This is a genomic window from Acidovorax sp. GW101-11A03, assembly GCF_059424825.1.
In genome coordinates, this window is the sequence record NZ_JBWKZU010000025.1 from 1 (window position 1) to 56,157 (window position 56,157).

The 56,157-nt window shown below is 63.1% G+C and carries 52 protein-coding genes (1 of these 52 only partly in view); 12 read left to right on the plus strand and 40 right to left on the minus strand.

Annotated elements, in window-relative coordinates; translation table 11 throughout:
• From AC07Z7_RS12245 to AC07Z7_RS12260, 4 genes are all read right to left on the minus strand, one after another.
• The coding region (locus tag AC07Z7_RS12245; RefSeq protein ID WP_494766397.1) for an aminotransferase class I/II-fold pyridoxal phosphate-dependent enzyme at nt 1-554 on the minus strand (554 nt) is incomplete at its 3' end.
• Nucleotides 551-1,003, minus strand: coding sequence for a PIN domain-containing protein (locus AC07Z7_RS12250; RefSeq protein ID WP_252659298.1), 453 nt, complete (start codon nt 1,001-1,003; stop codon nt 551-553). The genes AC07Z7_RS12245 and AC07Z7_RS12250, both read right to left, overlap by 4 nt.
• A gap of 14 nt (nt 1,004-1,017) precedes the next feature.
• Nucleotides 1,018-1,242 carry a CopG family transcriptional regulator gene (locus AC07Z7_RS12255; RefSeq protein WP_252659297.1) on the minus strand — a complete coding sequence of 75 codons (225 nt, stop codon included), beginning with the start codon at nt 1,240-1,242 and terminating at the stop codon, nt 1,018-1,020.
• Nucleotides 1,243-1,302: 60 nt separating this feature from the next.
• Nucleotides 1,303-2,751 carry an aminotransferase-like domain-containing protein gene (locus AC07Z7_RS12260; RefSeq protein ID WP_252659296.1) on the minus strand — a complete coding sequence of 483 codons (1,449 nt, stop codon included), beginning with the start codon at nt 2,749-2,751 and terminating at the stop codon, nt 1,303-1,305.
• Nucleotides 2,752-2,903: 152 nt separating this feature from the next.
• Between AC07Z7_RS12260 and AC07Z7_RS12265 the strand changes: the two genes are divergently transcribed.
• Nucleotides 2,904-3,326, plus strand: a complete 423-nt coding sequence (locus AC07Z7_RS12265) for a DUF2917 domain-containing protein (protein WP_494766398.1) — start codon at nt 2,904-2,906, stop codon at nt 3,324-3,326.
• Here AC07Z7_RS12265 and hisD read toward each other — a convergent pair.
• The 25 genes from hisD to AC07Z7_RS12390 form a co-directional block, all read right to left on the minus strand.
• The gene (gene hisD / locus AC07Z7_RS12270; protein ID WP_494766399.1) at nt 3,313-4,695 is read right to left on the minus strand and encodes a histidinol dehydrogenase; all 1,383 of its coding nucleotides are present in this window, start codon (nt 4,693-4,695) and stop codon (nt 3,313-3,315) included. The genes AC07Z7_RS12265 and hisD overlap by 14 nt on opposite strands.
• A gap of 19 nt (nt 4,696-4,714) precedes the next feature.
• The gene (hisG, locus tag AC07Z7_RS12275; RefSeq protein WP_094287964.1) at nt 4,715-5,362 is read right to left on the minus strand and encodes an ATP phosphoribosyltransferase; all 648 of its coding nucleotides are present in this window, start codon (nt 5,360-5,362) and stop codon (nt 4,715-4,717) included.
• 11 nt (nt 5,363-5,373) lie between these two features.
• Nucleotides 5,374-6,648 (minus strand): UDP-N-acetylglucosamine 1-carboxyvinyltransferase, encoded by a 1,275-nt coding sequence (murA, locus tag AC07Z7_RS12280; RefSeq protein WP_494766400.1) that lies wholly within the window; start codon nt 6,646-6,648, stop codon nt 5,374-5,376.
• Between the two features lie 98 nt (nt 6,649-6,746).
• Nucleotides 6,747-6,989 (minus strand): BolA family protein, encoded by a 243-nt coding sequence (locus tag AC07Z7_RS12285; RefSeq protein ID WP_252659292.1) that lies wholly within the window; start codon nt 6,987-6,989, stop codon nt 6,747-6,749.
• Nucleotides 6,990-7,093: 104 nt separating this feature from the next.
• Entirely contained in the window at nt 7,094-7,849 is a 756-nt protein-coding gene (locus tag AC07Z7_RS12290) for an ABC transporter permease (RefSeq protein WP_252659291.1), read from the minus strand.
• Nucleotides 7,846-8,871 carry an ABC transporter ATP-binding protein gene (locus tag AC07Z7_RS12295; RefSeq protein ID WP_494766401.1) on the minus strand — a complete coding sequence of 342 codons (1,026 nt, stop codon included), beginning with the start codon at nt 8,869-8,871 and terminating at the stop codon, nt 7,846-7,848. Before AC07Z7_RS12295 ends, AC07Z7_RS12290 begins: the two co-directional genes overlap by 4 nt.
• Nucleotides 8,872-8,965: 94 nt before the next feature.
• Nucleotides 8,966-9,238 (minus strand): STAS domain-containing protein, encoded by a 273-nt coding sequence (locus AC07Z7_RS12300; RefSeq protein WP_252659399.1) that lies wholly within the window; start codon nt 9,236-9,238, stop codon nt 8,966-8,968.
• A 21-nt stretch (nt 9,239-9,259) separates the two neighbouring features.
• Nucleotides 9,260-9,910 carry an MlaC/ttg2D family ABC transporter substrate-binding protein gene (locus tag AC07Z7_RS12305; protein WP_494766402.1) on the minus strand — a complete coding sequence of 217 codons (651 nt, stop codon included), beginning with the start codon at nt 9,908-9,910 and terminating at the stop codon, nt 9,260-9,262.
• A 142-nt stretch (nt 9,911-10,052) separates the two neighbouring features.
• Nucleotides 10,053-10,853 (minus strand): MlaA family lipoprotein, encoded by an 801-nt coding sequence (locus AC07Z7_RS12310; protein ID WP_494766403.1) that lies wholly within the window; start codon nt 10,851-10,853, stop codon nt 10,053-10,055.
• Nucleotides 10,850-11,338 carry an outer membrane lipid asymmetry maintenance protein MlaD gene (gene mlaD / locus AC07Z7_RS12315; protein ID WP_094286494.1) on the minus strand — a complete coding sequence of 163 codons (489 nt, stop codon included), beginning with the start codon at nt 11,336-11,338 and terminating at the stop codon, nt 10,850-10,852. The genes AC07Z7_RS12310 and mlaD overlap by 4 nt, the downstream gene beginning before the upstream one ends.
• Before the next feature lie 36 nt (nt 11,339-11,374).
• Nucleotides 11,375-12,157: a lipid asymmetry maintenance ABC transporter permease subunit MlaE gene (gene mlaE, locus AC07Z7_RS12320; protein WP_094286492.1), complete on the minus strand. Its 783-nt coding sequence runs from the start codon at nt 12,155-12,157 to the stop codon at nt 11,375-11,377.
• Nucleotides 12,154-12,972 carry an ABC transporter ATP-binding protein gene (locus AC07Z7_RS12325; RefSeq protein WP_094286490.1) on the minus strand — a complete coding sequence of 273 codons (819 nt, stop codon included), beginning with the start codon at nt 12,970-12,972 and terminating at the stop codon, nt 12,154-12,156. The genes mlaE and AC07Z7_RS12325 overlap by 4 nt, the downstream gene beginning before the upstream one ends.
• A gap of 323 nt (nt 12,973-13,295) precedes the next feature.
• Nucleotides 13,296-14,774 (minus strand): glutamate synthase subunit beta, encoded by a 1,479-nt coding sequence (locus AC07Z7_RS12330; RefSeq protein WP_094286488.1) that lies wholly within the window; start codon nt 14,772-14,774, stop codon nt 13,296-13,298.
• 48 nt (nt 14,775-14,822) lie between these two features.
• Entirely contained in the window at nt 14,823-19,556 is a 4,734-nt protein-coding gene (locus AC07Z7_RS12335; protein ID WP_494766404.1) for a glutamate synthase-related protein, read from the minus strand.
• A gap of 176 nt (nt 19,557-19,732) precedes the next feature.
• Entirely contained in the window at nt 19,733-20,437 is a 705-nt protein-coding gene (locus AC07Z7_RS12340; RefSeq protein WP_494766405.1) for an REP-associated tyrosine transposase, read from the minus strand.
• A 99-nt stretch (nt 20,438-20,536) separates the two neighbouring features.
• Entirely contained in the window at nt 20,537-21,481 is a 945-nt protein-coding gene (locus tag AC07Z7_RS12345; protein WP_494766406.1) for a class I SAM-dependent methyltransferase, read from the minus strand.
• Nucleotides 21,478-22,107 (minus strand): DUF1415 domain-containing protein, encoded by a 630-nt coding sequence (locus tag AC07Z7_RS12350; RefSeq protein ID WP_494766407.1) that lies wholly within the window; start codon nt 22,105-22,107, stop codon nt 21,478-21,480. The genes AC07Z7_RS12345 and AC07Z7_RS12350 overlap by 4 nt, the downstream gene beginning before the upstream one ends.
• Nucleotides 22,108-22,309: 202 nt before the next feature.
• Nucleotides 22,310-23,482: a deoxyguanosinetriphosphate triphosphohydrolase gene (locus AC07Z7_RS12355; RefSeq protein WP_494766408.1), complete on the minus strand. Its 1,173-nt coding sequence runs from the start codon at nt 23,480-23,482 to the stop codon at nt 22,310-22,312.
• A gap of 73 nt (nt 23,483-23,555) precedes the next feature.
• Complete coding sequence (aroB, locus tag AC07Z7_RS12360) at nt 23,556-24,647, minus strand: 3-dehydroquinate synthase (RefSeq protein ID WP_494766409.1); 1,092 nt, start codon at nt 24,645-24,647, stop codon at nt 23,556-23,558.
• Between the two features lie 79 nt (nt 24,648-24,726).
• Nucleotides 24,727-25,860: a hypothetical protein gene (locus tag AC07Z7_RS12365; RefSeq protein ID WP_494766410.1), complete on the minus strand. Its 1,134-nt coding sequence runs from the start codon at nt 25,858-25,860 to the stop codon at nt 24,727-24,729.
• 23 nt (nt 25,861-25,883) lie between these two features.
• The gene (locus AC07Z7_RS12370) at nt 25,884-28,019 is read right to left on the minus strand and encodes a type IV pilus secretin PilQ (RefSeq protein WP_494766411.1); all 2,136 of its coding nucleotides are present in this window, start codon (nt 28,017-28,019) and stop codon (nt 25,884-25,886) included.
• A complete protein-coding gene (locus tag AC07Z7_RS12375; protein ID WP_494766412.1) occupies nt 28,016-28,561 on the minus strand; it encodes a pilus assembly protein PilP in 546 nt (181 codons plus the stop codon). Before AC07Z7_RS12375 ends, AC07Z7_RS12370 begins: the two co-directional genes overlap by 4 nt.
• Nucleotides 28,558-29,220, minus strand: a complete 663-nt coding sequence (locus tag AC07Z7_RS12380) for a type IV pilus inner membrane component PilO (RefSeq protein WP_494766413.1) — start codon at nt 29,218-29,220, stop codon at nt 28,558-28,560. Before AC07Z7_RS12380 ends, AC07Z7_RS12375 begins: the two co-directional genes overlap by 4 nt.
• A 1-nt stretch (nt 29,221) precedes the next feature.
• The gene (locus tag AC07Z7_RS12385) at nt 29,222-29,839 is read right to left on the minus strand and encodes a PilN domain-containing protein (RefSeq protein WP_494766414.1); all 618 of its coding nucleotides are present in this window, start codon (nt 29,837-29,839) and stop codon (nt 29,222-29,224) included.
• On the minus strand, nt 29,836-30,915 hold the full coding sequence (locus AC07Z7_RS12390) for a pilus assembly protein PilM (protein WP_094286470.1): 1,080 nt from the start codon (nt 30,913-30,915) through the stop codon (nt 29,836-29,838). The genes AC07Z7_RS12385 and AC07Z7_RS12390 overlap by 4 nt, the downstream gene beginning before the upstream one ends.
• A gap of 268 nt (nt 30,916-31,183) precedes the next feature.
• Here AC07Z7_RS12390 and AC07Z7_RS12395 point away from each other — a divergent pair, with 268 nt between their 5' ends.
• Nucleotides 31,184-33,580, plus strand: a complete 2,397-nt coding sequence (locus tag AC07Z7_RS12395; protein WP_494766415.1) for a penicillin-binding protein 1A — start codon at nt 31,184-31,186, stop codon at nt 33,578-33,580.
• A 145-nt stretch (nt 33,581-33,725) separates the two neighbouring features.
• On the opposite strand, the gene cyaY is transcribed toward AC07Z7_RS12395, so the two are convergent.
• Nucleotides 33,726-34,058 (minus strand): iron donor protein CyaY, encoded by a 333-nt coding sequence (gene cyaY / locus AC07Z7_RS12400; protein WP_494766416.1) that lies wholly within the window; start codon nt 34,056-34,058, stop codon nt 33,726-33,728.
• Nucleotides 34,059-34,070: 12 nt separating this feature from the next.
• On the opposite strand from cyaY, the gene lptM reads away from it, so the two are divergent.
• Together lptM and AC07Z7_RS12410 are read left to right on the plus strand one after the other, a co-directional pair.
• Nucleotides 34,071-34,277, plus strand: a complete 207-nt coding sequence (lptM, locus tag AC07Z7_RS12405; protein WP_494766417.1) for an LPS translocon maturation chaperone LptM — start codon at nt 34,071-34,073, stop codon at nt 34,275-34,277.
• Nucleotides 34,278-34,393: 116 nt separating this feature from the next.
• A complete protein-coding gene (locus AC07Z7_RS12410; RefSeq protein ID WP_094287955.1) occupies nt 34,394-35,221 on the plus strand; it encodes an oxygen-binding di-iron domain-containing protein in 828 nt (275 codons plus the stop codon).
• An 88-nt stretch (nt 35,222-35,309) separates the two neighbouring features.
• On the opposite strand, the gene msrQ is transcribed toward AC07Z7_RS12410, so the two are convergent.
• From msrQ to AC07Z7_RS12435, 5 genes are all read right to left on the minus strand, one after another.
• Entirely contained in the window at nt 35,310-35,963 is a 654-nt protein-coding gene (gene msrQ, locus AC07Z7_RS12415; RefSeq protein WP_494766418.1) for a protein-methionine-sulfoxide reductase heme-binding subunit MsrQ, read from the minus strand.
• 92 nt (nt 35,964-36,055) lie between these two features.
• Nucleotides 36,056-37,060, minus strand: coding sequence for a protein-methionine-sulfoxide reductase catalytic subunit MsrP (gene msrP / locus AC07Z7_RS12420; protein ID WP_494766419.1), 1,005 nt, complete (start codon nt 37,058-37,060; stop codon nt 36,056-36,058).
• A 146-nt stretch (nt 37,061-37,206) separates the two neighbouring features.
• Nucleotides 37,207-38,556 (minus strand): c-type cytochrome biogenesis protein CcsB, encoded by a 1,350-nt coding sequence (ccsB, locus tag AC07Z7_RS12425; protein WP_494766420.1) that lies wholly within the window; start codon nt 38,554-38,556, stop codon nt 37,207-37,209.
• Nucleotides 38,553-40,706 (minus strand): cytochrome c biogenesis protein ResB, encoded by a 2,154-nt coding sequence (locus AC07Z7_RS12430; protein ID WP_494766421.1) that lies wholly within the window; start codon nt 40,704-40,706, stop codon nt 38,553-38,555. The genes ccsB and AC07Z7_RS12430 overlap by 4 nt, the downstream gene beginning before the upstream one ends.
• 148 nt (nt 40,707-40,854) lie before the next feature.
• Nucleotides 40,855-41,484, minus strand: a complete 630-nt coding sequence (locus AC07Z7_RS12435; RefSeq protein ID WP_494766422.1) for a c-type cytochrome — start codon at nt 41,482-41,484, stop codon at nt 40,855-40,857.
• Between the two features lie 72 nt (nt 41,485-41,556).
• Between AC07Z7_RS12435 and yihA the strand changes: the two genes are divergently transcribed.
• Nucleotides 41,557-42,318 carry a ribosome biogenesis GTP-binding protein YihA/YsxC gene (gene yihA / locus AC07Z7_RS12440; protein WP_494766423.1) on the plus strand — a complete coding sequence of 254 codons (762 nt, stop codon included), beginning with the start codon at nt 41,557-41,559 and terminating at the stop codon, nt 42,316-42,318.
• A gap of 48 nt (nt 42,319-42,366) precedes the next feature.
• Nucleotides 42,367-43,275, plus strand: a complete 909-nt coding sequence (locus tag AC07Z7_RS12445) for an alpha/beta fold hydrolase (RefSeq protein ID WP_494766424.1) — start codon at nt 42,367-42,369, stop codon at nt 43,273-43,275.
• Between the two features lie 113 nt (nt 43,276-43,388).
• Here AC07Z7_RS12445 and AC07Z7_RS12450 read toward each other — a convergent pair whose 3' ends face one another.
• Both AC07Z7_RS12450 and AC07Z7_RS12455 read right to left on the minus strand, forming a co-directional pair.
• A complete protein-coding gene (locus AC07Z7_RS12450; protein WP_494766425.1) occupies nt 43,389-44,255 on the minus strand; it encodes a lysophospholipid acyltransferase family protein in 867 nt (288 codons plus the stop codon).
• Nucleotides 44,252-45,115, minus strand: coding sequence for a lysophospholipid acyltransferase family protein (locus AC07Z7_RS12455; RefSeq protein WP_252659266.1), 864 nt, complete (start codon nt 45,113-45,115; stop codon nt 44,252-44,254). Before AC07Z7_RS12455 ends, AC07Z7_RS12450 begins: the two co-directional genes overlap by 4 nt.
• A gap of 132 nt (nt 45,116-45,247) precedes the next feature.
• Here AC07Z7_RS12455 and metK point away from each other — a divergent pair, with 132 nt between their 5' ends.
• Entirely contained in the window at nt 45,248-46,429 is a 1,182-nt protein-coding gene (metK, locus tag AC07Z7_RS12460) for a methionine adenosyltransferase (RefSeq protein WP_094286446.1), read from the plus strand.
• Between the two features lie 394 nt (nt 46,430-46,823).
• Nucleotides 46,824-47,282, plus strand: a complete 459-nt coding sequence (locus AC07Z7_RS12465) for a hemerythrin domain-containing protein (RefSeq protein WP_494766426.1) — start codon at nt 46,824-46,826, stop codon at nt 47,280-47,282.
• Nucleotides 47,283-47,301: 19 nt separating this feature from the next.
• Here AC07Z7_RS12465 and AC07Z7_RS12470 read toward each other — a convergent pair whose 3' ends face one another.
• Together AC07Z7_RS12470 and AC07Z7_RS12475 are read right to left on the minus strand one after the other, a co-directional pair.
• Nucleotides 47,302-48,543, minus strand: a complete 1,242-nt coding sequence (locus AC07Z7_RS12470; RefSeq protein WP_094286441.1) for a diguanylate cyclase — start codon at nt 48,541-48,543, stop codon at nt 47,302-47,304.
• A 161-nt stretch (nt 48,544-48,704) separates the two neighbouring features.
• Nucleotides 48,705-49,382, minus strand: a complete 678-nt coding sequence (locus tag AC07Z7_RS12475) for an NUDIX hydrolase (RefSeq protein WP_494766427.1) — start codon at nt 49,380-49,382, stop codon at nt 48,705-48,707.
• 176 nt (nt 49,383-49,558) lie between these two features.
• Here AC07Z7_RS12475 and AC07Z7_RS12480 point away from each other — a divergent pair, with 176 nt between their 5' ends.
• The 4 genes from AC07Z7_RS12480 to AC07Z7_RS12495 all read left to right on the plus strand — a co-directional run bounded on the left by AC07Z7_RS12480 (nt 49,559) and on the right by AC07Z7_RS12495 (nt 54,768).
• Nucleotides 49,559-50,401, plus strand: a complete 843-nt coding sequence (locus AC07Z7_RS12480) for a cysteine hydrolase family protein (RefSeq protein WP_494766428.1) — start codon at nt 49,559-49,561, stop codon at nt 50,399-50,401.
• 45 nt (nt 50,402-50,446) lie between these two features.
• Nucleotides 50,447-51,646, plus strand: coding sequence for a nicotinate phosphoribosyltransferase (gene pncB, locus AC07Z7_RS12485; RefSeq protein ID WP_494766429.1), 1,200 nt, complete (start codon nt 50,447-50,449; stop codon nt 51,644-51,646).
• A gap of 143 nt (nt 51,647-51,789) precedes the next feature.
• Nucleotides 51,790-53,490 (plus strand): NAD+ synthase, encoded by a 1,701-nt coding sequence (locus AC07Z7_RS12490; RefSeq protein ID WP_494766430.1) that lies wholly within the window; start codon nt 51,790-51,792, stop codon nt 53,488-53,490.
• 228 nt (nt 53,491-53,718) lie between these two features.
• Nucleotides 53,719-54,768, plus strand: a complete 1,050-nt coding sequence (locus tag AC07Z7_RS12495) for a bifunctional nicotinamide-nucleotide adenylyltransferase/Nudix hydroxylase (RefSeq protein WP_494766431.1) — start codon at nt 53,719-53,721, stop codon at nt 54,766-54,768.
• A gap of 53 nt (nt 54,769-54,821) precedes the next feature.
• Here the strand turns inward: AC07Z7_RS12495 and AC07Z7_RS12500 are convergent, their stop codons facing one another.
• Nucleotides 54,822-56,157, minus strand: partial view of a methyl-accepting chemotaxis protein gene (locus tag AC07Z7_RS12500; protein WP_494766432.1) — the 3' portion only. 188 nt of this gene lie beyond the right edge of the window; 1,336 of the gene's 1,524 nt are visible here — the last part of the coding sequence; its start codon lies off the right edge, out of view; its stop codon occupies nt 54,822-54,824.

The following is a 56,157-nucleotide window of genomic DNA, read 5'->3' on the forward strand; positions in this document are numbered from 1 at the left end:
ACCGTACCCTCGTCCCACAGCGTGGCCGTGGGGTTGTTGGGGTAGGCGATGTAGGTGATGGCAGGTTTGTGCTGGGCGATGGCAGCGAGCATGGCGGGCTCGTCCAGCTCGAAGTCGGGCGTGAGCGGCACGCCGACAAAGTCCAAGCCCTGCAGCTGCGCAGACAGCGGGTACATCACGAAGCCGGGCATGGGCGCGAGCATGGTGGCGCGTTGGCCGGTGCCAGGCTGGGCACAAGCCAGGGCCAGCAGGGTGATGAGTTCATCGGAGCCATTGCCCAGCACGATGCCATAGCCCTCTGGCATGCCAGCGTACTTTGCGAGCGCCGCCTTCAGGTCCAGCAGGCGGTCGCCAGGGTAGCGGTTGAGTGCCACCCCACCCAGACGCTGGCCCAGCGCAGCCTGCAGGTGTGCAGGCAGGCGAAACGGGTTCTCCATCGCGTCCATCTTGAGCATGCCGGTGGAGGGCTGCACGGCGTAGGCGTGCATGGCGCGCACGTCGGGGCGGATGCGGGCCAGGGCTTGAAGCGGGGAAGATGGAGCGGCGTTGGTCATTCGGCGGTGTCCAGTTCGTTGGGGGTGACAAGGAAAGGGTTGATCGGCCGCACGGCGTCCAGCGGCTGGTCGTGTGGCAGCGCCTCGGTCAGCAGGTAGCGGCAGCCCTGCTGGTGGGCAGACGAGAGGATTAGCGCATCCCAGTAACTCAGGCGGTAGCGGTCCTGCAGGTCCCAGGCGCCGTCCACGGTGTAGGAGTCGAGGTGGGGCGGCAGCCACACGCGCAGGCGACGCACCTGGGCGCGCACCTGCTGCAGCACCTGCGGGCCGTCAAAACGCTGGATGGCCTGGTTGTACAACTCGTTGAGCACCTGCGAGCTGATGCGGCCGCTGCGCGTCTGCCAGCAAAAGCTGATCCACTCACGCGCCCGCGCCTGGCGCTCGGCATCGCGGTCGTCCACGCTGGCGAGCAGGATTTCGGTATCGACAAAGATGGGAACGGTGGCCATGTGCGCTCCGCTGCTCAGCGCAGAAACAGGGTCTCGCGCGGAACATAAGGCCCGCTGGAAGCGCCCCAGCTCTCAAACCCCAGCGCCTCGCGCATGGCCTGGGCGTAGGCGTCTTCCTGGCGCATCTTTTCGGCCAGCCATTCACCGAGCAGGCGGGACACGCTGCTGCCGCGCCTGGCGGCTTCCACGCGTACCCATTCGGCTACGGCGTCGTCCATGGTCACGGTGACGTTTTTCATGGGAGTCATATTACACGAAGTTCGTGAATCACGAACTTCGTGTTTATTTTTCAAGAAAGGTCAGGCAGCCTGCCGCTGCCCCTGCAGCATGCGCGTGGCCATGTCGCCCACGGTGCGCAGCGCCTCCAGGTGCGCGGGCGACCAATCGCCGCCCACTCCAATGCGCAGGCAGTTGCGAAAGCGCCCGCTGGTGCTGAACACCGTGCCGGGTGCGATCAGGATCTGCCGGGCCAGGCAGGCCTCGTGCAGTTGCACCGAATCGAGCGCGCGGGGTAGCTCCAGCCACAGCAGCAGGCCGCCGGGCGGGTCGCTCACGCGCGTGCCCTGCGGGAAATGCGCCGCAATCACCCGGCGCGCCTCGTCCATGCGGGCCGCCACACCCGCATGCAGCTGGCGCATGGCGGCGGCATGGCCTGCCTGGGTGATGAGGTCAGCCAGGGCTAGTTCCAGCACGGCCGACTGCCCGCCCGCCTGCAGGTCCTTGATGGCGCGCACCTTGTCGGTCCAGCGGCCCGCCTCCAGCCAGCCCAGGCGCAGGCCCGGCGCCAGCGTCTTGGAGAACGAATCACACAGCATCACATGGCCCGTGGTGTCGTAGGACTTGACGGTACGCCGCATCTCGTCCACCTCCGCCAGGTCGTTGTAGATCGCGTCCTCGATCACCGCCATGCCGTGCCGCGCCGCCATCTGCGCCAGGCGCTTGCGCTCGGCCTGGGGCATGCAGCTGCCCAGCGGGTTGCTGAGCGTGGGCACCACCATCACGGCCTTGACCGGCTGGGTGTCCAGCGCGAGCTGCAACGCATCCAGCGACAGGCCATTGCGTGGGTGGGTGGGAATCTCCAGCGCCTTGAGGTGCAGGCCCTGCAGCACCTCCAGAAACGAAAAATGCGTGGGCGACTCCAGCGCCACCACATCGCCCGGCTGCGTGACGGCGCGCAGGCACAGTGCAATGCTGTCCATGCAGCCCCCGGTGATCACGATGTTCTCGGGGTCCAGGCTGCAGCCCAGGCTGACGGCGTAGCGCGCCAAGGCGCGGCGCGCATCCACATGGCCCGCGGAGCTGGGGTAGGTGCACAGCAGGTTGCGGTGGCGCTGGGCCGCACGCACCACGGCGCGGCGCACGCGGTCGGGGTTGAACAGCTCGGGGCCCGGTGTGCCGCTGCTGAACGAAAGCATGTCCTCCGGCTGGTTGCGGCCCAGGATGCGCTGGCCCAGCCAGTCCACCGACACCTCGCGCGGGCGGCGCATGGGTCGCGGCGTGCTGGGCTCGGGCAGGCTCACCGGCCGCGCTGCCACAAAAAAGCCGGAGCGCGGGCGGGCCGTGATCAGACGGGCATCTTCGAGCCAGTGGTAGGCCTGCACCACCGTGGTCTGCGCCACGCCGTGCTGGCGCGCCAGCTCGCGCACCGACGGCAGCTTCTCGCCGCGCGCCAACGTGCCGTTGCGGATCAGCTGCGCCAGCTGCTCGGCGATTTGAAGATAAAGCGGAAGAGCGTCATCGGTGGCCATGGCTGCATTCTGTACTGGCAGCCAGACGGATAGCCAGTACAGAGCAGATGCAGCCCATACAGTACAGATAGGCAGTACAGCCGGTCTGTACTGGACCAGGTCCTACATGCCTGTCCGTAGCGCCGCGCGCGCCCTGGCCGCACAGTGAAGGCATGAACACGCTGCACATCCCCACCCCACCGTCGCCCACGCTGCCCGCCCAGCCTGCGGTGCCCCTCACCCTGCAATGGAAGCGCCAGCCCCTGCCGCCGCTGCAGGCCGTCCAGGTGCTGGACTTCCGCACAGGCGAGATCGCCCTGCTCGAAGTCGAACAAGGCCGCGTCTGGGTGACCTGTGATGGTCTGCTGGAAGACTATTTTCTGGAGGCGGGCCAGCGCCTGTCGTTCACCGGCCCGGTGCGGCTGCGCGTCAGCGCCGATGGACACCGGCCTGCGCGGCTGAGCTGGGCGAAACACCGGGCAGTGGCAGGTGCTGCTTATCCGCCAGCACCCTCTGCACCCGTCGCAGCCCCTCAGCCCAAGGCAACGGCACCCGCACAGGGCGCCCTGCACCGGGGCGCGATCAGCGCGGCTTGACGGGCGGAGTCAGCCGCATCTCTGCCGCCTGCGCGTGGGCCTGCAGGCCCTCGCCATAGGCCAGCTCGGCCGCAATCGTTCCCAGCACCTGGGCACCGGCTTTGCTCACTTCGATGATGCTGCTGCGCTTCTGGAAGTCGTACACGCCGAGTGGCGACGAGAAACGTGCGGTGCCGCTGGTGGGCAGCACGTGGTTGGGACCGGCGCAGTAGTCGCCCAGGCTTTCGGAGGTATAGGCCCCCAGGAAGATCGCCCCTGCGTGGCGCAGCAGCGGCTCCCAGCGGTGCGGGTCGGTGCTGCTGACTTCCAGGTGTTCGGGTGCGATGCGGTTGCTGATCGCACAGGCTTCTTCCATGTCTTTCGTCAGGATCAGCGCGCCGCGCCCAGTGAGGCTCTTGGCGATGATCTCGGCGCGCGGCATGGTGGGCAACAGGCGGTCAATCTCGCGCTGCACGGCGTCGAGGTAGGCGGCGTCAGGGCACAGCAGGATGCTCTGCGCCAGCTCGTCATGTTCGGCCTGGCTGAAGAGATCCATGGCCACCCAGTCGGGCGGCGTGGTGCCGTCGGCCAGCACCAGGATTTCGCTCGGGCCTGCAATCATGTCGATGCCCACAGTGCCGAACACACGCTTCTTGGCGCTGGCCACATAGGCGTTGCCGGGGCCGGTGATCTTGTCCACCTTGGGCACGGTGGCCGTGCCGTAGGCCAGCGCGGCCACGGCCTGCGCGCCGCCGATGGTGAAGGCGCGGGTGACGCCGGCCACGTAGGCGGCGGCCAGCACCAGCTCGTTGCGCTCGCCCTTGGTCGAGGTGCCCTCGCCCGTTCCGCCCGTGGCCACGCTGCCGCGCACCGGCGTGGGCACGACCATGATGATTTCCTGCACGCCCGCCACGTGGGCCGGGATGGCGTTCATCAGCAGGCTGGACGGGTAGGCGGCCTTGCCGCCGGGCACGTAGATGCCCACGCGGTCCAGCGGCGTGACCTTCTGGCCCAGCAGGGTGCCGTCTTCGTCGCGGTAGCTCCAGCTCTCGCCCGAAGCCTTCTTCTGCGCCTCGTGGTAGCTGCGCACGCGCTTGGCAGCGGCTTGCAGCGCGTCGCGCTGGGCCTCTGGGATGGCGTCAAACGCGGCCTTGAAGTCGGCTTGGGTCAGCTCCAGCGCCGCCATGTTAGGGGCGCTGAGGCCGTCGAAGCGGGCGGTGTACTCCAGCACGGCCGCGTCGCCACGCTTTTGCACGTCGGCCAGGATGTCGGCCACGCGCTGCTCGATGGCCGCGTCGGTGTCGGCAGACCAGTGCAGGCGGGCTGCAAAATCAGCCTCAAAAGTGGCCGCAGCGGTGGACAGACGGGCGGGAGCAGCTACCAAAGTCATAGTGCGTTCTACGGTGGGTTCAGTTCTTGGGGGCAGGGATGGCCGAAGCAAACGCATCGATGATGCGGCGCAGCGGCGCCTGCTTGAGCTTGAGCGCGGCCTGGTTCACAACGAGATAGGAGCTGATGTCCATGATGCGCTCGACCTCCACCAGATGGTTGGCCTTGAGCGTGTTGCCGGTGGAGACCAGGTCCACGATGGCATCGGCCAGGCCGGTCAGCGGCGCCAGCTCCATGCTGCCGTAGAGCTTGACCATGTCCACGTGCACGCCCTTGGTCGCGAAGAAGTCGCGGGCGATGCTGGTGTATTTGGTGGCGACCTTCAGGCGTGCGCCCTGCTTGACGGCGCGCTCGTAATCGAAGTCATTGCGCACGGCCACGCTCACGCGGCACTTGGCGATCTGCAGGTCCAGCGGCTGGTACAGGCCTTGGCCACCGTGTTCGATGAGGGTGTCCTTGCCCGTCACGCCGATGTCGGCGCCGCCGTATTCCACATAGGTGGGCACGTCGGTGGCGCGCACCAGCACCACACGCACATTGGGCTGGTTGGTGGGCAGGATGAGCTTGCGCGACTTTTCGGGGTCTTCGAGCACCTCGATGCCTGCAGCGGCCAGCAGCGGCAGGGTTTCGTCAAAGATGCGGCCCTTGGAAAGCGCCAGGGTGATCATGTTGCTGCTGCTCATGCTTTTACTCGTTCGATGTCGGCGCCGATGCCGCGCAGTTTGGCTTCCATGCAGTCGTAACCACGGTCCAGGTGATAGATGCGGTCCAGCACGGTCTCGCCGTCGGCCACCAGGCCAGCGATGACCAGGCTGGCCGAGGCGCGCAGGTCGGTGGCCATCACGGTGGCGCCGGACAGGCGTGGCACGCCTTCGATCACAGCCACCTTGCCATCCACCTGAATTTTGGCGCCCAGGCGCACCAGCTCGTTGACGTGCATGAAACGGTTTTCAAAAATCGTCTCGGTCACCGTGGCCGCCCCCTGGGCGATGCAGTTGAGCGCCATGAACTGGGCCTGCATGTCGGTGGGGAAACCTGGGTACTCGGTGGTGCGAAACCCCTGGGCCTTGAGCGTGGCGCCGCCAGGGCTCTTCACGTGGATGCCACCCTCCACCGCCTGCACGTCGGCACCGGCTTCACGCAGCTTCTCGATGACGGCGTCCAGGTGATCGGCGCGGCCATGGCGCAGCACCACATCACCGCCCGTGGCGGCCACGGCGCACAGGAAGGTGCCTGCCTCGATGCGGTCGGCCACCACGCGGTGGGTGCAGCCGTGCAGTTGGTCCACGCCCTGGATGCGGATGCGGCTGGTGCCGTGGCCTTCGATCTTTGCGCCCATGGCGATCAGCATCTCTGCCAGGTCCGAAATTTCAGGCTCCTGGGCAGCGTTTTCGAGCACCGTCTCGCCCTCGGCCAGCGCGGCGGCCATCAGAAAGTTCTCGGTGCCCGTCACCGTGACCATGTCGGTGGTGATGCGCGCGCCCTTCAGGCGCTTCCAGCCTGCGGGCAGCTTGGCAATGATGTAGCCGTGCTCCACCACGATTTCGGCGCCCATGGCGGCCAAGCCCTTGATGTGCTGGTCCACCGGGCGCGAACCGATGGCGCAGCCGCCGGGCAGCGACACCGTGGCCTCGCCAAAGCGCGCCAGCAGCGGGCCCAGCGCCAGCACCGAAGCGCGCATGGTCTTGACCAGCTCATAAGGAGCTTCGGGGGTATTCAGGCCGCTGGCATCAATGCGCACCGTGCCGTCGTCGGCACGCTCGGCCGCCACGCCCATGTTGCGGATGAGCTTGAGCATGGTGCTCACATCCTGCAGCCGGGGCACGTTGAGCAGGGTCACGGGTTCGGCCGTGAGCAGGGCGGCGCACAACTCCGGCAAGGCGGCGTTCTTGGCGCCGGAGACCAGCACCTCGCCCTGCAAGCTGCGTCCGCCGCGAATCAGGAGTTTGTCCATGTCAAATAACCAGAATATGAATAAAAATGGGCTCTACCGCGCGTCTATCATGCGCTGATAGCTATCAATAAATGAGTAAGAGTCCTGGCGCTTTGTGCTTACTGCGCCTGCGCCGCCCACTCGGCGGGGGTCAAGGTTTTCATCGACAGCGCATGCACCTCGTCGGTGTGCATTTTCGCGCCCAGCGTGGCGTACACGCGCTGGTGGCGCTGGATGGCACGCTTGCCCTCGAACTCGGGCGAGACGATGGTGGCATACCAGTGGCGGCCATCGCCTTCGAGCGTGATGTGTTCGCAGGCCAGGCCTGCGGTGATGATGTCTTTGAGTTGGTCAGCGGTCATGGTGGGGCGCTCGGAATCAATGAGGACTGACGCAAATCGGGATACAACAACCGCCTCGCCCTGGAGGGGAGCGCTTGCCTGAACCTTGTTTTGCGTAAGTCATGTCAGTTACGGATCTTGTAGCCCGTGCGCAGCAGGTGCACGGCCAGCGCGCTCACGGCCAGCCAGGCGATGCCCACGATGCCCAGGCTGAGCCAGGGCGAGGTGTCGCTCTGGCCAAAGAAGCCGTAGCGGAAGCCGTCGATCATGTAGAAGAACGGGTTGAGGTGGCTCACGGCCTGCCAGAACGGCGGCAGCGACTGGATCGAATAGAACACGCCCGACAGAAAGGTCATGGGCACGATGATGAAGTTCTGGAACGCGGCCATCTGGTCGAACTTGTCGGCCCAGAGCCCCGCAATCAGCCCCAGCGTGGCCAGCAGCGCCGCGCCCAGCAGGGCAAAGGCCAAAATCCACACCGGCGCCGCAAACTCGGGCCGGGCAAACGCCAGCGTGACGATGAACACGCCCAGGCCCACCACCAGCCCGCGCACCACGGACGAACCCACATAGGCCACAAACCAGGCCCAGTGCGACAGTGGCGTGAGCAGCACGAACACCAGGCTGCCCATGATCTTGCTCTGGATCAGGCTTGACGAGCTGTTGGCAAACGCGTTCTGCAGCACGCTCATCATCACCAGGCCGGGCACCAGGAAGGCGGTGTAGCTGATGCGGTCGTAAACCTTGACATGGTCTTCGAGCACATGGCCGAAGATGAGCAGGTACAGCACGGCGGTGAGCACGGGGGCCGCGACGGTCTGGAAGCTAACCTTCCAGAAGCGCAGCACTTCTTTATAAAAAAGCGTTTGCCACCCGGTCATCGTTGTGCCCCCACGCTCGGCACTGCCGTGTCCTCGCTGCCCCCCAAGGGGGCCGCGCCTTGCTTGGGGCGGCCCGGCGCGGCGGCGGACGCCCCCCCTTCCAGCGGGATGTTGGACGCCGATGTGCCCGACATGACCTGCAGGAACACGTCTTCCAGGTCAGGCCTGCGAATCTCCATGTCCTGCACCTCGACCCCGGCCACGCGCAACGCGGCCAGGTGGTTTTCGATCTCGGCCGCGTCGTGCGCAGGCAACTGGACGATGCGGCCGGTGACACGCGCCACAGCGGACAGCGCAGGCGGCAGCACCGTGTCGGTCTTGAACTGCAGCACGCTGCCCGAGGCCGCCTTGAGCAGGTCGGACGTGCTGTTGAGCGCCACCACCTGCCCGGCCTTGAGCATCGCAATGCGGCCACACAGGGCTTCGGCTTCTTCGAGGTAGTGGGTGGTGAGCAGCACGGTGTGCCCTTCCTTATTCAGGCGGGCGATGAAGTGCCACAGGGTCTGGCGCAGTTCCACGTCCACGCCTGCCGTGGGCTCGTCGAGCACGATGATGGGCGGCTTGTGCACCAGCGCCTGCGCCACCAGCACACGGCGCTTCATGCCGCCCGACAGCTGGCGCATGTTGGCATTGGCCTTGTCGGCCAGGCCCAGGTTTTCGAGCAGCTCGTCGATCCAGGCGTCGTTGTTCTTCACGCCGAAGTAGCCCGACTGGATGCGCAACGTCTCGCGCACGTTGAAGAAGGGGTCGAACACCAGCTCTTGCGGCACGATGCCCAGCTTGCGGCGGGCCTCGCCATACTGTGCCTGCACGTCGCTGCCCTGCACCAGCACGCGGCCGCTGCTGGCACGCGCCAGGCCGGCCAGGATGCTGATCAGGGTGGTTTTACCCGCACCGTTGGGGCCGAGGAGTCCGAAGAACTCGCCCTCCTCAATGTCCAGGTTGACCTGGTTCAGTGCCTGAAAAGGGCCTTTGGGCGTGGCAAAGGTCTTGGAGATGGCTTGGAAGGAGACTGCGGGCATGAAGCCGTCGATTTTACGGCCTTGCCTTGAACCGCGTTGGTGAGGGGGCGGGCAGCAGCCTGTGCGCCCTCGGTGCCGAGACTCTGAACCCGCTTCAGGACACCGGCGTGAGCAAGGTGCCCACACCATACAGACCCGCCATGCCGCGCAGCGCCGGGGGCAGGCCCTGCACGGCAAAGGTCTTGCCCACCGAGAGCGCCTCGCGCCGGCATTCCAGCAGCACCGCCAGCGCCGAGCTGTCGAACACCGCCATGGCGCTCGCGTCCACCACCACGCCGTTTTCGCGGTGCACCCGCAGCCCTTGCAGCAGCATCTGCAGGCAGGCCGTGGCCTGGCGGTGGGTGAGTTCGTGGGGCAGTACCAGCATGGCGGATTCGGTCACACCGTTTCAACCCTTGGCGGTGGTGTTGGTCTTGTTGCGCGCCACCAGGGTCTCGATCAGGCCATCAATACCCTTGGCGTTGATCTCCTGCGCGAACTGGCCCCGGTAGGTTTCCACCAGCCACACGCCCAGCACGTTCAGGTTGTAGATCTTCCAGCCTGCGCCGTCGCCGGGGGTCTTTTCGAGCCGGTAGTCGAGCTGGATGGGATCGCCCCGGCCCACGATTTCAGTGCGCACCAGCACGTCCTTGTCTTCGGGCGCGGCACGCAAAGGCTTGACCTGGATGGTCTGGTCGTTGACCTGGGCCAGCGCACCGGCATAGGTGCGCACGAGCAAGATCTTGAACTCTTCCTGCAGGCGCTTTTGCTGCTCGGGCGTGGCCTGGCGCCAGCCCGGACCCACGGCCGCTGCCGTCATGCGACGGAAGTTGACGTTGGGCATGACCGTCTTGTCCACCAGCGCGATCACCTTGGACAGATCGCCAGCCTGGATGGCTTTGTCAGCTTTGACGGTGGAAAGTACATCGGCAGACAGGCGCTTGATCAGCGCATCGGGGGCTTCATCGGCCGCCAGGGCGGGTGCGGACAGGCCCAGAGACAGTGCCATTGCGGCAGCCAGGCTCAGGGCACTGCGGCCCAGGGTACGTCGGTTCATCATGTTCTTGGCTTTCATCAGCGCGGGCTGATGCCCGTCAAATCATTGTGGTGGCCTGGGTGCGCCCGCATGCTTCGCTGAGGTTGCGGATTGCAAGCAAGTGCAACAGGCACCGACTGTCTGTTGGAGCACCCGGCGGGGTTGTTCAGCGCGGAGGCTCTTCGGGCAGTACGCCGTCGTTGCCATTGGCCTCGCTCTTGTCGTCGCCATTGAACGGCGTGCCGGCCTGCTGGCTGCGCACCTGCAGGAACACGTCGCGCGTGAAGCTGTACTTGTCCAGCGCCGCGCTGTCGAGCACCGAGCTGGCACGCAGCAGGTTGGCCCGCGTGTCCACAATGCGCAGCGCATAGAGCGAATTGCGTGCCGAGACCGGGTCCACGTAGCTCACCACATTGCCCTTCATGTCCACCGGCAGGGCCAGGGTGTCACGCACCGTGGAGGGCCCCAGGATCGGCAGCACGAGATACGGACCGGTGCCCATGCCCCAGTAGCCCAGCGTCAGGCCGAAATCCTGCTTGTAGCGGTCGATGCCCAGCTCGCTGGCAATGTCCAGCACACCGCCAATGCCCATGAAGGTGTTCACATTCACCCGCATGAAGGTAGAGGCGGCGGCTTCGCCACGCAGCTGCAGCACGTTGTTCACGAACGACCACACATCACCCAGGTTCGCAAAGAAGTTGCTCACCCCGGTGCGCACGGGCGCGGGCGTGACCTCCTTATAGGCAATCGCCACCGGCTTGAGCACCATCGCATCCACATGCTCATTGAAGTTGGTCATGCTGCGGTTGTAGGACTCCAGCGGGTCACGCGGGTCGGGGTTGGCCACCGTGGCGCAGCCCGTCAGCAGCGCAGCGCCCAGCAAAAGCCCCAGGCAGGTCACCAGGCGCGCCGCCAAAGCCCCGCGTGTTGCGTGGGTGGCCGGGGTTGTGTCGTGAGAGTTCGTCATTTTTTGCCACCTGTCCCGGCAGGTTTGCTGCCGTCTTCGGCCTTGCTGTAAAGAAATTGTCCAATGAGGTTTTCCAGCACCACGGCCGACTGGGTCGCCGTGACCATGTCGCCCGCCACCAGGTTTTTCTCGTCCGCACCGGCCTCGATACCGATGTACTGCTCACCCAGCAGGCCGCTGGTGAGGATCTTGAGCGAGCTATCCCTGGGGAAAGCGTAGCGGTTTTCCATCGCCAGCGTCACCCGCGCTTGGTAGGTCTTGTCATCAAAGGTAATTGCCTGTACCCGCCCCACCACCACACCGGCGCTGCGCACCGCCGCCTGGGGCTTGAGGCCGCCAATGTTGTCGAAACGCGCCGTGATCTGGTAGCCCGGCTGGAAGTTCAGGCTCAGCAGGTTGGCCGACTGCAGCGCCAGAAACACCAGCGCCACCGTGCCGAGCATCACAAAGAGCCCCACCCAGAGATCATTTTTGGAACGTTGCATTGTCTTGGATTCCTTTGCGCGCCAGCTTAGCCAGCGTCAGATACTGAACATCAGGGCCGTGAGCACGAAGTCCAGCGCCAGCACCGCCAGGGACGCCATGACCACCGTGCGCGTGGTGGCGCGCGAAACGCCCTCAGGCGTGGGCTTGGCCACGTAGCCCTGCAAAAGTGCCACAAAGGTCACGGTGAAACCGAAGACCACACTTTTGAGCACGCCGTTGCCCAGGTCTTTCCAGACATCCACCCCGCCCTGCATCTGGCTCCAGAAGGCCCCGGGGTCGATGCCGATCATGAGCACGCCCACCACCCAGCCGCCAATGATGCCCACTGCGCTGAACACCGCCGCCAGCAGGGGCATCGTGATCACCCCGGCCCAGAAACGCGGCGCCAGGATGCGCTGCACCGGGTCCACGGCCATCATCTCCATGGCGCTGAGCTGCTCGCCCGCGCGCATCAGCCCGATCTCGGCCGTGAGCGACGTACCAGCCCGCCCCGCAAACAGCAGCGCCGTGACCACGGGCCCCAGCTCGCGCACCAGGCTCAACGCCACCAGCAGGCCCAGGGCCTCGGAGGACCCATAGCGCTGCAGCGTGTAGTAGCCCTGCAGCCCCAGCACAAAACCCACAAACAGGCCCGAGACCGCAATGATGGCCAGTGAGTAGTTGCCAAGAAAGTGGATCTGGTCGCGCACCAGCCCGGGCCGCACAAAGGTCGCCCCCGCCAGCCGCAGCAGCCGGAAGAACAGGCGCGCACCCAGGCCGATGTCCGCCAGTTGCTGGCGCACGGCAAAGCCGACATCCGAAGGCCTGTACCAGCTCATGACCGGCGCCCCCCTTCCGGGCCGAAGTCCTGGGCCGGATCGGGCGACGGGTAGTGGAACGGCACGGGCCCCGCAGGCAGGGCATTTACAAACTGGTGCACCAGCGGGTCGCGGCTGGCGCGCACCTCGTCGGGTGTGCCCTGGGCGGCGACCACGCCCTCGCCGAGGATGATCACGTGGTCCGCGAGCCGGAAGGTTTCTTCCAGATCGTGCGAGACGATGATGCTGGTCAGGCCCATGGCGTCATTGAGCTGGCGGATCAATTGGGCCGCCGTGCCCAGCGAAATCGGGTCCAGGCCCGCAAAGGGCTCGTCATACATGACCAGCTCCGGGTCCAGCACGATCGCGCGGGCCAGAGCCACGCGGCGGGCCATGCCGCCCGAGATCTGGCTGGGCGCCAGGTCGCGCGCGCCACGCAGGCCCACGGCGTGCAGCTTCATGAGCACCACGTCACGGATCAGGGCTTCGGACAGGTCGGTGTGCTCGCGCAGCGGGAAGGCGACGTTCTCGAACACGCTGAGGTCGGTGAACAGCGCTCCGAACTGGAAAAGCATGCCCATGCGCCGACGCGCCGCATACAAGGCCGCGACGTCCATGCGCCCCACGTCCTGGCCATCAAACAGCACCTGGCCACTCTGGGCCTTCTGCTGGCCCCCAATCAGGCGCAGCACCGTGGTCTTGCCACCGCCCGACGCCCCCATGAGCGCCGTGACCTTGCCCCGTGGCACCGAGAGCGAAACGTCGCGCAGGATGGCGCGGTCACCGTAGGAAAAGGTGACATTGCGCAGTTCGGCGAGAAAGGACGGCTCGGGCATGCGAGAAAAGGGATGGTGGAAATCCGGGACCTGCCCACTCAGCATCCGGCAAGCCCCCTTGGGAAGCGAGCCGCGATGGTAGCCGAAGACACAAACATACATTCACGCATGTTTGTAAAAATTGGCACGGGGCGCGAGGGGCTGCGGCGCCCCCAGGCAGAGGCAACCCCGGATTGACAGGACACCCGATTGTGCCAACAAAGCGCAAGAGTGGCGGATCCCACGGTTTAACCCTGGACAGCGCAGGTCGGCTTCGCGCCCCAAGACTCCACAAAAAAGCGGCGCCCGCAGGCGCCGCTGTTGCTCGAACCCCGTGCGGGCGATCAGCGGGGCAGGTCCGAGTAGCCCATGAGGAACTCGTCCACCGCGCGCGCCGCTTGGCGGCCTTCGCGGATGGCCCAGACCACCAGCGACTGGCCCCGGCGGATGTCACCGGCCGCAAACACCTTGGGCACGTTGGTGGCATAGCCGCCATCGAAATCGGTGGTTGCGCGGGCGTTGCCACGGGCGTCCTTGTCCACGCCAAAGGCGTCGAGCACCGCAGCCACGGGGCTCACAAAGCCCATGGCCAGCAGCACCAGGTCGGCTTGGTAGTGCTTTTCGGTGCCAGGAATTTCCACCAGCTTGCCGTCCTTGAACTCGACCTGCACGGTCGTCAGGCTCTTGACCTTGCCCTTTTCGCCCGTGAACTCCTTGGTAGAGATGGCGAACTCGCGCACGCAGCCTTCTTCATGACTGGAGCTGGTGCGCAGCTTCAGCGGCCAGTAGGGCCACGTCAGGGGACGGTTTTCCACCTCGGGGGGCTGGGGCATCACCTCGAACTGGGTGACGCTGGCCGCACCGTGGCGGTTGCTGGTACCTACGCAGTCGCTGCCAGTGTCGCCGCCACCGATCACGATGACATGCTTGCCATCGGCGCGGATCTGGCCCTTGAGCTTATCGCCCGCGTTGACCTTGTTCTGCTGGGGCAGGAACTCCATGGCGAAGTGGATGCCATCGAGGTCGCGGCCGGGCACAGGCAGGTCGCGCGATTGCTCGGCGCCACCGGTCAGCAGCACGGCGTCGAACTCCTTGTTCAGCTGCTCTGGCGTGACGGTCTCCTTGGCCCAGTTGGTGACCTTGGAGTCCTTGCCCAGGCCGTCCTTGGCGGCGCCCACAAACACGCTGGTGCGGATGACTACGCCTTCGGCTTCAAGCTGCTTGACGCGGCGGTCGATGTGCGACTTCTCCATCTTGAAGTCAGGGATGCCGTAGCGCAGCAGGCCGCCCACGCGGTCGTTCTTCTCAAACAGCGTGACGCTGTGGCCCGCGCGCGCCAGTTGCTGGGCAGCGGCCAGGCCTGCGGGGCCGGAGCCCACCACGGCCACTTTCTTGCCCGTCTGGTGCTTGGCGGGGCGGGGCTTGACCCAGCCCTCTTCCCAGGCGCGGTCAATGATCGCGTGCTCGATGGACTTGATGCCCACGGCGTCGTCGTTCACGTTGAGCACGCAGGCTGCCTCGCAGGGCGCGGGGCAAATGCGGCCGGTGAACTCGGGGAAGTTGTTGGTGCTGTGCAGCACCTCGATCGCACTCTTCCAGTCCTGGTGGTACACGAGGTCGTTGAAGTCCGGAATGATGTTGTTCACCGGGCAGCCGTTGTTGCAGAACGGCGTGCCGCAGTCCATGCAGCGCGCGCCTTGCACCTTGGCCTGGCTTTCGTCGAGGCCGATGACAAATTCCTTGTAGTGCTTCAGGCGCTCGGGCACGGGCTTGTAGCCCTCTTCGATGCGCTCGTACTCCATGAATCCAGTAGTTTTTCCCATGACGATGTCCTTGTCTATGAATGCTGTGCGAAGGGAGATGGCGTCGCCTTACTTGGCGGGGGCCACTTCCTTTTTAGTAGCAGCTACCGCTGGTGTAGCGGACTCCTCCAGCACTTTTCGTTCATATATTTCAGCCAGCGCACGCTTGTACTCGGTCGGGAAGACCTTGACGAACTTGCTGCGCGATGCAGCCCAGTTGTCCAGCAGTTCACGCGCGCGCTTGCTGCCCGTCCAGCGGTTGTGGTCTTCCAGCAGCTTCTTGAGCTGGGCCTCGTCCGTCTGGCCGTTGTGCCAGATCGAGCGTGGCACCGTGGCTTCCTGCTCGGTAGCGGGCAGGATGCGCTCCAGCGTGACCATGGACATGTTGCAGCGGGTGTCGAACTGGCCATCCTCGTCGTAGACATATGCGACACCGCCGCTCATGCCCGCTGCGAAGTTGCGGCCGGTCTTGCCCAGAACCAGCACGGTGCCGCCGGTCATGTATTCGCAGCCGTGGTCGCCCGTGCCTTCCACCACCGCAGTGGCACCCGAAAGGCGCACGGCAAAGCGCTCACCCGCCACGCCACTGAAGAAGGCCTCTCCCGTGGTGGCACCGTACATCACCGTGTTGCCCACGATGGTATTGCGCACCGCGTCGCCCCGGAAGTCAATGCTGGGGCGCACCACCACACGGCCGCCCGACAGGCCCTTGCCCGTGTAGTCGTTCGCGTCACCGATCAGGTACAGCGTGATGCCGCGCGTGAGGAATGCACCGAACGACTGGCCGCCCGTGCCTTCCAGCTGGATGCGGATGGTGTCGTCTGGCAGGCCTTCGGGATGGGCGCGCGTCACGGCCCCGGAGAGCATGGCGCCCACGGAACGGTTCACGTTGCGCGCCACTTCGATGAATTGCACACGCTCGCCCTTGTCGATGGCGGGCTGGCTGCGCTCGATGAGTTTGCGGTCCAGAGTGTGCTCGATGTTGTGGTCCTGCACATCCACGTGGAAGCGCGGCACATCGGCAGGCACATTGGGCTGGGCGAACAGGCGGCTGAAGTCCAGGCCACGTGCCTTCCAGTGCTCCAGACCCTGGCGCATGTCGAGCAGGTCAGTGCGGCCGATCAGGTCGTCGAACTTCTTGATGCCCAGCTGGGCCATGATCTGGCGCACTTCTTCGGCAATGAAGAAGAAGTAGTTCACCACATGCTCGGGCTTGCCCGAGAACTTCTTGCGCAGCTCGGGGTCCTGCGTGGCCACGCCCACGGGGCAGGTGTTGAGGTGGCACTTGCGCATCATGATGCAGCCCTCGACCACCAACGGAGCGGTGGCGAAGCCGAATTCGTCCGCGCCCAGCAGCGCGCCGATGGCCACGTCGCGGCCGGTCTTCATCTGGCCGTCGGCCTGCACGCGAATGCGGCCGCGCAGGCGGTTCAGCACCAGGGTCTGCTGGGTTTCGGCCAGGCCGATTTCCCAGGGGCCGCCCGCGTGCTTGATGGACGACCAGGGCGAAGCGCCCGTGCCGCCATCATGGCCGGCGATCACCACGTGGTCGCTCTTGCACTTGGCGACGCCTGCAGCGATGGTGCCCACGCCCACTTCGGACACCAGCTTGACGCTGATGCCTGCGTGCGGTGCGACGTTCTTCAGGTCGTGGATCAGCTGGGCCAAGTCCTCGATGGAGTAGATGTCGTGGTGCGGCGGGGGCGAGATCAGGCCCACACCGGGCACGCTGTGGCGCAGCTTGCCGATGTAGTTGGAGACCTTGCCGCCAGGCAGCTGACCACCTTCGCCGGGCTTGGCACCCTGGGCCATCTTGATCTGGATCTGATCGGCCGACGAGAGGTATTCCGCCGTCACCCCAAAGCGGCCCGAAGCCACCTGCTTGATGCGGCTGCGCAGCGAGTCCCCGTCTTGCAAAGGCAGATCGACCTCCACGTTCTCGGCACCAATCACGCTCTTGAGGCTGTCGCCCTTCTTGATCGGGATGCCCTTGAGTTCGTTGCGGTAACGCGCGGCGTCCTCGCCACCTTCACCGGTGTTGCTCTTGCCGCCGATGCGGTTCATGGCCACAGCCAGTGTGGCGTGCGCCTCGGTGGAGATGGAGCCGAGGGACATGGCGCCGGTGGCAAAACGCTTGACGATTTCCTTGGCGGGCTCGACTTCGTCGATCGAGATCGCCTTGGACGGGTCGATCTTGAACTCGAACAGGCCGCGCAGCGTCATGTGGCGCTTGCTCTGGTCGTTGATGATCTGGGCGTACTCCTTGTACGTGTTCCAGTTGTTGGCGCGCGTGCTGTGCTGCAGCTTGGCAATCGCATCGGGCGTCCACATGTGGTCTTCGCCACGGGCGCGCCAGGCGTATTCGCCACCGGCGTCCAGCATGGTTTCGAGCACAGGATCATCACCAAACGCGGCCTTGTGCATGCGGATGGCTTCTTCGGCGATTTCGAACACGCCGATGCCTTCCACGCGGCTGGCGGTGCCAGTGAAATACTTGCCCACGGTCTCGGTGTTCAGGCCGATGGCCTCGAACAGCTGGGCGCCGCAATAGGACATGTAGGTGCTCACGCCCATCTTGGACATGATCTTGGACAGGCCCTTGCCAATCGCCTTGACGTAGTTGTAGATGGCCTTGTCGGCCGACAGGTCGCCGCCCAGGTCCTTGTGCATCTCGGCCAGGGTTTCCATTGCCAGGTAGGGGTGCACGGCCTCGGCGCCATAGCCTGCCAGCACGGCAAAGTGGTGCACCTCGCGGGCAGTACCCGTTTCGACCACCAGGCCGGCCGTGGTGCGCAGGCCCGTGCCCACCAGGTGCTGGTGGATGGCCGACAGCGCCAGCAGCGCGGGGATGGCCACCTGCGTCGCGCTCACGGCACGGTCGCTGATGATCAGGATGTTGGCACCGCCCTTGATGGCGTCCACGGCCTGTGCGCACAGCGAGGCGAGCTTGGCTTCCACGCCCTCACGGCCCCAACTCAGCGGGTAGGTGATGTCGATGGTCGCGCTCTTGAACTTGCCTTGCGTGTACTGCGCGATGTCGCGCAGCTTGGCCATGTCGGCAAAGTCGAGCACGGGCTGGCTCACTTCGAGCCGCATCGGTGGGTTGACCTGGTTGATGTCCAGCAGGTTGGGCTTGGGGCCGATGAAGCTGTTGAGCGACATCACGATGGCTTCGCGGATCGGGTCGATCGGCGGGTTCGTCACCTGGGCGAACAGCTGCTTGAAGTAGTTGTACAACGGCTTGTTCTTGCCCGACAGCACGGCCAGCGGGCTGTCGTTGCCCATGGAGCCGATGCCCTCTTCGCCGTTCTTGGCCATGGGCGCCATCAGGAACTTGATGTCTTCCTGCGTGTAACCAAAGGCCTGCTGGCGGTCCAGCAGGGGCAGATCTGCGGCCTGGGGCGCAGCCGCCTGAGCACCGGCTTCGATGCTGTCGAGCTTGATGCGCAGGTTCTCGATCCACTGCTTATAGGGCTTGGTGTTGACGACGTTGGCTTTCAGCTCGTCGTCGTCGATCATGCGGCCTTGTTCCAGGTCGATCAGGAACATCTTGCCGGGCTGCAGGCGCCACTTGCGCACGATCTTGTTCTCGGGCACGGGCAGCACGCCCGATTCGGAACCCATGATGACCAGATCGTCGTCGGTGATGCAGTAGCGCGAGGGGCGCAGGCCGTTGCGGTCCAGCGTGGCGCCGATCTGGCGGCCATCGGTGAACACGATGGAGGCGGGACCGTCCCAAGGCTCCAGCATGGCAGCGTGGTATTCATAGAAGGCGCGGCGGCGCTCGTCCATGGTGGTGTGCTGCTCCCAAGGCTCGGGGATCATCATCATCACAGCCTGGCTGATGGGGTAGCCAGCCATGGTCAGCAGTTCCAGGCAGTTGTCGAACGTGGCGGTGTCGGACTGGTCGGCAAAGCTGATGGGGTAGAGCTTTTGCAGGTCAGCAGCCAGCACGGGCGAAGCCATCACGCCTTCGCGCGCCTTCATCCAGTTGTAGTTGCCCTTGACGGTGTTGATTTCACCGTTGTGCGCCACATAGCGGTAGGGGTGGGCCAATGGCCATTCGGGGAAGGTGTTGGTGGAGAAGCGCTGGTGCACCAGGCCGATGGCCGAGACGCAGCGCTCGTCGGACAGGTCCTTGTAGTACACGCCCACCTGATCGGCCAGCAGCAGGCCCTTGTAGACCACGGTGCGGCTGGACATGGACGGAACGTAGTATTCCTTGCTGTGCTTGAGCTTGAGCGCCTGGATGTTGGCGCTGGCCGTCTTGCGGATCACGTACAGCTTGCGCTCCAGCGCATCCTGCACGATCACGTCGTTGCCACGGCCGATGAAGACCTGGCGCAGGATGGGCTCCTTCTTGCGCACAGTGGGGGACATGGGCATGTCCACGTTCACCGGCACATCGCGCCAGCCCAGCAGCACCTGGCCTTCGGCCTTGATGGCGCGCTCCATCTCCTGCTCACAGGCCAGACGCGAGGCGTGCTCCTTGGGCAGGAAGATCATGCCCACGCCATATTCACCGGCGGCGGGCAGCGTGATGCCCTGCTTGGCCATTTCTTCGCGGTACAGCGCGTCGGGGATCTGGATCAGGATGCCCGCGCCGTCGCCCATCAGGGGGTCGGCCCCCACGGCGCCACGGTGGTCGATGTTTTCCAGGATCTTCAGGGCCTGCGTCACGATGTCGTGGCGCTTCACACCCTTGATGTGGGCCACAAACCCGAGGCCGCAGGCGTCGTGTTCGTTACCCGATGAATACAAACCGTGTTGTTGCAGATGCTGGATCTCGGCAGCCGTGGTCATGGCGCACTCCTCATATTTTTCGCAGGGAGTGGGAGATTAGTGCATTGCAACATGGTTTGGCAAGCACATTAATTGGGGTCAGATTCCTTTTAATAACCAAGCATCTTGGTTCTGTATTTTATTGGGGACATATCAAATTTAATAGCAATAAAAACAATACCGCAGAGCGGAAAATCCTATTTTTCCTCTGATTTCTTTACGCTTTTTGGCCGCCCAGCTTGCCCCGCCGTCACCCGGCGCGGTGTCTGTTTTTGCAAACCTTCTATGAAATCAGTGTCTCCCAAGGCCCATCCACTCAGAGCCGAAGCCGTGAGCGCCGCCTGCTCCTGCGACCCGATTCCCGTCTGCACCAGCGCGGCATAGGCGGCCTCGCGGGCAAACGGCGTGTTGCCCAGCGCCCAGTACAGCGCATGGGGCGTGAGCAGGCGGTCATTGCGTACGCCCCGCCAGTGGGCATGGCTGGACCAGGGGTAGTCCGCCGCATTCGCCACCAGCCCTGCCCGCACCGGGTTGAGGTCCAGGTACACCATACAAGGCAGCAGGTACTTGTCGGCCTGCAGCACGGTAGACCGGTAGCGCCCCTCCCACAGGGTGCCGGTGCGCGCATGGCGGCGGTTGAAATACTGCACATAGCGCCGCCCCACCGCCTGCATCATCTGCGGCAAAGCATCCGCCGATGTGGGGGTGACCAGCAGGTGGAAGTGGTTGTCCATGAGCACATAGGCATGGACAGCCACCCCGTGCTGGAGCGCGTTGTCTGCCAGCATGGCGAGCATGGTGTGGAAGTCTTCGCCGTCCTGAAAAATGGGCTGGCGGTTGTTGCCACGCTGGATCACGTGGTGCAGATGGCCTGGCAGGGTCAGGCGTGGAAGGCGGGCCATGGGTAGTGGTCGATGAAGGCAATGCGCGCCATCATAGACCCGTCCCCAATTTCAAAGTCTCCGGCTTGCTGCCGCGCAGCTGAGGCACGGGTGAAGCAATCAGCCCGCAGCAGCCGCCTCTGTCACGTTGGCAGCCGCCGCCAACCCAAAACGCGGCCCCAGGGTCTTTTCCAGCCCGAACTCGACCAGGATGGCACGCAGGCGCTCGGCCGCGCTGCGCTTTTTCTGCCCGGTGTAGCGCGCGATGATGAGTTCGTTCTTCATGCTGTGCTCCCACCCTACCAACTCGGTCACCGTCACTTGGTAGCCGCTGGCCTCCAGATACAGGCAGCGCAGCACATTGGTCACCTGGCTGCCCAGCTCACGGGTGTGCAGCGGGTGCCGCCACAGCTCGGCCAAGGGCGTGCGCGCCAGCTGCAGGGCCTTGCCCTGGCGCAGGCAGGCGGCCATCTCGGCCTGGCAGCAGGGCACCAGCACCATCGCACGGGCCTTCTTCTGCAGGCCAAAGGCGATCGCATCGTCCGTGGCCGTGTCGCAGGCGTGCAGGGCCGTCACCACATCGATCTGCGCGGGCAACTCGTCGGCCGCTGACGATTCGGCCACCGACAGGTTGAGGAATGACATGCGGCCGAAACCCAGCCGCTGGGCAAGCTGGCGGGATTTCTCGACCAACTCGGCGCGGGTTTCGACGCCATAGATATGCCCATGCCCCAGGGCCTTGAAATACAAGTCGTACAGAATGAAACCCAGGTACGACTTGCCCGCGCCATGGTCTGCCAGGGTCGGCCCACCGCCGTCTGCCGATAGCTCCGTCAACAGCGGTTCGATGAAATTGAACAGGTGGTACACCTGCTTGAGCTTGCGCCGCGAATCCTGGTTCAGCCGCCCCTCGCGGGTGAGGATGTGCAGCTCCTTGAGCAGCTCCACCGACTGCCCGGGCCGCAGCTCGGACAGCTCTGCAGCCTGGGCATTGGCCTGGGCCTGTTGCTTGCGGATCGCCCCACCGGCTTCGCGCGGCGCGGGGGATGGTTTCTTCTGCGTCATCGCGCATTCCCCCCCTCGGCAGACGCCGCACCGGGCGCCGGTGCGTGGGGCCCCACATCCAGCGCCAACCAGCCCTCCATCCCCAGGCCCTCGAGCACTTCCATGTTCCGCTCAAAGATGGCTTCCGCCTCAGGGAACACCTCCACGGCCCGGTCGATGCTGTCTTCGCGCAGCAGATGCAGCGTGGGATAGGGGGCACGGTTGGTGCAGTTGGTCACATCGTCCACGTCAGTGCCCGCAAATTGGAACTGAGGGTGAAAGCTGGCAATTTGCAGGATGCCGTCCAGCCCCAAGGCATCCAGCAGGCCTTCCGCATCACCAAGAAATTCATTGAAGTCCAGAAAATCCTGCAAACAGTGCGGCAGCACCAGCAGGGTCGTGTCCCGCACCGCGGCGGGAATGCTCTGCAAAGCCAACAACTCGTCACGCAGCAGCGACAGCACCGCGTCGGTGTCCTCGGTCAGCGCCACCACGTAGTGGATCTGGCCCTTGACATGCACGCCCTTGGCGAACGGGCACAGATTCAGCCCGATCACGGCTTTTTCAAGCCAGCGCACGGTGTCACGAATGAACGGGGCTGCGGGATCGGACGCGCCCATCGGGGTGATGGAAGGGGTGGAGGTCATAGGCGCGTAGGCAGGCACAGTGAAACGGGGTCTGATTTTACCGGGGGCCTCGGCGCGGCCCGAGACGCAGGAGGCATCACACTGCGGTGCAGCACGCAAACAGATTGACGGCCATGCCGCAGGCGATGGAGCACCTGGGCAACGGGCTGGTGCAGGGGCCGTTACAGACCCTGGACCCAGGCAGCTCTGCGGCCAAACGCGCTCAACCGCCCAGCAGGCGGCGGCCCGTCAGCCGCTCATGCTCGCGCGCTGCAAAACGGTCCGTCATCCCGGCAATGAAGTCGGCCACGGCGCGGGCCCGCATGCTGGCGTCGCCCGCCAGCGCCTGCTGGGCAAAAGCCGCTTTCATCTCTTGCGGTGCGGCCACATAAGCGGCAAAAAGGTCACGCACAATTTCCTGAGCCAGCCCCGTCGTCTCCATCACCTGCGGATGCCGGTACAGGTGCCGGAACAGGAACTGCTTGAGCGCTGTAGATCGTTCACGCATTCCGCCACTGAACAGCACCAGCGGAGGGCACCGGCGAACCTCATCAGCGCTGGCAGGCGCATGCTCGCGCAGGGCCTCCCGCGTCGCATCAATCACGTCGTACACCTGCGCACTGAGCATGCGCCGGATGGCCTCGAACAACAGCCGCCGCTGCAGGCTGGGCGAAGCGAGATCCGGGTACTCGGCTTGCGCCGCCGCCCGGTACGCATCGAACAAGGGAACGTCGCGCAATTGCGCAAGGCTGATCAAGCCCGACCGCACGCCATCGTCAATGTCGTGCGCGTTGTAAGCAATCTCGTCCGCCAGGTTGCACAACTGCGCCTCCAGACTTGGCTGCTCACGCCTTAAAAATCGGCTGCCGACACCGCCGGGCTCCGAGGCTTCCAACTGTTCTGCGTGCGATCGGGAGCAATGCTTGAGGACTCCCTCTCGCGTCTCGAAGGTGAGGTTGAGTCCATCGTACTGTGGGTAGCGCTCTTCGAGCCGGTCCACCACGCGCAGGCTTTGCAGGTTGTGCTCGAACCCGCCAAACCCCGCCATGCACCCATGCAGCGCATCCTGGCCCGCATGTCCGAAGGGTGTGTGACCCAGGTCATGGGCCAGCGAGATCGCCTCTACCAGGTCTTCATTGATCTGCAGAGACCGCGCAATGGAACGCCCCAGCTGCGCCACCTCCAGCGAATGGGTCAACCGGGTGCGGAACAGGTCGCCTTCGTGGTTGAGGAACACCTGCGTCTTGTACACCAGCCGCCGAAACGCGGTCGAATGCACAATCCGATCTCGGTCACGCTGGTACTCGGTGCGCGTCGGCGCAGGCTGCTCCGGGTAGCGCCGCCCCCTTGTCTGCGCGGGGTCTGAAGCGCAGGGCAATTGATCAGAGCTTTGCATCAAAAATGGGCTCGTGCACGCTTCAAATTTACGCCATTAGCTATATATTTAATAGCAAACTCAACTACCCGCGTCAGTCGCAACACGCATCAATGACCTCCCGCACCAAGGCATCGGGCGCTGCGCGCACCACGGCCTTGCCAGGCCCGTCAATCAACACAAACCGGATCTCCCCACCTTCGGACTTCTTGTCGATGCGCATCAACTCGAGATAGCGCCCCGCGTTGTCCACCGGATCGAGCACGGGCCCCTTTGTCGGCAAACCCGCCCGCGCAATCAGCGCAGTGAGCCGTTCCACAAACGCAGCGTCCACCAACCCCAGCCGGCGAGACAGCTCAGCCGCCATCACCATGCCAGCAGCGACCCCTTCCCCATGCAACCAGACGCCATACCCCATACCCGCTTCGATCGCGTGACCAAAGGTGTGTCCGAAATTGAGAATGGCACGCAAGCCGGTTTCTTTTTCGTCCTGGCTCACTACCCATGCCTTGATTTCGCAGCTGCGCTGGACAACATGGGCAAGTGCACTTGAGTCTTTCGCAAGTACCTTATCCACGGAGCCCTCAAGCCACTCCATAAATCCGATGTCGGCAATGGGTCCGTACTTAATGACCTCCGCCAAACCTGCGCGCAGCTCACGGATTGGCAGGGTTTCAAGCGTACTCAGATCACATACAACAAGGCGAGGCTGATAAAAAGCCCCGATCATGTTTTTACCTAACGGGTGATTGATCGCTGTCTTTCCCCCCACCGAGGAGTCCACCTGCGCCAGTAATGTGGTCGGGAGTTGAACGAAGGGGACACCTCGCATGAAAGTAGCTGCTGCAAACCCTGTCAAATCACCAATCACGCCTCCGCCGAGGGCAAACATGACAGTTTTTCTATCACACTCCCACTTCAGCAATGCAGTGAAAATTTGATTCAAAGAATCCCAGGTTTTGTGGGCCTCGCCATCTGGAAGTTCAACGACATAAACCTCCTGAAAAGAGCTTCTGAGCGAATCCAGGGCCCGGCTCAAATGTAACTTGGCGACCACCACATTCGTAACAACGACGGCTACCCGGGTGCAAACATTGGAGTTTGCGAGGAATCGAGGCAAATCCCCCCTCTCTGCAATCAGAATTTCGTACGCTCTGTCACCTAAATCAATTTTTACCAAACCCATATAGCAGCCAATTTCTTACGCAAAAAAGAAAAAGGAGAGACCAAGCAAGATTGATCTCTCCTTCTAGCAAGCTCACTCTTCAAGGGCAAGCAACAGCACTATCATCTTTAATGGTGAGCGATACCGTTTGTTTTACCAACTTCGAATCATAAACATCAATTGGAATGACTTTATCTGCAGTCACGCAACGAACTCCTACCGCAGAAATCGGAACAGTCACTGTCATGGTACTCGCAGCAATTACTGCAGTGGCGTGCACCTCGTCAGCTGGACTGATCAAAGGCGTATAGGGCGCAGTACCACCGGCAATCAAATAAGTTACCGTAGTTGCGGTTGCACTCCGCTCGTTAACCGTTTGATTTGCAGGAGAAACCTGCAAAACGTTAGAGGTGACAGTAACAGAAACAACTACCGTCTGACCAGCCGCATCGGTAATTGCGATACTGGAAGAGCCTTGCGACAATAAGCTCACCGAAACAGAAGATCCAGACAACGATGCACTTGCCACGGCAGTGTTGCTGGAGCTCACAGAATAAGGAGCCACTCCACCATTAATAGTAATAGTATTAGAGGTACCAGCAGCCCCAGTGATAGTAGTTGGCGATGTGGTCAACGTACCAACCTGGACAGCAACCGAGACACTTAATGTTGCCCCCGCAGAATCGGTTATCACCAGTGTGGCGGTCCCCGCCTTAGGCTTTGCGGTCACAGTAATCGCAGAACCTGAAATAGATGCGCTGGCAATGCTGGTGTCAGAGCTATTCACAGAATACGGGGCAACACCTCCACGCACATTGAACTGCAGCGTCTGATTGGGTTGCAACGTGACAGAAGTACCTGCGCTACTAGCCAACGGAACCGCTTTTGCAGTTACGGTAATTTTAACTTGCTGGACAGGCAGACTTTCATCGTAAACCGTTACTGTGGACGTTCCGTCACTATTGCCCGCAATGTACAAAATACCATCTGGAGACAACCCTGCGCTGACGGATGCATCAGAGCTAATGACACCGTAGGGAGCCTTCCCACCGCGGACCTCAATACCCGTAGAGCCACTAGCGCCAACGGGCAAACTGATTGCATCTACTGGCGGAAACACTCTCAGGGTCGCAGAAGGACCATTTGGTGTCCCACCCCCACCCCCACCCCCACCACATGCAACGATAACAAAAAATGTAATCGCCACACACAGAGCTTTAACAAAATATCTCATAACTACTCCCCAAAGTTCACAATCTACTTCTTTAGTCCACCATCAGAAATTACTTTTGGCGTAATAAACACCAACATTTCGCGCTTCGTCGACTCTTTAGTCCGATTCTTGAAAAGATTACCCACAACAGGAACATCACCAATCAATGGTATTTTATTTTCCTGATTAGTTTCTTCCATTTCAAATATACCCCCAATAACAACAGTCCCCCCATTTTCAATCAGAATCTGGGTCTTAACGTGCTTTGTATCGATTGCAACGCCTTGAGTCGTAGTTTCTCCGCGGCTATCCTTATTAACATCAAGATCCAGGATAATATTCCCCTCCGGGGTAATTTGAGGAGTCACTTCCAATTTCAAAACCGCCTTCTTAAAAGCCAAAGTGGTTGCGCCATTGGGGGCAGTTATAGAATATGGATATTCCGTACCCTGCTCAATCAGTGCCTTGGTTTGATCCGCTGTAATTATTCGTGGGCTTGAAACAACCCGCCCTTTACCATCAGCCTCCATAGCAGACAGCTCCAGCGTAAGAAATCGATTTGCCGCCGAGTTAAATATTGACAAAGCAAAACTACCGACACTGCTAACATTGGAGAGGCTTGCAGGAAGATTCACAAAGTTACCATTGGTATTCGTTGTTCCGCCAGCACCACTCGATGCAACGGCATCACTGTATGAGGATCCGAACGCAATCCGATTATTTCCACCGAGACCATAACCTCCATCCCCCCCCCTATTTGCCCGGAGATCTGTACCACCAAGGCGCACCCCCAGCGAACGACCAAATGAATCTCTTGCCTCAACAATACGAGCTTCAATCAAAACTTGCCGCACAGCTACATCTAAACTAGCAAGTAGCATTCGCACCTCTTCCAATTTACTTGGAGTATCTGTCACAAACAACTGATTCGTACGTGGCTCAGAAATCGCACTACCGCGCTCCGACAAGAAACGGACCCCCCCGCCACCGCCACCAGTTGTCGAGGTTGTTAGCTGAAGAAGGATATCCCCAGCCTTAGCATAATTAAGCTGATAGGCTTGTGTTTTCAGGGGCTCGAGTTTCTGTATTGCCAGAGCTGCTTCAAAATCTTTCTTGGTGCGCGCATCAATCTCATCCTTCGGAGCAATCCAAAGAACAGACCCTGTCTTCTTCATCCCGAGACCTTTTGCATCCATAATAATTTGGAGTGCTTGATCCCAAGGTACATCTTTGAGCCGCAGTGTGAGGGCACCCGTTACGGTATCAGAAGTTACAATATTAAAATTTGTAAAATCCGCAATCACCTGAAGCAACGATCTCACCTCAATATTCTGAAAATTCAGTGAAAGCTTCTCCCCAGAATATCCAGGCCCCTGAGTAAGCTTACTCAAGTCCACTTTTTTCTGCCTAATCTCAACAACAAATTGACTGTCACTTTGATAGGCGCTGTGATCCCAATCGCCCACAGATTCAATCAGCATGCGAACACGCTCACCCACCTGTGTTGTAGTAACAACTTGCACAGGTGTTCCAAAGTCAGCGACATCGAGGCGCCGCCTGAGTCCCTCTGGCAGTGATGACCTCATAAATTCCACAACAATACCTTTGGATTGCTGCTGAAGGTCAACTCCCACCTGATTGCTGGCCAAATTAACCACGATCCGACCCGAGCCATCTGCCCCACGACGAAAATCAACATCTTTCAGCGGCAATATATCACCATTTTGCGAATCCGAAAAATGAACTACGGAAGATGCCGCCCTCGAAGCAACTCCAGCCACAGGATCAAGAGATAAAATTAAAGTCCGACCCTGAATCTCAGCACGATAAGAAGTTGCAGACTTAAGGTTCAATACAATACGAGATCTCTCACCCGCTTGCACCACATTTACCGATCTAAGATTACCCAAATTTACTTCATAGATCGATTTACCGCTGGAATTACTGACCCCTTGAAAATCCAGAGCAACACGCGCGGGCAACTGCGTTGCGAACCCAGTAGGAATCGCAGTAAGTGGCTCATCAAATTCAATCCTCAAAACCTCCACGCCACCCTGGACGCTGGCAGCAATTGCATTAATTGCCCCTTGTGCAGCCGCCCCCAAAGACATGACGGCAATGGAAACGCCCACAGCGGCACTACGGCAGCGATTTACAAAAAAGCCACTATTATGTTTCATTTTTTCCCCTCTTGCAGGTCAAGCGTTACCGGGCGCTCTATCCAATCTCCAGTTGCGTCCTGTGCAATCTCACGTAGTTGAATCGAATTCTCCGTTATCCCAACAATTTTTCCGTAATTTTGCCCCAAATAACTCCCAACCTTCACTTGGTAAATAAGATTGTCTACCTTCAATAATGCAGTGGGCGATCCTGTTTTGTTAAGGCTCCCCACCATCGCCATAGCATCCAACGGAAACGCCTCAAGAGGCTCTTTACGCCGAGTCATCTCAGGCGCAATCAGCGCGGCGTTGGAGGCTATCTGTACGGAGTCTCGACGCAATGCTTGAGTAAGCTTGATTTGGTTAAATGGTTCTAGCGCCCCCCCCTGGGAGTAGGCTTCAGGAATGAACTTCTTAGGCTCTGTCAACGGAATAACGTTGGGCTTGGTGTTGGCCCTTTGATCAGCTATCCACACACGCAATTCATCCTCACCAGAGGGCAGGCACCCAACAAGAGTAAACATCGAAAAAATTAAGAACAAACTCTGTGCCACCTTACTCATTTAGCGCCTCCCGCCTTCTTTTGAGCTTGTATTTCTTCAACATCCAAATATCTAAATGTGCGAGCGATTGCATCCATCACCAAACCATCACGAGCGCCAGGCACTATCGCGATATTGTTTAACGTCACAATGCGAGACAAATGAGCTATATCTGACGCAAAAGCACCAATATCATGATATTTACCCGTTACACGAATAGATATCGGGAGCTCAGCATAATAGTCCTTAACAACAATCTGCCCGGGCTTAAATAGCTCAAATTGCAAACTTCTTCCAAGCCCTGCCTGATTAATATCAGACAACAATGCCGCCATCTCAGCCTTGCTGGGCAACTGTTTCTCCAATTGGATAACGTACTGCTGAATCTGCTCTCTTTGCTTTTTCAGCGCATCCAAACTCACTGCTTTAACCAGTTTTTTCTGATAATCTGTGCGCAGTGCCACTTCTTTAGCACGCTCATTTTCTAGTTCTACTTCATAATCCTTCAAGAAGGCGAACCACGATACTGCAGTTACTGCTCCCGCAATGAAAGCACACAACAGGCCTTTGGGTAAAACAGGCCATAACGATGGATCTTTGGTATCGAGATTTCTGAATTGCCGCTGAACCACATCCATCTGCTCGGCAAAGCTAATAGATTTTTCTTTCTTATTAGCCATATCACTTACCTCCCGACGATGCAGCAGCGCTGGCCGCAGCCATCGTCTTCTGGGCTTCACTTGCACGCACCAACTGGAACTTCAGATTAAACGAAGACACTCTCCGTTGATCCCGTTGACTCAAAGAGACCGTATTGGCTGTAATTTCACTCAGCTCGGGCTTATCTAGCCACGGGGTATTTGCAGACAAGTTGCGCAGCAGCTCTGAAACACGCTCATTCGATTGGGCCATACCCTGCATGGTGATAGTTTGCCCAGTTTGACCAATCGCTGTGATGTAAACCCCATCTGGCAGTTGCTTGACCAGCTCCGTCAAGAGATGCACCGGGAGATTTCTGTCAGATTGAAGATCTTCGACGGCTTTCTGACGCGCACGCAAAGCAGCAATCTCGTCTTCGATAGACGCGATTTCTTTGATCTGCTCTTCGAGCACTTTAATTTCCTGTTGCAGGAAATTGTTCTTGGCTTGCTGATCGGTGATCATCATCTGAAACCACCAATAAATGGCACCAGCAATCACCAGGCCCAGCAGGAAAGACGCAAACATCGTGGCCTGAAAGGCCTCTTTGCGGCGCTTCCGCGCCTCCTCTCGGTGGGGGAGTAAGTTAATCAGAATCACTGCAGGAACCTCCGCATAGCCAAGCCGCAAGAGGTCAAATAGGATGGGGCTTCACGCACCATCTTTTTGAGCCGGACAGAACTTCCGATCTCCATCCCGTCAAATGGATTGACCGCGCTGCAGGCAAACCCCGTCTGCTGAGTAACCGCCTCCGTGAGCCCTGGCAAAGGAGCCGACCCCCCCGCAAGCATGATGTGATCAACACGGTTGTGTGGCGTGCTGGTGAAGAAGAACTGCAATGCACGGCCAATTTCTTGAGCCATGCTATCGACGAAAGGACGAAGAACGGCCGACTGATAGTCTTCGGGAAGATCGCCGTTGCGTTTCTTGCCTTCGGCCTCTTCCACCGAGAAGCCATATTGACGCACGATCAATTGCGTCAGTTGAGCCCCGCCAAAAGCCTGGTCCCGGTCATACAAGACCTCCTCGTTCCGGATGACCTGCATGCTGGTAGTCAGCGCGCCCACCTCGAACAAGGCCACCATGGCATCAACGCCTTTATTAGGGAGCGCTTCAATCAAACGCCCCGCAGCCAAACGCGACGCGTGGGACTCGATATCGACCACCACAGGCTTCAAGCCCGCAGCCTCTGCCAGGCCTTGCCTGTCCTGGACTTTTTCGCGCCGTGAAGCGGCGATGAGTACGTCTACATCACCAGGCGCATTCTTGCTGGGCCCGATCACGCAAAAATCCAGACTCACTTCGTCGAGCGAGAAAGGAATGTACTGATTGGCTTCGGATTCGACCTGAACCTCAAGCTCCTGCTCGGTCATGCCGCCCGGAAGCGTGATCTTTTTGGTAATGACAGCAGATGGCGGCAGCGCCAGAGCGACGTTTTTTGTCCTCGTTCCGCTCTTCTTGACGAGTCGGCGCAGCGCGTCAGCGACTTCGTCGAATTTTTCGATGTTGCCGTCCGTGATCCAGCCGCGCTCCAGCGGCTCGATGGCGCAACGCTCTAGAACCAGACCGCCTGCCTTATCACGCCCCAACTCCACCAGCTTGACACTGGAAGAACTGATGTCGATTCCCAGCAGCGGAGCAGACTGGCGACTGAACAAAGACCCCATTGAGATCAAGATTGGTCCCCTGTAACTTGCCAAAATGAGGCAACAAAACTTAACACTTCACATGAATGCTATCAGTAAGATAGTTCTCCAGCAAAGATTTTTCCCGTTGTAACGCCTGCGGAGCGTTGCCAAAAGCAGACGAAATTTCGGGGCTCGGCAATACCGTTCGACAAGGATCATGCGCCTTTCGGCGGCACCGGAATCGCCTGGATTTGAGATTCAAGGGAAGCCAGGGCAGACATTTTTATAATGGATAGCCTTACCCTTTCGGAGCGATATGCCGCCCTCCCCCTCGAAGTCGTCCGACAAGCCGGACACAGCCTCCACCCGCACCCGCTCCACCTGGCTTCGCTGGCTTCTTCGCATCACGCTGTGGATGACCGGGTTGGCGGCGGCTGCGGCGGTCGGGCTCGCACTGATCATCGCGGTGGCGCTCGCCGTGGCCTACCCCAACCTTCCCGACATCTCTGACCTAGCCGACTACCGGCCCAAACTGCCGTTGCGCGTCTATTCTGCTGAAGGGGCCTTGCTGGGTGAGTTTGGTGAGGAGCGCAGAAACCTCACGCCGATCGAAGACATCCCGAAAGTGATGAAAGACGCCGTTTTGGCCATTGAGGATGCTCGCTTCTTCCAACATGGCGGCGTGGACTACAAAGGTGTGGTGCGCGCAGGCCTTGCCAATTTGGGCCGCGTGAAAAGCCAAGGGGCATCGACTATCACAATGCAGGTAGCTCGCAATGTTTATCTGTCGTCAGAGAAAACATTTACCCGCAAAATTTACGAAATCTTACTGACATTCAAACTGGAACACTTACTGACCAAGGATCAGATTCTTGAGATTTACATGAATCAGATTTTCTTGGGCAATCGCGCATATGGTTTTGCCGCAGCCTCCGAGGCCTATTTTGGCAAGCCGCTGAAATCACTGTCCATTGCAGAAGCCGCGATGTTGGCAGGATTGCCCAAGGCCCCCTCGGCCTACAACCCCATCAGCAATCCCAAACGGGCCCGGGTCCGCCAGCAGTACATCATTGAGCGGATGGAAGAGAACGGCTTCATCACCGCGCAGCAGGCCGCCGAAGCCAAGAAGGAAGAGTTGAAGATCCGTACCGGCCCCGACAACACGCGGGTGCATGCGGAGTACGTAGCCGAGATGGCCCGCCAACTGATCTTCACGCAGTACGGCAATGAGGCCTACACACGCGGCCTGAACGTGTACACCACCCTGAATGCCGCAGAGCAGGAAGCCGCGTACAGCGCCTTGCGCCGAGGGATCATGGACTATGAGCGGCGCCAGCAGTACCGGGGCCCCGAAAAATTCGTGGCTTTGCCTACTGCACCGCAAGAAGTCGAGGATGCGATTGACGACGCTCTGGCCAACCACCCGGACAACGGCGACGTGCTCTCGGCCGTGGTGCTGGAGGCCACGCCGCGCAAAATCGTTGCAGCGCGCGCCAACGGGGACACACTGGAAATCACTGGCGATGGCCTCAAGCCCGCGCAGTCCGGACTCAGCGACAAGGCCCCGCCCAACATCAAGATCCGCCGGGGCGCGGTGATACGCGTGGTAAAGACACCCAAGGGCGCCTGGGAGATCACGCAACTGCCTGAAGTCGAAGGTGCCTTTGTAGCCCTGGACCCTCGCAACGGCTCCATCCGTGCGCTGGTGGGGGGATTCGACTTCGACAAGAACAAGTTCAACCATGCCGCGCAGGCGTGGCGCCAGCCGGGCTCCAGCTTCAAGCCGTTCATCTACTCCGCCGCCCTTGAAAAAGGCTTCACCCCGGCCACTGTCATCAATGACGCGCCGCTGTTCTTTGATGCCGGTGTGACCGGCGGCCAGCCCTGGGAGCCCAAGAACTACGACGGCAAGTACGACGGCCCCATGAGCATGCGCACGGGCCTGGCCAAGTCCAAGAACATGGTCTCGATCCGCATCCTGCAGGCCGTAGGCCCCAAGACAGCACAGGAGTGGGTGGGGCGTTTCGGCTTTGATCCTGAAAAGCACCCCGCCTACCTGACCATGGCGCTGGGAGCAGGCTCCGTCACGCCGCTGCAGATGGCGGCCGCCTACTCGGTGTTTGCCAATGGGGGCTATCGCGTGAACCCCTGGCTGATCACCAAGGTCACAGACCACAAGGGCCGGGTGATTTCCGAAACCACACCGCCGGTGACCAGTGAACAGCCTCGGGCCATCGAAGCCCGCAATGCCTTTCTGATGAACAGCCTGCTGCAGGAAGTCACCCGCTCCGGGACGGCTGCCCGCGCCCAGGCGACTCTCAAACGCCCCGACCTGTACGGCAAAACCGGCACCACCAACGACTCGGTGGACGCATGGTTTGCTGGCTACCAGCCCACCATCGCAGCCGTCACCTGGATCGGCTACGACACGCCCCGCAACCTGGGCAGCCGTGAAACGGGGGGCGGACTCAGCCTGCCCGTGTGGATCAGCTTCATGGAGCGCGCCCTCAAGGGCGTCCCCGTGATGGAGCCCACCGTGCCTACAGGGGTGGTCAATGTGGGTGGCGAGTGGTTCTATGACGAGTACGCCCGCAGCGCAGGCGTGTCGAGCGTCGGACTGGAAGACCAGCGCTCCACATCACCGGCGGTCACCCCCCAGGCGCCACCGCCTTCTGAAGAGCGCAGCCGCATCCTCGACCTGTTCCGCAACTGACCGAGCGCCTCCTGCGCAACGGCTGCGTTGATGCTGTAGAGCCCAGGGCACTCTCCCGCCCAAACCAGGAGAACAAGAGGCGGGGGACTGCCCGGCGCCCGACCAACGCTTCACGGGGCGTCGGTCACTTGGCCGGAGCTGCCGCCTACAGGGCGGCAAACTGCAGAGGCAACCCGGACTGCTGGGTGGCGTCCCGGCTCAGGCACGCGAAGAATTCGCCCGCGCCTTTGGTGTCCTGCCACACACTGCCGTCAAACCGGTAGTGATACCCCCCCGAACGGGCCGCCATCCAGACCTCGTGCAAAGGCTTTTGCAGGTTGACAACGATCTGGCTGCGGTTGGGGAACGTCAGCGTCACCATCCCCCCCGACCGCTGAGCATCCACATCGGCATCCGTGGTGTCGTTGATGCGATCACAGCTGCGCTCGACGGCAAGCAGCAGTTGTTCGGCGTGGTCCATGAATTCGAGGTCGGTCATTACAATTTGCGCATGTTGAAAGCTCCCCAAATTCTAGTCAGGACACTTGTCCTTGCTGCCAGTGCGGCAGCCCTGCTTGGCTGTGGACAGCGGGGGCCCTTGTACTTGCCGACGGGGCCTGCCGCAGGACAGCGCGCCACGCTGCCGGAAACACTCACGCCCAGCAGCGGCGTGGGCGCAGCGCAGGCGCCTGCGGCCGCAGCCTCTACCCCCCGCTGACGCCGCTGGGACAACGCCCCGCCATGGGGCACCAATGCAGCACCGCTTGATTTCGATCAAGTACAAATCCTAGGGGCACTCGTACAGTCTGCGCTTTATTGCACCGCAGGATGGCCATGGCCCTGGAACTCTACCGCGACAAGAATCACGCTTGCCTGATGTTCACCGACCTCATCGAGGAGGACGGCCAGGCCGTGCAGGCCAATCAGTTTTTGATCGTTGACGACGACACGGGCGCCATCATCGACCCGGGCGGCAACCTCGCCTTCAACGAACTGTTCATGGGGATGACCAAACACTTCCCGCCCCACAAGCTGTCGTACCTGATCGCCTCACACGCCGACCCAGACATCATTGCCTCGCTCGACCGCTGGATGACGAGCACCAAGGCCAACCTGGTGATCTCGCGCGTGTGGGAGCGCTTTGCGCCGCACTTCACCAAGGTGGGCAAGACCGAGAACCGCGTGATCGGCGTGCCCGACGGCGGCGGCCACCTGCCCCTGGGCCGCCACGAGTTGGTGCTGCTGCCTGCGCACTTCATGCATTCCGAAGGCAACTTCCACTTCTACGATCCGGTCAGCCGCATCCTGTTCACGGGTGACCTGGGCGTGTCGATGATGTCGGGCGCCGAGGCCCGTGTGCCGGTGACTGACCTCAAGGCGCACATTCCTCGCATGGAGGGCTTCCACCGCCGCTACATGGTGTCCAACAAGATCCTGCGCCTGTGGGCACGCATGGCCCGCCAGCTCGACATTGCCATGCTGGTGCCGCAGCATGGCGCCCCCATCATGGGCAAGGAAGCCATCAACGACTTCTTTGAATGGATCGAGAACCTGATGTGTGGCATTGACCTGTTTGATGACCGGGCCTACCAGATCCCCACAGCCTACATCGACCCCGTGACCCGGCAGATGCGCCCGGCGCTGCGGGCCGTGAACGCATAAAGCTGTTGCATTACAAGGGAAAAAGGCCGTCTCCGCGCACTGGGCAAGCGAAGATAGCTATTAAATATATAGCAAACGATCCACAGCGCTAAGGCAGGCGCGCTGGAGTGCCACGCTCGCGCGGGGTGGTGGCCAAGCCGGGCTGCGGCCTGCGCCAGCGGTGCCAGACACGCCAGCCCAGCAGCACCGCCAGGATGGCGGCGTACAGCGCCACTTCAGCAAAATCGTTCTTCCCGGCACGCATCCAGAAGAAGTGCAGGATGGCCAAACCCGCCACCGCGTAGACCGCGCGGTGCAGCGCCTGCCAGCGCTTGCCCCCCAGCGCCTTGATGGCCCGGTTGAACGAGGTGCCCGCCAGCAGCGCCAGCAGCAGCAGTGCCAGCGATCCGACCAGGATGAACGGCCGCTTGGCGATGTCGCGCAGGATGTCTGCCAGATCAAAGCCCATGTCAAACCAGGCATAGCTCAGCAGGTGCAGCACTCCGTAGAAAAACACGAACAGGCCCAGCATGCGCCGAAACCGCGCCAGCTGCGGCGTGGCCGTGAGCACGCGCAGCGGCGTGACGGCCAGCACCAGGCACAGCGCTCGCAGCGTCCAGTCGCCCGTGGCGCGGATCAGGGCCTCTGCAGGGTTGGCGCCCAGCTGGTTCGTCGCTGCGGCCACCACCAGCCAGACCAGGGGAAGCAGGCACAGCACAAAGACCAGGGGTTTGGCGGCGGGATGGAGCAGGAGTTTGCGCATGGGGATCGGTGCCTGTTCTGGAGGCCGCAGCCCCCAGGCGGAAGGCCGGGCCAGAAGACAGGGCCCAGAAAACGTCAGGCAGTCACCAGGGATCAGTAGAACTTCTTGAGGTCCATGCCCGCGTAGAGCTGGCCGACCTGGGCTTCGTAGCCGTTGAACATCAACGTCTTGCGCTTCTTGGCGAACAGGCCGTCTTCACCAATGCGCCGCTCGGTGGCCTGGCTCCAGCGCGGGTGGTCCACCTCGGGGTTCACGTTCGAATAGAAGCCATATTCCTGCTTGGCCGCCTTGTTCCAGGCGGTGCCAGGCTCCTTCTCGACGAAGCGGATCTTGACGATGCTCTTGGCGCTCTTGAAACCGTACTTCCAGGGCACCACCAGGCGCACGGGCGCTCCGTTCTGGTTGGGCAGCACCTCGCCATACATGCCAAATGCGAGCAGTGTGAGCGGATGCATGGCCTCGTCCAGGCGCAGGCCTTCCACATAGGGCCAATCGAGTACACGCGAACCGACGAAGGGCATGGTCGCCTTGTCGGCCAGGGTCACGAACTCCACGTACTTGGCGCTGCCCTGCGGCTCCACACGCTTGATGAGTTCCGCCAGCGAATAGCCCACCCAGGGGATGACCATGGACCAGCCCTCCACGCAGCGCAGCCGGTAAATGCGCTCCTCCTGCGCGCTGAGCTTGATCAGGTCTTCGATGCCGTACTTGCCGGGCTTCTTGACCAGCCCTTCCACGTCCACCGTCCAGGGGCTGGTCTTGAGCGTGTGGGCGTTGCGCGCCGGGTCGGCCTTGTCGGTGCCGAACTCGTAGAAGTTGTTGTAGGTGCTCGCGTCTTTGTAGTCGGTGAGCTTTTCCATCGTGACCGCGCCCGCCACGGTGGACTTGGCACCCGCCAGCGCAGCCAGTTTGTTGGGCCGCATCACCTGGGCTTGCTGCGCCAGCGCCTCGCGGCCTGCCCAGGCCGCCATCGCGGCACCTGCCGCGCCGCCCGCCATGAGCCTGAGCATCTGGCGCCGGTCTTCGTAGACCGCGCGGGGCGTGATTTCGGAGGGGTGGGGGTGGTTGAAACCCGAGTCGCGCGAAGGGATCAGCATGGGGAGGCTCCGGTCATGGTCTGGTGGAAACAGCTGCAGCGGTAGAGCAGCACTACTGCTAGTTCGTTCCCGAGACCGCTCAGGTTACACCGACGACGCAATAGTTGCCGCCGCCTGCGCCAATGCCCGACCGGGCCCTCACCCCATCACAACGTGCCGTAGCTGTGCAGGCCGCTCAGGAACATGTTCACCCCCAGGAACGCGAAGGTGGTGACCGCAAGCCCCACCAGCGCCCACCAGGCGGACACCGTGCCCCGCAGGCCCTTCATGAGCCGCATGTGCAGCCAGGCGGCGTAGTTGAGCCAGACGATCAGCGCCCAGGTCTCCTTCGGATCCCAGCTCCAGTAGCCGCCCCAGGCCTCGGCCGCCCACAGGGCACCCAGCACAGTGGCGATGGTGAAGAACGCAAAGCCCACGGCGATGGACTTGTACATCACATCGTCCAGGATCTCGAACGAAGGCAGGCGCGCCGCGATGCGCTTGCGGCCCAACAGGATGCCCGCAACGATCAGCGCGGAGATGCCGAAGTACACCATCCAGTAGCTGCCGCCATTCTCGGTCGCGCCCTGGCGGAACACGATGGGCTCGAAACACAGCACCACGCCCAGCAGCCACAGCGGCGCCAGCTTGTACCAGCGGGTTTCGGCGGCCTGCTGCTTGATCAGGTAGGCAAAGGCCACCATGGCCGCCAGCGCAAAGGTGCCATAGCCGATGAAGTTGGCGGGCACATGCAGCTTCATCCACCAGCTCTTGAGGGCAGGCACCAGGGGCTGGATCTCATGCGCCTCGCGCACCACGGTGTACCAGAGCAAGAAGCCCACGGCCGCACTCACCACCAGCATCACAAAACCGCCCAGCGCGCGCGTGTCGTACTGCTCTTCGTAATAGAGGTAGAACGCTGCCGTCATCCAGCAGAACAGCACGAACACCTCATACAAATTGCTCACCGGGATGTGGCCGATGTCGGGCCCGATGAGATAGCTTTCGTACCAGCGCACCAGCGTGCCGATGAGCGCCATGGCCACCGCCACCCAGGCGATGCGCGAGCCCAGCATGCCCATGGTGCGGCCCTCGCCGCGCGAGAACATGCCGATCCAGTAGAACGCGGTGCTGATGAAAAACAGCATGCTCATCCACAGGATGGCGGACTGGCTGGAGAGGAAATACTTGAGGCCGAACACCGTATCGGCCCGCGCCAAGTTGCCCGCCCCGTCCTGCTGGTACAGCCCGATCGCCATCAGGGCCACGGCCGCCACAAAGAGCAGCAGCACCCGCAACGGGCGCCAGAACCAGCACAGCCAGATCGTGCACGGGATGGTGCCGATCAGGATGCCTTTTTCGTACCCGTCCATGAAGCTGCCGTAGCGCTGCAGCGCATAGAGCCCCCCCACGGTCACGATGGCAGCAAACAGCCAGTCCAGCCAGTTGCGGCGGGCAAAGAAGCCCTCGTTCAGGGTGATCGTCGTGGTGTTCGAAGAAGAGGTCGCGGTGTTCATGCAGTACCTTCGCGGGGCGAGGCCCCGATCAGTTTGTGTGCGAGCTGTGCAAACTCCTGGTCACTGTCCAGCGTCTTGCGGTTGGTGGACAGCGCCATGGTGGCGTGGGTACGCCCTTCCTGGGGGGCCACCCACACCCATACGCGCCGCTCCCGCACGTACAGCATGGCAAAAATGCCCAGGATCAGCAAGGCGCAGCCCAGATAGACAATGTTCTTGCCAGGGGCGCGGGCCACCTGGAACACGCTGGCCTGCACCTGGGTGAAGTCCTTGAGTTCGAACGCCAGCGGCGCAGGGTAGATCTGCGCGTCTGACAGCGAGAGCACGGCCTGCGTCATGAAGCCCTGGGTGCGGTCATCGTGCTGCAGCGGCGCCTGGCCCGCCTGCTTGCGCGCAAGCTGGGCCACCTCGAACAGCGTGCCGTTGAGGATGCGCACCAGCACCTCGCCCGCCCGCGCGCGCTCGGCCTCGGGCACGTTGGCCTCCATGAAGTCCGACACCGCCTGCAGGCCGCCCGTGGGCTTGCCCGCCACCATGCCTTCGCCCGCAAACAGCGCCAGCGCGCGGGATGCCGACAGGCGCAACTGCTCGGCCAGCTCGGGGCGCGACGAATCCATGGCCTGGGACACATAGCGGCGCACAGCCTGCTCGCGCGCGTCGGGGTCGGCCAGCAGGGCCTTCATGCGCAGGAACCCGTCCATGCTGCCGTTGTCGTCTGCGGGCACACGCAGGTACCGGAAAGGGTCAGCGGGCGACTCGCGCACGCCCAGCAGGAACACTGGCACACCATCGCCCGTGTCCACCGGCAGCATGTAGTTGTGAAACTCACGCGCCTGGCCGGCGGCGTCGCGCAGCTTGTAGGTCACGCTCGGGCCCACGTTGCGCAACTCTTTTTTGGTCACGGTCTTGTTGGCAGCCCCCAGGCGGGACTCCACCGATTCGCGCAGGTCCACCTTGCGCACGTCGGCGCCGCTGCTGCCAGGGCCCGCACCGCCGAAGTTCTCGACGTTGATGGTACGCAGCGCCGTGAACTCCAGCGTCAGCGTGTCGCTGCCCGGACCGCCGCCCTTGTTGGTGAGCTGGGTGGAGCCGCCCACCACACCTTCCACGTCAAACGGCTTGGCCCCGGCCACCATGGGTGCGGCGCGCAGTTTGAGGTGCGAGCCCCCGTCGTCAAAGCTCGACTGGTAGATCTCGATGCCTTTGTAGCTCGCGGGGTGGTTCACCTCGACACGCGCGGGTGTCTTCTCGCCCGTGGCCTTGTCGTGGATCACGATCTCGCTGGCAAACAACTTGGGCATGCCGGTGGAGTAATGCTCCACGATGAACTTCTTGAGTTCGATGGCGAAGGGCAGGTCCTGCAGCAGCACGCCATCGGACTGGTTCAGGATGGCCGTGCTCGACTGCGTGCCCTCGGCCACCAGCAGGTTGCCCCGGAAGGTGGGGTTGCGCTCGGACAGCCGGTGCTCGGGCTTCACATCGGCAATCAGTCCGCCGCCCTGGTAGGGCGTCTTGCCGCCCAGCAGCATCTGGGCGCGCACGATGAGATCGCCGTCGAGCAGGCCACCCACGCACACCAGCACGATGGCACTGTGCGCCGCGATGTAGCCGATCTTGTTGGCCGCACCCGCCTTGGCCGCCACCATCCAGCCCGTGCCGGGGCCTGCGGCGGTGTCGCGCTGCTGCAGGCGCACCTTCCAGCCCCCACCGGCCAGCAGGGTGCCGATGCGGCGTGCCTCGGCCTCGGCCGATTCGGGCAGGTCAGCCTGTGCTTTGTGGTGGAAGGCCTTGAGGCTTTGTTCGCGGATGTTTTCCTTGTAGGCCTTGAGGTCCACCAGGATCTTCGGCGTGTTGCGAGCAATGCACAGCGAAGTGCTGATCACCAGGAACGCGAGGATCAGCAGGAACCACCAGGCGCTGTACACCGCGTTGAGCTGGATGGCGCCAAACAGCTCGGCCCAGAACGGCCCGAACTGGTTGACGTAGTTGACCGCAGGCTCGTGCTGCTTGAGCACGGTGCCGATCACCGAGGCAATGCAGATCACCGTCAGCAGCGAGATGGCGAACCGCATGGAGGACAGCAGTTCGATCCCGGCGCGCCAGGCCTGGGAACCAGACTGGATGCGAAGGCCTTGGGTGTTGTCGGACATGGATGAAACGGTGTCTGCGAAGCGCGAAAGAAAAAGGGCGGGACCATCCGTGGAGATGGACCCGCCCTTTTTGGGGTTGTTATTGGCGGTAGGTTCCGTGCGGCCCGGTTCAAAAAACCTCAAGGGGCCCCGGTTTGACGAAGATCAATCAGCGCAGGCCGGCGATGTAGTCCGAGACGGCCTTGATTTCCTTGTCGTTGAGCTTGGCGGCCACCTGGGTCATCTGCAGGCTGTTGTTGCGCGAACCGTCGCGGAACATGTTCAGCTGCGACACCGTGTAGTCGGCATGCTGACCCGCCAGACGGGGGTACTGTGCCGGGATGCCCGCACCGTTGGGGCTGTGGCAGCCTGCGCAGGCAGCGATGTTACGGTCGGGAATGCCGCCACGGTAGATGCGCTCGCCCAGGGCGACCAGGTCCTTGTCCTTGGCGAAACCGGCCTTGGCGGGCTTGGAGGCCAGCCAGTAGGAGATGTTGCGCATGTCGTCGTCCGACAGGGCGGCCGCAAAGCCCTTCATGACGGCGTTGTTGCGCTTGCCCGACTTGAATTCCTGCAATTGCTTGACCAGGTACTCGGGGTGTTGCTGCGACAGCTTGGGGTTGGCCGCGATGGCCGAGTTGCCGTCGGCGTTGTGGCAGGCCGCACACACGGCGGTGAAGCTGGCCTCGCCCTTGACGAGATCCGGCTTGGCCACCTTGGGGGCGTCGCCCGCCGCGTAGGCCGAGAAAACAGGTGCTGCCAGTGCGGCAGCCGTCAGCAAGGAGGCGAGCAACTTCATATCGAGGGTGTATGTTTATGTGCGCAAAACCGCGCGATTCTACAATGAGGCTTCCTCGCATCCCAATTTCTCATGACGACTTCTCCTACCGCGCCAGTTGCTGGCTCCCTTCCGCCCGCACCCGACGCCAAGATCGCCATGGGCTGGATGCACACGGCCAGGTTCCTGACCACGGCCGCCCAGCTGCACCACCTGCCGCCCATCGACGTGCCCGAAATCGCCTTCGTGGGCCGTTCCAACGCGGGCAAATCCACCTGCATCAACACGCTCACGCAGCAAAAGCAGCTGGCGTTTGCCTCCAAAAAACCCGGCCGCACACAGCACATCAACCTGTTCTCGCTGGGCAAGCAGGGCGTGACCGACGCCGTGCTGGCCGACCTGCCCGGCTATGGCTATGCCGCAGTGTCGCGCTCGGACAAGGTGCGCTGGCAGCAGGTGATGGTGAATTACCTGGTCAGCCGCACCAGCCTCACCGGCATCGTGCTGCTGTGCGACCCGCGCCTGGGCCTGACCGAGCTGGATGAAGCGCTGCTGGAAGTTGTGCGCCCCCGCGTCGAAGAAGGCCTGAAGTTCCTCGTGGTGCTGACCAAGGCCGACAAGCTCACCCGCGCCGAACAGGCCAAGGTGCTGTCGATTACGCGACTGCACGCGGGCGGCGGCGAGGTGAAGATGTTCTCGGCCCTCAAGAAACAAGGGGTGGACGATGTGGCCCAGCTGCTGTGGCAGTGGGCCCACCCGGTGCGCCCTGCGGCAGAGCCCGAAGCCGCCGAAGCCGATGCACCGCCTGCCGGGGCAGACGCCGCCCCTGAAAATTCAGAAAAAAACAGCCTCTAGCGCGCGACCATCATGCGCTAGAAGCTATTTAATTGATAGCAGACACGCATGATCCAACAGAACGCCGTCCCCCTTCCGCATGGCATCACCCTGCACTGCCGCACCAGCGGCGTGGCGGGGCGCCCGGTGCTGCTGTTCCTGCACGGGTTTCCCGAGGGGGCCTTCATCTGGGACGAGCTGCTGCTGCATTTCTCCCGCCCCGAAAACGGTGGCTACCGCTGCGTGGCGCCCTACCTGCGCGGGTTTGGCCCGTCCAGCAGCCCGGCCGAGGTAGAGGCCTACCGCGCCAGACACCTGGTGCAGGACCTGGTGGCGCTGATCGCCCACGAATGCCCCGGCGGCGCGCTGGAATGCCTGGTGGCGCACGACTGGGGCGGCGCCGTGGCCTGGAACCTGGCCAACCAGCAGCCGCAGCTGATGAAGCGGCTGGCGATCATCAACTCCCCCCATCCCGGCGCCTTTGTGCGCGAGCTGGCGCACAACCCGGCCCAGCAGGCGGGCAGCCAGTACATGCACTTCCTGTGCCGCCCGGACGCCGAGGAACTGCTGGCGGACAACGACTTCCGCCGCCTGTTCGGCTTTTTTGACGACCCGCAGGGCCGCGCGCCGGCCTGGCTCACCGACAGCGTGCGCGCCCAGTACCGCGCGCTGTGGAGGCAGGGCCTGACCGGCGCCTGCAACTACTACCGCGCCAGCCCCATCCGCCCGCCACGCGACGACGACCCGGGCGCACAGGCCATCGCCTTGCCCGAATCGATGCTGACGGTGGAGGTGCCCACCCTGGTGCTGTGGGGCATGGACGATCCGGCCCTGCTGCCCGGGCTGCTCGACGGGCTGCCGGGCTGGGTGCCTCGGCTGCAACTGCAACAGATAGAAGCCGCTTCGCACTGGATCGTGCACGAGCACCCGGAGCGCGTGGCCCTGGAGTTGCAGCGCTTTTTTCATCAAAAAGCATAGCTACCAAGGCATTCTGGAAGCGCGGAAGCGGCCATTTTCTTTAACAAACTGAGATCCACCAACGGACCCAAGCCACGCCGCCCGGGCGGAGCCCCACTGCCAGAGATCAGTAATCAGTACACCGAATCCTCGCCCTCGGGCCGCGTCTTGAAGCGCTTGTGCACCCAGTAGTACTGCTCGGGCATGGTGTCGATCACGGCCTGCAGCTCGCGGTTCATGCGCACGGTGTCGGCCTCGGCGTCGTCGGTGGGGTAATCAGCCCAGGCGGGCGAGACCTCGGCCACATAGCCTGTGGACGTCATGCGCGAATACACGCCCACCACCTTGGCCCGCCCCAGCCGCGCAAAACGCGACAGCGAGGGGATGGTGGCCGCCGTCATGCCATAGAACGGCACAAACAGCGAGTCGTTGCGGCCATAGTCCATGTCGGGCAGCAGGTACAGCAGCCCCCCCTTGCGCAGGCTGGAGATGATGGGCTTGACGCCATCGGCACGGTTGAGCATGCGCACGTCGCCAAAACGCTGCCGCCCGGCCATGAACCAGGCATCCACCGCCGGGTCGGGGTGGGTGGCAAAAATCGACGTGAAGGCGCGCTGCGTGCTCAGCGGCAGCGCCAGGCCGCCCGCGTCCATGCCGTAGAAATGCGGCGCGAACAGGATGGTGGGCGTGTCGCCCTCCAGCTCGTGCACCGCGCCCGCGAGGCGCACGCGCTGCTCGACCACCGCGCGCGGCGCGGCCCAGAGCCAGCTGCGGTCCAGCCAGGTCTGGCAGAACACCACAAAGTTGGCCCGCGCCACGGCGCGGCGGCGCGCCTCGGTCCAGTCGGGGAAACACAGCGCCAGGTTGCGCAGCGCCACCTTGCGCCGCCGCACCACCAGCACGTACGCCACCTGCCCCAGCACCCAGCCCATGCCGCGCAACACCGGCAAGGGCAGCAGCGCCAGCACGCTCATGAACCACACGCCCAGGCGGCCGGTCATGCGGCCCCCCCGGCAACCGGTTCAGCCGGTGCGGCTTCTCCCCGGGGCTGCTTGTAGCGGCCATAGCCCCACAGGTACTGCTCGGGGCACTGGCGGATGAGGTGTTCCATGGCCTGATTGATCTGCAGCACAGCCGGGTCCATCTGGTCGGACAGCGGCTGCGCCAGGGGTTCGAAATGCGTGATGTAGCCCCGCCCCCAGGGCAGGCGCTCGCAGCGCACCAGCACCACGGCCGCGCCGGTCTGCTGCGCCAGGCGCGCGGCCAGGGTCATGGTGTAGGCATCGCGGCCAAAGAACGGTGCCCACAGACCCTGCCCCTCGGGCGGCACCTGGTCGGGCAGCAGGCCCACGGCCTCACCCCGTCGCAGGGCCTTGATCATCTGGCGCACACCCGCCAGCGTGGTGGGCACGGCCAACATGCCGGGGCGATTGCGCGCGGTCTCCATCACCTTGGCCAGCCAGGCCTGGCGCGCGGGGCGGTACAGCACGGTGATGGGGCCGCGCTCCGCACTCCAGCGGCGCGCAGCGGCCTGGGCCGACAGCTCGAAGCACCCTTGGTGCGGGGTCAGGAACACGATGCCCCGCCCGGCCGCATAGGCCTGCTCCACACAGGCTTCGCCCGTGATGGCACAGGGCATGGTGGCACCCATCCACAGGCGGGGCAGCTCGGCCACCATGCGCCCGGCATGAGCCACTGCGGCCCGCACGGCGCCAAACGGATAGCCCGCCAGCGCCGAATTGGCGAGAAAGCGGCGACGGTAGGTGGGCGACGCACAAAACGCCACCCAGCCCATGGCGGCACCCATGGCATGCAGCAACCACAGCGGAAACGCGGAAAAGAATCGGAAGACGACTGGCATTAAAATAGAGGGGTCGCTGAGTTAAATGAGCAACTTGCAGGGCGACGTTAAAAAAATCTGCTAAAGCGTTCGCCAGAGCTCCTTCGGGGTGAGGGCAACGCCCCAAATGCCGGAACACAGGAGTTTATTCAAATGGCGAACGACTTTCTCTTTACCTCGGAATCCGTCTCCGAAGGCCACCCCGACAAGGTGGCCGACCAGATCTCGGACGCGATTCTCGATGCGATCTTCAAACAAGACCCCCGCAGCCGCGTCGCCGCTGAAACGCTGACCAACACCGGCCTGGTGGTGCTGGCGGGCGAGATCACCACCAACGCCCACGTGGACTACATCCAGGTGGCGCGCGACACCATCAAGCGCATCGGCTACGACAACACCGACTACGGCATCGACTACAAGGGCTGCGCCGTGCTCGTGGCCTACGACAAGCAGAGCAACGACATCGCCCAGGGCGTGGACCATGCGAGCGACGACCACCTGAACACCGGCGCCGGTGACCAGGGCCTGATGTTCGGCTACGCCTGCGACGAAACGCCCGAGCTGATGCCCGCGCCCATCTACTACGCCCACCGCCTCGTGGAGCGCCAGGCCCAGCTGCGCAAGGACGGCCGCCTGCCCTTCCTGCGCCCTGATGCCAAGAGCCAGGTGACGATGCGCTACGTGGACGGCAAGCCCCACAGCATCGACACCGTGGTGCTCTCCACCCAGCACCACCCCGACCAGAGCGAAACGCAGACCAAGATGAAGGCCAGCTTCACTGAAGCCGTCATCGAGGAAATCATCAAGCCCGTGCTGCCCAAGGAATGGCTGCAGAACACGCGCTACCTGATCAACCCCACCGGCCGTTTCGTCATCGGCGGCCCGCAAGGCGACTGCGGCCTGACGGGCCGCAAGATCATCGTGGACACCTACGGCGGCGCCTGCCCCCACGGCGGCGGCGCGTTCAGCGGCAAGGACCCAACGAAGGTGGACCGCTCGGCCGCCTATGCCGCCCGCTACGTGGCCAAGAACATCGTGGCCGCCGGCCTCGCCCGCCAGTGCCAGATCCAGGTGGCCTACGCGATCGGCGTGGCCGAGCCGATGAACATCACGGTCTACACCGAAGGCACGGGCGTGATTCCGGACGACCAGATCGCCAAGCTGGTGCGCGCGCACTTCGACCTGCGCCCCAAGGGCATCATCCAGATGCTGGACCTGCTGCGCCCGATCTATGAAAAGACCGCCGCCTACGGCCACTTCGGCCGCGAAGAACCCGAGTTCAGCTGGGAAAAGACGGACAAGGCGGCTGCGCTGCGCGCAGCAGCGGGCCTGTAAAGGCCCCGAGCGAAGCGAGCTTGTCCGGCTTTCGGCGCAGGCTCATATCGCGTAGCGATGTGAGCGCAGGCCAAAAGACTGATAAAGCTGCTGCGCTTCGCTCTGCAGCCGGGCTGTAAAGCCCTCCGCGCGTTAGCGCAGTATTGGTCTTCGGACGCAGTTCATATCGCGCAAGCGATGTGAACGCAGACCAAGGAACTGAAGAAAAGAAGCCGCAACGCCCCGCGCGTTGCGGCTTTTTCTTTTTGGTCCATCCCCCTAGGCGGCACTCTCCTACACCCGCGCCCAGCCGCTGCTGACGGCGGCAGCCGCGGCCGGTCCGTATTGTTTCTGCACGCCCTGTCGCAGCCCACGCGGCGCGACAGCCCACAGAGCTGAAACGGACACCACCAACATGCCCGACACCACGACGATCTTTGAAGCCTTGCGCGAAAGCCACGAACGCCAGCGCGCGCTGTCCACCGCGCTCACGGACACCAGCGGAGACAGCCCCGAGCGGCGCGCGCTGTTTGACGAACTCAAGACCGAACTGGCCGCCCACGCGCTGGCCGAGGACCGCCACTTTTATGTGCCACTGATGGCGCACGACGCTGGCATCGACCTGTCGCGCCACGCGATTGCGGAACACCACCAAATCGACGAACTGGTGGAATCCCTGCAAGACACCGAGCCGTCAAGTCCCGCATGGCTGCCGCTGGCCAGGAAGCTGGCCGACAAGGTGGAACACCATCTGCAAGAGGAAGAACACCGCTTCTTCCAGATGGCCGGGAAGCTGCTGACGGAAAAGCAGAAAACTGCGCTGGCAGCGAGCTACCGGGATGACTATGAAGACGCCAAGGCCACTCCCGCCTGATGACCAGCTTCTCGCAAGCTCAGGCTGCCCCTTCAGCCTGCACCACACAATTGCGACCGCTGGACTTGGCCTTGTACAGCGCCGTGTCCGCGCGCTTGATGAGCGCATGGCTGTCTTCCTTGTGGTCCCAGGTGGCAACGCCAAAGCTGGCGCTCACATGGCCCACGGCATCAAACGGCACACCCGCGATGCGGGCCCGCACGGCCTCGGCCATGGCCATGGCGGCGTCCACCGGGGTTTCCTTGAGCAGGATGATGAATTCCTCGCCGCCAAAGCGGGCCGCACAGTCCGACGAACGCAGCAGCTCGCGCACACGCAGCGCCGTGTTCTTCAACACCACATCGCCCGAGTCATGCCCGAAGGTGTCGTTGATGCGCTTGAAGAAGTCGATGTCGAACATGACCACCGACAGCTGGCTCTTCTTGACCCGCGTCTCGGCCATGTCGGCCTCCAACCGCTCGAAGAAGCGGCGGCGGTTGACCAGATCGGTGAGGAAGTCCTTGGTCGCCAGGTCTTCGAGCTTGGCGTTGAGCCGCGCCATGGGCTCGATCACCAGCGACGACAGCGAGAGGTTGAGCACCACAAACAGCAGCGCAAAGCTGGCCACCAGCGCCGCCATCACGGTGTTGAAGGTCTGGCGCGCCTTCTCCAGCGGGAAGTACATGGGCACCTTCACCACCTGGATACCCACTGTCTCGTTCATGCCCCAGCCAAAGCCGTTCTTGTCGCCATAGACCTTGAGCATGGTTGGCGGCGCCACGGCCGGCGTGCTATGGCAGGCCATGCACTGTGCCTGCTTGATGGTGATGGGCCGTGCCACGTACATGGCACGGTGCATGCCCTCGCCCACCTCACCGGTCACCTCTTTCTTCAGGTCGGCGCGGCCTTCGCGGAAGTCGCTGATGATGCGCTCTTCCCACTCGTTGGCCCGGTCGCGCAGGTTGGTGGGGTTGAGCACCGCCTCCTTGTATTCGTAGCCCGGGAAGCGGCTTTGCAGGCGGCGCAGCGTCTCCGTCGCTGCGTAGGCGGGAACGGTCTGCGGCAGGAATTTTTCGGCCAGCGTCACGTCCAGGTGGGGCTTGACCAGCTCGGTGGTGTAGTCGCGGATGGCCATGGCGGCGTGCATCATGATCTGCGAGTTGTGCTGCACCTCCTCGATGGCCGCTTGCTGCAGAAAGCGGTGCACATAGGCGCCTGCGCCCAGCACCGCCAGCAGCAGCACCGCTGCCAAAACCAGATTGAATTTGAGCCGCAAAGACATGGATCACCCTCAGGCACCAGCGTCGCGCTGGCTTGTTATTGGCGAGGCGGCGGCGCTCCCCCTGGCCTGCGCCGCGCACCCACCGTTCGTGGGACACAAAGTTTGCGTTTGTGCCAGATTTGGGCGCGGCGGTCCAATCTTTTGTGCGTGTGGAGCCCGCGCTACAACCCCCTGGCACTGAGCGACAGCTGCCGCCGGTAGGCCGGGCGCACCCGGTACAGCTGCGCGGGGCGGTGCGCGCCGCCCGTCTGCAAGGCGCCCACCACGGGCTCCAGCATGGCCAGCTCGTCCACCTTGCGGCGAAAGCTCACCTTGTTGACCGGCTCGCCCAGCACCGCTTCGTACACCGCCTGCAGCTGCGGCAGCGTGAACGGCTCGGCGCACAGGTGCACGGGCAGCGACGAATACTGGCTTTTGCTGCGCACGCGCAACACGGCGGTGTCGATGATCTGGCGGTGGTCGAAGGGCAGCGGCGGCAGCGCATCCACCGCCACCAGCTCCACCCGCCCCGCAGCCTGCGCCAGCACGGTAGCGGGCACCAGCGCGCAATACGCCACGGCCACCGACCAGCCCCGGGGGTCGCGCACCGCGCCCGTGAAGGTGGCCAGTTGCTCCAGGTAGGGGCTTTCCAGCCCTGCCTTGTCGCGCAGCACCCGCACGGCGCTGGCCTGTGCGTCCACGTCTTCTTGCGCATGGATGTAGCCACCGGGCAGCGCCAGCGCCTGGGCATAGGGCTCGCGTTCGCGGCGCACCAGGGCCACCTTCAGCGTGGCCTGCTCCAGGGTCAGCAGCACCACGTCCACGGTACAGATCACGGCGGGAATGCTGTCGGAGGTCATATGGCGAGCTAGTTCATTGCAAAGTTGAACGAACAAGGCTACCACCAGGACAGATTGCGGCAAAGCATTCCGAGACTATCGACGCCCTGCAGCCCCGAAACATCCGCTTGCAAACCACTTAGTTGCAAAATTGACTTAACAAAACTACACTGCACCCACAGCGAAGGAGAAAGACCATGGCCACACGCACCACCCAGCTTCTAGTGATCGACCCCCAGAACGATTTCTGCGACCTGCCTGCCAGCCGTTGCCCCGCAGGCCACGCGCCCAGCCTGCCCGTGGCGGGCGCCCACGCCGACATGCAGCGCCTGGCGGCCTTCATCCGGGCACAAGGCGGCCAACTCGACGCCATCACCATCACACTCGACTCGCACCAGCGCTTCGACATCGCCCACCCCGGCTTCTGGCAGACCGGCGCGGGGGCAGTGGTGGCGCCCTTCACTCCCATCACCGCCGCCCAGGTGCGTGCGGGCGACTTCATGCCGCGCGATGTGGCCACCCTGCCCCGCACGCTGGCCTACCTGGACGCACTCGAAGCCCAGGGCCGCTACGCGCTCATGGTCTGGCCCGTGCACTGCGAGGTGGGCACTTGGGGCCACGGCATCCATGCCGATGTGCTGGCCGCCTGTGGCGACTGGCAACTGCAGCGCCAGCGCGCCGTGCGCAATGTGTTCAAGGGCACCAACCCCTGGACGGAGCACTACAGCGCCATCGAGGCCGAGGTGCCCGATGCGGACGATGCCAGCACCGCGCTCAACACCGCCCTGCTGCAGTCGCTGGGCCAGGCCGATGTGCTCCTGATCGCGGGCGAGGCCAGCAGCCACTGCGTGCGCTCGACCACCGAGCACATCGTGCAGCACCTGCCGCGCCTGGTGCCCGGCTGGCAGGCCAGCCGCATCGTTCTGCTGACCGACGGCATGAGCCCCGTGGCGGGATTTGAAGCACAACACCAGGCGTTTCTGGATGCGATGCGCGCCGCAGGCGCACAGCTGAGAAATATGAGTGAAATTGGCCTCTAGCGCCTAACCTTCTTCCCCTGATAGCTATAAATTCAGGAGCAAATCATGCAACCCGTCATCACCAGTCTGCTCGACACCGACCTCTACAAGTTCACCATGTGGCAGGCCCTGCTGCACCGCCATCCACAGACGCAGAGCGAGTACCGCTTCGTCTGTCGCAACAAGCCCCTGTACCCGCTGGCCGAATTGCTGCCCGAGGTGAATGCCGCGCTCGACCATCTGTGCAGCCTGCGCTTCACGGCAGACGAACTCAGCTACCTGGCCGGGCTGCGCTTCATCAAAAGCGATTTCATCGACTTTTTGCGCATCTTCCAGTTCCAGCGCAGCTTCATTGAAGCGCGTGCAGAAGGTGACACGCTCCACATCGTGGCGCGCGGCCCGCAGGTGCATGTGATGGGCTTCGAGATCTTCGTGCTGGCCATCGTCAACGAGCTGTACTTTCGCCGCTTCGATGCGACCGTCGCCCTCACCAGCGGCCGCGAGCGCCTGGCGGTCAAGGTGCAGCAGCTGCAGGACCTGGCCCGGCAGGCCACGTTGCGCCACCCCTTCGAGCTGTTCGACTTTGGCCTGCGCCGCCGCTACAGCGGCGCCTGGCAGCGCGAGGTGGTGCAGACCTTTGCCACGCAGGCGCCGCAGTGGTTCAAGGGCACCAGCAACGTGCTGCTAGCGCGCGACCTGGGCCTTGTGCCCATCGGCACCATGGCGCACGAGTACCTGCAAAGCTACCAGGCGCTCGGCGTGCGCCTGCGCGACTTTCAAAAGGCGGCGCTCGAAGACTGGGTGCAAGAGTACCGGGGCGACCTGGGCATTGCACTGACCGACACCGTGGGCATGGACGCCTTCCTGGCCGACTTCGACCTGTATTTCGCCAAGCTGTTCGACGGCCTGCGGCACGACTCGGGCGACCCGGTGGCCTGGGGCGAGAAGGCGCTGGCCCACTATGCCAAGCTGCGCATCGACGCACACACCAAGCGGCTAGTGTTCTCCGACGGCCTCACGCTGACCAAGGCGCTGGCGCTGTACCGGCACTTTGGCGACCGCACGCAGCTGGGCTTCGGCATCGGCACCCACCTCACCAACGACATGGGTGATGCGCCGGAAATGAAGCCACTCAACATCGTGATGAAGCTGGTGCGCGCCAACGGGCAGCCGGTGGCCAAGCTGTCGGACACGCCGGGCAAGACGCTGTGCGACGATGAAACCTATCTCGCGTACTTGCGCCAAGTCTTCAACGTTGGGGGCTGAGTGGCTGAGAAAACTCTCCTGGCGTCGTTGTTCAGCCTTGCCGTACCTCCGGTACTGTCTGCGACTGAACGCCTAGCCAGGACCGCTTCGCTGAGCTTTTCAGCCACTCCGACGCGCCCTGAAGCATTCAAGGAAAAAGAAACATGCTCCGCATCACCATCGCCCAATTGAATTTCACCGTTGGCGACATCGAGGGCAACGTGGCCCGCATGGTGGCAGCCGCCCAGCAGGCCGCCCGCGAGCAGTCTGACCTCATCGTGTTCAGCGAGCTCGCGCTGTGTGGCTACTACCCCGGCGACATGCTGGACGAGCCGCCCTTCCTGCAACGTGTGCAGGACGGCCTGGCGGCGCTGCAGAAGGCATCGGCCGACCTGCCCGCGCTGCACTGGGTGGTGGGCGCGCCCACGCCCGCCACAGGCCCGGGAAAGCGCCTGCACAACAGCCTGCTGGTGCTGCAGGGCGGCACCGTGCGCCTGCAATATGCAAAGCAGCTGCTGCCCACCTACAACATCTTTGACGAGCGCCGCCACTTCGAGCCCGGGCCGGACGTGGCCAAGGTGCTGCGCATCGGCAGCGCGCAAGTCGGGTTGCTGATCTGCGAAGACGGCTGGAACGACCACGGTGCCGACTACGCCACCAACCCCTTCGAGCGCCTGCGCGACGCTGCGCCCGACCTGGTGATCAGTATCAACGCCAGCCCCAGCCACGTGGGCAAGCGCGAGCAACGCCACCAGATCTTTGGCGGCTCGTCGCGCCGCCACGGTCTGCCCATCCTGTATGTGAACCAGGTTGGCGGCCACGACCAGGTGGTGTACGACGGCGCATCGTTCGCGGCCGAGCCCGCAGCGGGCATCGTGTTCGAGGCGCCGCGTTTTGTGGAGGATGTGCGCACGCTGTGGTTCGACAACGGCCACTTCCTCACCGCCGATGGCCAGGCACCAGCGCGTGTGCCCGCCGAAGGCTTGCCCACCATGGAGTTCTACCGCCAGCAGATCCTGCTGGGCCTGAAGGACTACGCACGGCGCTGCGGCTTCAGACAGGTGGTGGTGGGCAGCTCGGGTGGCATCGATAGCGCGCTCACGCTGGCATTGGCTGCGCAGGCCCTCGGACCCGAGAACGTGGTGGGCGTGACCATGCCCTCGCGCTACTCCAGCAGCGGCTCGGTCGATGACTCGCTGGCGCTGTGCCAGAACCTGGGCGTGCAGCTGCACACGCACCCGATTGCCGAGCTGGTGGCGGGCTACGCGCAGCAGTTTGAGGGCAGCTTCGGCCAGCCGCTGCAGGGTCTGCCGCTTGAAAACCTGCAGGCGCGCATCCGCGGCACGGTGCTGATGGAATACTCCAACGCCTTTGGCCACCTGCTCCTCACCACAGGCAACAAGAGCGAAATCTCGGTGGGCTACTGCACGCTGTATGGCGACACCAATGGCGGTCTGGGGCTGATTGGCGACCTCTACAAGACGGAGGTGTTTGCCCTCTCACGCCATGTCAACGAACAAGCGGGGCGCGCGCTGATCCCGCAGGCCATCATCGACAAGGAGCCGTCGGCCGAACTAGCCCCGGGCCAGCGCGACGTGGACAGCCTGCCGCCCTACCCCGTGCTGGACGAAGTGCTCAAGCTGCTCATCGAGGGCGAGCGCCTGTCACCCGCCGAACACTTGGCCGCGCAGGCCTTTGTGGCCCAGCTGCAGGCCGACGACGCCGGGCGTGCCCTGGTGCAGCGCGTGCGCATGATGGTGGCGCGCAACGAATACAAACGCCGCCAGGCCCCGCCCATCCTGCGGGTGCGGCCCCGGGCGTTCGGCAGCGGACGCCAGATGCCCATCGCCGCAAAGTATGTGTGACAACCCCCTGAGCCGCTTCGCGGCTTCCCCCTTCTCTCACGCTGCGCGTGGGAAGGGGGACGACGCCAGCGCGGCGGGGCGGCCCTTGCGCGGCGTCCGCTGGCGGGGGCCGCGCCGGTACCCAGCGGCGCGCCTCATTCCCCAAAGGCAATCACTACTAAAATCGTAGCTACAAGCGCATGATGGACGCGCGCAAACGGCCAAAAAAGCTCAGAATTTCGGAGACCCATGTACGACACCGCCCTCCTCATCGGCCGCTTTGAACCCGTGCACAGCGGCCACCTGGCCCTGCTGCACGAGGCCCTGCGCGTGGCGCCCCAGGTCATCGTGGTGGTGGGCTCGGCCTGGCAGGCCCGCTCGCCCAAGAACCCCTTCACCTGGCAAGAACGCGAAGCCATGCTGCGCGATGCGCTGCCCCCCGCCGACCGCCACCGCATGCGCGTGCTGCCCGTGCGCGACTACTACAACGAAGCCGTGTGGGTGCAGGCCGTGCGCCAGGGCGTGGCGCAGTACACGCAGCCCGGCGCCCGCATCGCGCTGGTGGGCCACTTCAAGGACGCAACCAGCAGCTACCTGCGCTCCTTCCCCGGCTGGGCGCTGATCGACCTGCCCCGCCAGGGCAGCATGGACGCCACCACCATCCGCGACGCCTACTTTGGCGCCACGGCCGCCACGGTGAGCGAAGCCCTGGCACCGCTGGCTGCGCAGATTCCGCCCGGCACCCTGGCCCAGCTGCAGGCCTTTGCACACACGCCGCACTACGCTGCGCTGCAGGAGGAATGGCGCATGCTGCGCGGCTACCGCCAGGCCTGGTCCGCAGCGCCCTACCCGCCCGTGTTCGTGACGGTGGACGCCGTACTCCGCTGCCAGGACCATGTGCTGCTGATCCGCCGCGCCCACGCGCCGGGCAAAGGCCAGCTGGCGGTGCCCGGCGGCTTTATCGAGCAGCGCGAAACCGTGTGGCAGTCCTGCCTGCGCGAGCTGGTGGAAGAAACCCATTGCCACCTGCCCGAGGCCCACATGCGCGCCGCGCTGCAGTCGGTAGCCGTGTTCGACCACCCCGACCGCAGCCAGCGCGGCCGCACCATCACGCATGCACACTACTTCGACCTGGGCGATGCGCCCTTCCCGGTGGTGCAGGCCGACGATGATGCGGCGCTGGTGCAGTGGACCCGCATCGACGAGCTGGCAGGCATGGAAGAGGCATTCTTCGAAGACCACTTCCACATGCTGGACCACTTTCTGGGCTTGACCGGCCTGGTCACGCCCCGCCCCTGACGCAAGAAAAAAGGCAGGGCGAACCCTGCCTTTGCGAATGCCCGGCGCTGGACTCACGCCACGCGGAACTGCCCCACGGTTTGCGACAGCGCCACGGCCTGCTGGCTGAGTGACTGGGCGGCCGCCAGGGCCTCCTCCACCAGCGCGGCGTTCTGCTGGGTGCTCTGGTCCATCTGCGAGATGGCTTGGTTGACCTGGGCGATGCCCGCGCTTTGCTCGCCGCTGGCGGCGCTGATCTCGGCGACCATGGTGGTCACGCTTTTCACACCCGCCACCACCTCGCCCATGGTGGCGCCCGCCTGCTCCACCAGTTGCGTGCCCACGCCCACCTTGGCCACGGAGTCGTCGATCAGGCCCTTGATCTCCTTGGCCGCCGCCGCGCTGCGCTGGGCCAGGCTGCGCACCTCGCTCGCCACCACGGCAAATCCCCGGCCCTGTTCACCCGCTCGCGCGGCTTCCACCGCCGCATTCAGCGCCAGGATGTTGGTCTGGAACGCAATGCCGTCGATCACGCTGATGATGTCCACGATCTTGCGCGAGGACTGGTCGATGGAGCCCATGGTGCCCACCACCTGCTGCACCACGTCACCGCCGCGCACGGCCATGTCGGATGCGGCACGCGCCAGCTCGTCGGCCCGTTTGGCGTTGGCGGCGTTCTGCTGCACAGTGGAAGTGAGCTGCTCCATCGAGGCCGCCGTCTCCTGCAGCGCGCTGGCCTGCGACTCGGTGCGTGCCGACAGGTCGCCATTGCCTGCAGCAATTTCGGAGGAGGCGGTGTTGATGGAATCGGTGCTGTCGCGCACCTGCTTCACCAGGTGCGAGAGGTTGTCGCGCATGGCGCGGATGGCGTGCAGGATGCTGGTGGTGTCGCCAGGCAAGGTCTGCACCTCCACAGCCAGGTTGCCCTCGGCAATCTGGGTGACCACCTCGGCCGCGTACTGCGGCTCGCCGCCGAGCTGGTGCACCAGGCTGCGCAGCATCTGCCAGGCCATCAGCGCCACGATGAGCATCAGCACTGCGCCAATAGACAGCAGGATGGCGGTGTTGCGCCAGAAGGCGTTTTCGATGTCGTCCACATAGTCGCCAAAGCCGATGATCCAGTCCCAGGGCTCGAACTTGATGATGGCGTAGAGCTTGTCCACCGGCTCCTTGGCGCCGGGGCGCGTGCCGGGCGCTGTCACGGTGCCCACCGTCACGCCCTGCAGCGCGGCGCGGTAGCGCACACCCGCCTCCTTGCCACCCTTTTCATCGACGATGCCGATGCGCTTGGGGTTGGGGTGCACGTAGTTCACATCGTTGGTAAAACCACGGACAAAAAAGTATTTGTCCTTGTCCACAAAGCTGCCGATGGTCTGGGTGGCTTCCTTGATGGCGTCTTCGCGCGAGAGC

What these genes read in the sequence shown, in the direction of transcription:
- AC07Z7_RS12250 (WP_252659298.1), bottom strand. Translation starts at nt 1,003, where the DNA reads ATGGCCACCGTTCCCATCTTTGTCGATACCGAAATCCTGCTCGCCAGC.
- AC07Z7_RS12255 (WP_252659297.1), bottom strand. Translation starts at nt 1,242, where the DNA reads ATGAAAAACGTCACCGTGACCATGGACGACGCCGTAGCCGAATGGGTA.
- AC07Z7_RS12260 (WP_252659296.1), bottom strand. Translation starts at nt 2,751, where the DNA reads ATGGCCACCGATGACGCTCTTCCGCTTTATCTTCAAATCGCCGAGCAG.
- AC07Z7_RS12265 (WP_494766398.1), top strand. Translation starts at nt 2,904, where the DNA reads ATGAACACGCTGCACATCCCCACCCCACCGTCGCCCACGCTGCCCGCC.
- hisD (WP_494766399.1), bottom strand. Translation starts at nt 4,695, where the DNA reads ATGACTTTGGTAGCTGCTCCCGCCCGTCTGTCCACCGCTGCGGCCACT.
- hisG (WP_094287964.1), bottom strand. Translation starts at nt 5,362, where the DNA reads ATGATCACCCTGGCGCTTTCCAAGGGCCGCATCTTTGACGAAACCCTG.
- murA (WP_494766400.1), bottom strand. Translation starts at nt 6,648, where the DNA reads ATGGACAAACTCCTGATTCGCGGCGGACGCAGCTTGCAGGGCGAGGTG.
- AC07Z7_RS12285 (WP_252659292.1), bottom strand. Translation starts at nt 6,989, where the DNA reads ATGACCGCTGACCAACTCAAAGACATCATCACCGCAGGCCTGGCCTGC.
- AC07Z7_RS12290 (WP_252659291.1), bottom strand. Translation starts at nt 7,849, where the DNA reads ATGACCGGGTGGCAAACGCTTTTTTATAAAGAAGTGCTGCGCTTCTGG.
- AC07Z7_RS12295 (WP_494766401.1), bottom strand. Translation starts at nt 8,871, where the DNA reads ATGCCCGCAGTCTCCTTCCAAGCCATCTCCAAGACCTTTGCCACGCCC.
- AC07Z7_RS12300 (WP_252659399.1), bottom strand. Translation starts at nt 9,238, where the DNA reads ATGCTGGTACTGCCCCACGAACTCACCCACCGCCAGGCCACGGCCTGC.
- AC07Z7_RS12305 (WP_494766402.1), bottom strand. Translation starts at nt 9,910, where the DNA reads ATGATGAACCGACGTACCCTGGGCCGCAGTGCCCTGAGCCTGGCTGCC.
- AC07Z7_RS12310 (WP_494766403.1), bottom strand. Translation starts at nt 10,853, where the DNA reads ATGACGAACTCTCACGACACAACCCCGGCCACCCACGCAACACGCGGG.
- mlaD (WP_094286494.1), bottom strand. Translation starts at nt 11,338, where the DNA reads ATGCAACGTTCCAAAAATGATCTCTGGGTGGGGCTCTTTGTGATGCTC.
- mlaE (WP_094286492.1), bottom strand. Translation starts at nt 12,157, where the DNA reads ATGAGCTGGTACAGGCCTTCGGATGTCGGCTTTGCCGTGCGCCAGCAA.
- AC07Z7_RS12325 (WP_094286490.1), bottom strand. Translation starts at nt 12,972, where the DNA reads ATGCCCGAGCCGTCCTTTCTCGCCGAACTGCGCAATGTCACCTTTTCC.
- AC07Z7_RS12330 (WP_094286488.1), bottom strand. Translation starts at nt 14,774, where the DNA reads ATGGGAAAAACTACTGGATTCATGGAGTACGAGCGCATCGAAGAGGGC.
- AC07Z7_RS12335 (WP_494766404.1), bottom strand. Translation starts at nt 19,556, where the DNA reads ATGACCACGGCTGCCGAGATCCAGCATCTGCAACAACACGGTTTGTAT.
- AC07Z7_RS12340 (WP_494766405.1), bottom strand. Translation starts at nt 20,437, where the DNA reads ATGGCCCGCCTTCCACGCCTGACCCTGCCAGGCCATCTGCACCACGTG.
- AC07Z7_RS12345 (WP_494766406.1), bottom strand. Translation starts at nt 21,481, where the DNA reads ATGACGCAGAAGAAACCATCCCCCGCGCCGCGCGAAGCCGGTGGGGCG.
- AC07Z7_RS12350 (WP_494766407.1), bottom strand. Translation starts at nt 22,107, where the DNA reads ATGACCTCCACCCCTTCCATCACCCCGATGGGCGCGTCCGATCCCGCA.
- AC07Z7_RS12355 (WP_494766408.1), bottom strand. Translation starts at nt 23,482, where the DNA reads ATGCAAAGCTCTGATCAATTGCCCTGCGCTTCAGACCCCGCGCAGACA.
- aroB (WP_494766409.1), bottom strand. Translation starts at nt 24,647, where the DNA reads ATGGGTTTGGTAAAAATTGATTTAGGTGACAGAGCGTACGAAATTCTG.
- AC07Z7_RS12365 (WP_494766410.1), bottom strand. Translation starts at nt 25,860, where the DNA reads ATGAGATATTTTGTTAAAGCTCTGTGTGTGGCGATTACATTTTTTGTT.
- AC07Z7_RS12370 (WP_494766411.1), bottom strand. Translation starts at nt 28,019, where the DNA reads ATGAAACATAATAGTGGCTTTTTTGTAAATCGCTGCCGTAGTGCCGCT.
- AC07Z7_RS12375 (WP_494766412.1), bottom strand. Translation starts at nt 28,561, where the DNA reads ATGAGTAAGGTGGCACAGAGTTTGTTCTTAATTTTTTCGATGTTTACT.
- AC07Z7_RS12380 (WP_494766413.1), bottom strand. Translation starts at nt 29,220, where the DNA reads ATGGCTAATAAGAAAGAAAAATCTATTAGCTTTGCCGAGCAGATGGAT.
- AC07Z7_RS12395 (WP_494766415.1), top strand. Translation starts at nt 31,184, where the DNA reads ATGCCGCCCTCCCCCTCGAAGTCGTCCGACAAGCCGGACACAGCCTCC.
- cyaY (WP_494766416.1), bottom strand. Translation starts at nt 34,058, where the DNA reads ATGACCGACCTCGAATTCATGGACCACGCCGAACAACTGCTGCTTGCC.
- lptM (WP_494766417.1), top strand. Translation starts at nt 34,071, where the DNA reads ATGTTGAAAGCTCCCCAAATTCTAGTCAGGACACTTGTCCTTGCTGCC.
- AC07Z7_RS12410 (WP_094287955.1), top strand. Translation starts at nt 34,394, where the DNA reads ATGGCCCTGGAACTCTACCGCGACAAGAATCACGCTTGCCTGATGTTC.
- msrQ (WP_494766418.1), bottom strand. Translation starts at nt 35,963, where the DNA reads ATGCGCAAACTCCTGCTCCATCCCGCCGCCAAACCCCTGGTCTTTGTG.
- msrP (WP_494766419.1), bottom strand. Translation starts at nt 37,060, where the DNA reads ATGCTGATCCCTTCGCGCGACTCGGGTTTCAACCACCCCCACCCCTCC.
- ccsB (WP_494766420.1), bottom strand. Translation starts at nt 38,556, where the DNA reads ATGAACACCGCGACCTCTTCTTCGAACACCACGACGATCACCCTGAAC.
- AC07Z7_RS12430 (WP_494766421.1), bottom strand. Translation starts at nt 40,706, where the DNA reads ATGTCCGACAACACCCAAGGCCTTCGCATCCAGTCTGGTTCCCAGGCC.
- AC07Z7_RS12435 (WP_494766422.1), bottom strand. Translation starts at nt 41,484, where the DNA reads ATGAAGTTGCTCGCCTCCTTGCTGACGGCTGCCGCACTGGCAGCACCT.
- yihA (WP_494766423.1), top strand. Translation starts at nt 41,557, where the DNA reads ATGACGACTTCTCCTACCGCGCCAGTTGCTGGCTCCCTTCCGCCCGCA.
- AC07Z7_RS12445 (WP_494766424.1), top strand. Translation starts at nt 42,367, where the DNA reads ATGATCCAACAGAACGCCGTCCCCCTTCCGCATGGCATCACCCTGCAC.
- AC07Z7_RS12450 (WP_494766425.1), bottom strand. Translation starts at nt 44,255, where the DNA reads ATGACCGGCCGCCTGGGCGTGTGGTTCATGAGCGTGCTGGCGCTGCTG.
- AC07Z7_RS12455 (WP_252659266.1), bottom strand. Translation starts at nt 45,115, where the DNA reads ATGCCAGTCGTCTTCCGATTCTTTTCCGCGTTTCCGCTGTGGTTGCTG.
- metK (WP_094286446.1), top strand. Translation starts at nt 45,248, where the DNA reads ATGGCGAACGACTTTCTCTTTACCTCGGAATCCGTCTCCGAAGGCCAC.
- AC07Z7_RS12465 (WP_494766426.1), top strand. Translation starts at nt 46,824, where the DNA reads ATGCCCGACACCACGACGATCTTTGAAGCCTTGCGCGAAAGCCACGAA.
- AC07Z7_RS12470 (WP_094286441.1), bottom strand. Translation starts at nt 48,543, where the DNA reads ATGTCTTTGCGGCTCAAATTCAATCTGGTTTTGGCAGCGGTGCTGCTG.
- AC07Z7_RS12475 (WP_494766427.1), bottom strand. Translation starts at nt 49,382, where the DNA reads ATGACCTCCGACAGCATTCCCGCCGTGATCTGTACCGTGGACGTGGTG.
- AC07Z7_RS12480 (WP_494766428.1), top strand. Translation starts at nt 49,559, where the DNA reads ATGGCCACACGCACCACCCAGCTTCTAGTGATCGACCCCCAGAACGAT.
- pncB (WP_494766429.1), top strand. Translation starts at nt 50,447, where the DNA reads ATGCAACCCGTCATCACCAGTCTGCTCGACACCGACCTCTACAAGTTC.
- AC07Z7_RS12490 (WP_494766430.1), top strand. Translation starts at nt 51,790, where the DNA reads ATGCTCCGCATCACCATCGCCCAATTGAATTTCACCGTTGGCGACATC.
- AC07Z7_RS12495 (WP_494766431.1), top strand. Translation starts at nt 53,719, where the DNA reads ATGTACGACACCGCCCTCCTCATCGGCCGCTTTGAACCCGTGCACAGC.